The organism is Methanopyrus sp. KOL6 (assembly GCF_002201915.1).
Taxonomy (GTDB): domain Archaea; phylum JAADCQ01; class Methanopyri; order Methanopyrales; family Methanopyraceae; genus Methanopyrus.
In genome coordinates, this window is record NZ_CP019470.1 from 459,611 (window position 1) to 516,500 (window position 56,890).

67 protein-coding genes and 1 tRNA gene (2 of these 68 cut by a window edge) are annotated in these 56,890 nt (G+C 57.9%); 29 read left to right on the plus strand and 39 right to left on the minus strand.

The genetic code is table 11. From position 1 onward, the window contains the following. On the plus strand, positions 1–1,001 hold the 3' portion of the coding sequence (gene hmgA / locus BW919_RS02545; protein ID WP_088335501.1) for a hydroxymethylglutaryl-CoA reductase (NADPH). The gene continues 232 nt to the left of window position 1, outside the view; 1,001 of the gene's 1,233 nt are visible here — the last part of the coding sequence; its start codon lies off the left edge, out of view; it ends in the stop codon at positions 999–1,001. Here hmgA and BW919_RS02550 read toward each other — a convergent pair. Continuing rightward, positions 998–1,321, minus strand: a complete 324-nt coding sequence (locus tag BW919_RS02550) for a hypothetical protein (RefSeq protein ID WP_088335502.1) — start codon at positions 1,319–1,321, stop codon at positions 998–1,000. The two genes, hmgA and BW919_RS02550, sit on opposite strands and share 4 nt — an antisense overlap. 35 nt (positions 1,322–1,356) lie before the next feature. On the opposite strand from BW919_RS02550, the gene BW919_RS02555 reads away from it, so the two are divergent. After that, entirely contained in the window at positions 1,357–2,064 is a 708-nt protein-coding gene (locus BW919_RS02555) for a DUF2103 domain-containing protein (RefSeq protein WP_088335503.1), read from the plus strand. Here the strand turns inward: BW919_RS02555 and BW919_RS02560 are convergent. Continuing rightward, positions 2,054–2,539, minus strand: coding sequence for a hypothetical protein (locus BW919_RS02560; RefSeq protein ID WP_088335504.1), 486 nt, complete (start codon positions 2,537–2,539; stop codon positions 2,054–2,056). The genes BW919_RS02555 and BW919_RS02560 overlap by 11 nt on opposite strands. Positions 2,540–2,570: 31 nt before the next feature. Here BW919_RS02560 and mmp11 point away from each other — a divergent pair, with 31 nt between their 5' ends. After that, positions 2,571–3,515: a methanogenesis marker protein 11 gene (gene mmp11 / locus BW919_RS02565; RefSeq protein ID WP_148688553.1), complete on the plus strand. Its 945-nt coding sequence runs from the start codon at positions 2,571–2,573 to the stop codon at positions 3,513–3,515. On the opposite strand, the gene BW919_RS02570 is transcribed toward mmp11, so the two are convergent. Continuing rightward, on the minus strand, positions 3,475–3,738 hold the full coding sequence (locus BW919_RS02570) for a DUF504 domain-containing protein (protein WP_088335506.1): 264 nt from the start codon (positions 3,736–3,738) through the stop codon (positions 3,475–3,477). The two genes, mmp11 and BW919_RS02570, sit on opposite strands and share 41 nt — an antisense overlap. A 26-nt stretch (positions 3,739–3,764) precedes the next feature. On the opposite strand from BW919_RS02570, the gene BW919_RS02575 reads away from it, so the two are divergent. Genes BW919_RS02575 through BW919_RS02585 form a run of 3 tightly spaced genes read left to right on the plus strand, consistent with a single transcriptional unit; the run spans position 3,765 to position 6,496 of the window. After that, on the plus strand, positions 3,765–4,493 hold the full coding sequence (locus BW919_RS02575) for a hypothetical protein (protein ID WP_088335507.1): 729 nt from the start codon (positions 3,765–3,767) through the stop codon (positions 4,491–4,493). Positions 4,494–4,506: 13 nt separating this feature from the next. Further along, positions 4,507–5,085, plus strand: a complete 579-nt coding sequence (locus BW919_RS02580; RefSeq protein ID WP_088335508.1) for a hypothetical protein — start codon at positions 4,507–4,509, stop codon at positions 5,083–5,085. 7 nt (positions 5,086–5,092) lie between these two features. After that, on the plus strand, positions 5,093–6,496 hold the full coding sequence (locus BW919_RS02585; protein ID WP_088335509.1) for a P-loop domain-containing protein: 1,404 nt from the start codon (positions 5,093–5,095) through the stop codon (positions 6,494–6,496). 5 nt (positions 6,497–6,501) lie between these two features. Here the strand turns inward: BW919_RS02585 and BW919_RS02590 are convergent, their stop codons facing one another. The 6 genes from BW919_RS02590 to endA form a co-directional block, all read right to left on the minus strand. After that, positions 6,502–7,482, minus strand: a complete 981-nt coding sequence (locus BW919_RS02590; RefSeq protein ID WP_088335510.1) for a hypothetical protein — start codon at positions 7,480–7,482, stop codon at positions 6,502–6,504. Then, a complete protein-coding gene (locus BW919_RS02595) occupies positions 7,460–7,990 on the minus strand; it encodes a hypothetical protein (protein WP_088335511.1) in 531 nt (176 codons plus the stop codon). The genes BW919_RS02590 and BW919_RS02595 overlap by 23 nt, the downstream gene beginning before the upstream one ends. 243 nt (positions 7,991–8,233) lie before the next feature. After that, on the minus strand, positions 8,234–9,307 hold the full coding sequence (locus BW919_RS02600; RefSeq protein WP_088335512.1) for an SAM-dependent methyltransferase: 1,074 nt from the start codon (positions 9,305–9,307) through the stop codon (positions 8,234–8,236). Position 9,308: 1 nt separating this feature from the next. Further along, the gene (locus BW919_RS02605) at positions 9,309–10,433 is read right to left on the minus strand and encodes a tryptophan--tRNA ligase (RefSeq protein ID WP_088335513.1); all 1,125 of its coding nucleotides are present in this window, start codon (positions 10,431–10,433) and stop codon (positions 9,309–9,311) included. Between the two features lie 28 nt (positions 10,434–10,461). Beyond that, positions 10,462–10,707 (minus strand): sigma factor-like helix-turn-helix DNA-binding protein, encoded by a 246-nt coding sequence (locus tag BW919_RS02610; RefSeq protein ID WP_088335514.1) that lies wholly within the window; start codon positions 10,705–10,707, stop codon positions 10,462–10,464. 13 nt (positions 10,708–10,720) lie between these two features. Further along, entirely contained in the window at positions 10,721–11,230 is a 510-nt protein-coding gene (gene endA / locus BW919_RS02615) for a tRNA-intron lyase (protein ID WP_157665921.1), read from the minus strand. A gap of 96 nt (positions 11,231–11,326) precedes the next feature. Here endA and BW919_RS02620 point away from each other — a divergent pair, with 96 nt between their 5' ends. After that, a complete protein-coding gene (locus BW919_RS02620) occupies positions 11,327–12,337 on the plus strand; it encodes an archaeosine biosynthesis radical SAM protein RaSEA (protein WP_088335516.1) in 1,011 nt (336 codons plus the stop codon). Between the two features lie 7 nt (positions 12,338–12,344). On the opposite strand, the gene BW919_RS02625 is transcribed toward BW919_RS02620, so the two are convergent. After that, on the minus strand, positions 12,345–13,517 hold the full coding sequence (locus BW919_RS02625; RefSeq protein ID WP_088335517.1) for a hypothetical protein: 1,173 nt from the start codon (positions 13,515–13,517) through the stop codon (positions 12,345–12,347). Positions 13,518–13,696: 179 nt separating this feature from the next. Here BW919_RS02625 and glnA point away from each other — a divergent pair, with 179 nt between their 5' ends. Continuing rightward, positions 13,697–15,007 (plus strand): type I glutamate--ammonia ligase, encoded by a 1,311-nt coding sequence (gene glnA, locus BW919_RS02630; protein WP_088336472.1) that lies wholly within the window; start codon positions 13,697–13,699, stop codon positions 15,005–15,007. Positions 15,008–15,061: 54 nt separating this feature from the next. Next, positions 15,062–16,045 (plus strand): DUF128 domain-containing protein, encoded by a 984-nt coding sequence (locus BW919_RS02635; RefSeq protein WP_088335518.1) that lies wholly within the window; start codon positions 15,062–15,064, stop codon positions 16,043–16,045. On the opposite strand, the gene BW919_RS02640 is transcribed toward BW919_RS02635, so the two are convergent. After that, positions 16,042–16,608, minus strand: coding sequence for a hypothetical protein (locus BW919_RS02640; protein WP_088335519.1), 567 nt, complete (start codon positions 16,606–16,608; stop codon positions 16,042–16,044). The genes BW919_RS02635 and BW919_RS02640 overlap by 4 nt on opposite strands. 113 nt (positions 16,609–16,721) lie before the next feature. Here BW919_RS02640 and mtnA point away from each other — a divergent pair, with 113 nt between their 5' ends. Then, the gene (mtnA, locus tag BW919_RS02645; protein ID WP_232452910.1) at positions 16,722–17,699 is read left to right on the plus strand and encodes an S-methyl-5-thioribose-1-phosphate isomerase; all 978 of its coding nucleotides are present in this window, start codon (positions 16,722–16,724) and stop codon (positions 17,697–17,699) included. Continuing rightward, positions 17,696–18,925: a cobalt-precorrin-5B (C(1))-methyltransferase CbiD gene (gene cbiD, locus BW919_RS02650; protein WP_088335520.1), complete on the plus strand. Its 1,230-nt coding sequence runs from the start codon at positions 17,696–17,698 to the stop codon at positions 18,923–18,925. The genes mtnA and cbiD overlap by 4 nt, the downstream gene beginning before the upstream one ends. A gap of 108 nt (positions 18,926–19,033) precedes the next feature. Here the strand turns inward: cbiD and BW919_RS02655 are convergent, their stop codons facing one another. After that, a complete protein-coding gene (locus tag BW919_RS02655; RefSeq protein ID WP_157665923.1) occupies positions 19,034–19,921 on the minus strand; it encodes a homoserine kinase in 888 nt (295 codons plus the stop codon). 58 nt (positions 19,922–19,979) lie between these two features. On the opposite strand from BW919_RS02655, the gene BW919_RS02660 reads away from it, so the two are divergent. From BW919_RS02660 to BW919_RS02675, 4 genes are all read left to right on the plus strand, one after another. Continuing rightward, positions 19,980–20,402 (plus strand): methanogenesis marker 6 protein, encoded by a 423-nt coding sequence (locus BW919_RS02660; protein ID WP_157665925.1) that lies wholly within the window; start codon positions 19,980–19,982, stop codon positions 20,400–20,402. A gap of 932 nt (positions 20,403–21,334) precedes the next feature. Then, a tRNA-Val gene (locus tag BW919_RS02665) sits at positions 21,335–21,411 on the plus strand. A gap of 182 nt (positions 21,412–21,593) precedes the next feature. Beyond that, positions 21,594–22,424, plus strand: coding sequence for a ParA family protein (locus tag BW919_RS02670; RefSeq protein ID WP_088335523.1), 831 nt, complete (start codon positions 21,594–21,596; stop codon positions 22,422–22,424). After that, positions 22,424–23,149 carry a hypothetical protein gene (locus tag BW919_RS02675; protein WP_088335524.1) on the plus strand — a complete coding sequence of 242 codons (726 nt, stop codon included), beginning with the start codon at positions 22,424–22,426 and terminating at the stop codon, positions 23,147–23,149. The genes BW919_RS02670 and BW919_RS02675 overlap by 1 nt, the downstream gene beginning before the upstream one ends. A gap of 495 nt (positions 23,150–23,644) precedes the next feature. Here BW919_RS02675 and BW919_RS02680 read toward each other — a convergent pair whose 3' ends face one another. Further along, a complete protein-coding gene (locus tag BW919_RS02680) occupies positions 23,645–24,718 on the minus strand; it encodes a 4Fe-4S binding protein (RefSeq protein ID WP_198324646.1) in 1,074 nt (357 codons plus the stop codon). Between the two features lie 242 nt (positions 24,719–24,960). Here BW919_RS02680 and BW919_RS02685 point away from each other — a divergent pair, with 242 nt between their 5' ends. From BW919_RS02685 to BW919_RS02700, 4 genes are all read left to right on the plus strand, one after another. Continuing rightward, positions 24,961–25,152, plus strand: coding sequence for a hypothetical protein (locus tag BW919_RS02685; RefSeq protein WP_088335525.1), 192 nt, complete (start codon positions 24,961–24,963; stop codon positions 25,150–25,152). A gap of 399 nt (positions 25,153–25,551) precedes the next feature. Continuing rightward, positions 25,552–27,120, plus strand: coding sequence for a phosphoglycerate dehydrogenase (serA, locus tag BW919_RS02690; RefSeq protein WP_088335526.1), 1,569 nt, complete (start codon positions 25,552–25,554; stop codon positions 27,118–27,120). Further along, positions 27,114–27,551 carry a hypothetical protein gene (locus BW919_RS02695; RefSeq protein ID WP_088335527.1) on the plus strand — a complete coding sequence of 146 codons (438 nt, stop codon included), beginning with the start codon at positions 27,114–27,116 and terminating at the stop codon, positions 27,549–27,551. Before serA ends, BW919_RS02695 begins: the two co-directional genes overlap by 7 nt. Next, positions 27,548–28,906: an RsmB/NOP family class I SAM-dependent RNA methyltransferase gene (locus BW919_RS02700; protein ID WP_088335528.1), complete on the plus strand. Its 1,359-nt coding sequence runs from the start codon at positions 27,548–27,550 to the stop codon at positions 28,904–28,906. Before BW919_RS02695 ends, BW919_RS02700 begins: the two co-directional genes overlap by 4 nt. Here the strand turns inward: BW919_RS02700 and BW919_RS02705 are convergent. Then, complete coding sequence (locus BW919_RS02705; protein WP_088335529.1) at positions 28,903–30,165, minus strand: MgtC/SapB family protein; 1,263 nt, start codon at positions 30,163–30,165, stop codon at positions 28,903–28,905. The two genes, BW919_RS02700 and BW919_RS02705, sit on opposite strands and share 4 nt — an antisense overlap. 27 nt (positions 30,166–30,192) lie before the next feature. Between BW919_RS02705 and larC the strand changes: the two genes are divergently transcribed. Further along, a complete protein-coding gene (larC, locus tag BW919_RS02710; RefSeq protein ID WP_088335530.1) occupies positions 30,193–30,723 on the plus strand; it encodes a nickel insertion protein in 531 nt (176 codons plus the stop codon). 325 nt (positions 30,724–31,048) lie between these two features. On the opposite strand, the gene BW919_RS02715 is transcribed toward larC, so the two are convergent. The 5 genes from BW919_RS02715 to BW919_RS02735 all read right to left on the minus strand — a co-directional run bounded on the left by BW919_RS02715 (position 31,049) and on the right by BW919_RS02735 (position 35,338). Continuing rightward, entirely contained in the window at positions 31,049–32,191 is a 1,143-nt protein-coding gene (locus tag BW919_RS02715) for a methanogenesis marker 16 metalloprotein (RefSeq protein WP_088335531.1), read from the minus strand. 202 nt (positions 32,192–32,393) lie between these two features. Beyond that, on the minus strand, positions 32,394–32,699 hold the full coding sequence (gene gatC, locus BW919_RS02720) for an Asp-tRNA(Asn) amidotransferase subunit GatC (protein ID WP_088335532.1): 306 nt from the start codon (positions 32,697–32,699) through the stop codon (positions 32,394–32,396). Beyond that, positions 32,696–33,628, minus strand: a complete 933-nt coding sequence (locus BW919_RS02725) for an aminopeptidase (protein ID WP_088335533.1) — start codon at positions 33,626–33,628, stop codon at positions 32,696–32,698. The genes gatC and BW919_RS02725 overlap by 4 nt, the downstream gene beginning before the upstream one ends. Positions 33,629–33,872: 244 nt before the next feature. Beyond that, on the minus strand, positions 33,873–34,346 hold the full coding sequence (ribC, locus tag BW919_RS02730; RefSeq protein WP_088335534.1) for a riboflavin synthase: 474 nt from the start codon (positions 34,344–34,346) through the stop codon (positions 33,873–33,875). Further along, complete coding sequence (locus BW919_RS02735) at positions 34,343–35,338, minus strand: hypothetical protein (RefSeq protein WP_088335535.1); 996 nt, start codon at positions 35,336–35,338, stop codon at positions 34,343–34,345. Before BW919_RS02735 ends, ribC begins: the two co-directional genes overlap by 4 nt. A gap of 30 nt (positions 35,339–35,368) precedes the next feature. Here BW919_RS02735 and guaA point away from each other — a divergent pair, with 30 nt between their 5' ends. Together guaA and hisA are read left to right on the plus strand one after the other, a co-directional pair. Beyond that, positions 35,369–36,313, plus strand: a complete 945-nt coding sequence (gene guaA / locus BW919_RS02740) for a glutamine-hydrolyzing GMP synthase (RefSeq protein ID WP_088335536.1) — start codon at positions 35,369–35,371, stop codon at positions 36,311–36,313. A 13-nt stretch (positions 36,314–36,326) separates the two neighbouring features. Beyond that, entirely contained in the window at positions 36,327–37,055 is a 729-nt protein-coding gene (gene hisA / locus BW919_RS02745) for a 1-(5-phosphoribosyl)-5-[(5-phosphoribosylamino)methylideneamino]imidazole-4-carboxamide isomerase (RefSeq protein ID WP_088335537.1), read from the plus strand. Here hisA and hisG read toward each other — a convergent pair. Next, positions 37,052–37,900, minus strand: coding sequence for an ATP phosphoribosyltransferase (gene hisG / locus BW919_RS02750; RefSeq protein WP_088336475.1), 849 nt, complete (start codon positions 37,898–37,900; stop codon positions 37,052–37,054). The two genes, hisA and hisG, sit on opposite strands and share 4 nt — an antisense overlap. 55 nt (positions 37,901–37,955) lie before the next feature. Between hisG and BW919_RS02755 the strand changes: the two genes are divergently transcribed. After that, positions 37,956–39,254 carry an amidohydrolase gene (locus BW919_RS02755; RefSeq protein ID WP_232452911.1) on the plus strand — a complete coding sequence of 433 codons (1,299 nt, stop codon included), beginning with the start codon at positions 37,956–37,958 and terminating at the stop codon, positions 39,252–39,254. Here BW919_RS02755 and BW919_RS02760 read toward each other — a convergent pair. Then, positions 39,241–39,786: a hypothetical protein gene (locus BW919_RS02760; protein WP_088335539.1), complete on the minus strand. Its 546-nt coding sequence runs from the start codon at positions 39,784–39,786 to the stop codon at positions 39,241–39,243. The two genes, BW919_RS02755 and BW919_RS02760, sit on opposite strands and share 14 nt — an antisense overlap. Beyond that, complete coding sequence (locus BW919_RS02765; protein ID WP_088335540.1) at positions 39,747–40,907, minus strand: hypothetical protein; 1,161 nt, start codon at positions 40,905–40,907, stop codon at positions 39,747–39,749. Before BW919_RS02765 ends, BW919_RS02760 begins: the two co-directional genes overlap by 40 nt. Positions 40,908–41,262: 355 nt before the next feature. Between BW919_RS02765 and BW919_RS02770 the strand changes: the two genes are divergently transcribed. From BW919_RS02770 to BW919_RS02785, 4 genes are all read left to right on the plus strand, one after another. Continuing rightward, on the plus strand, positions 41,263–42,570 hold the full coding sequence (locus tag BW919_RS02770; RefSeq protein WP_088335541.1) for an adenosylhomocysteinase: 1,308 nt from the start codon (positions 41,263–41,265) through the stop codon (positions 42,568–42,570). Positions 42,571–42,666: 96 nt separating this feature from the next. After that, positions 42,667–43,026, plus strand: a complete 360-nt coding sequence (locus BW919_RS02775) for a roadblock/LC7 domain-containing protein (protein ID WP_157665927.1) — start codon at positions 42,667–42,669, stop codon at positions 43,024–43,026. Between the two features lie 24 nt (positions 43,027–43,050). Next, complete coding sequence (locus tag BW919_RS02780) at positions 43,051–43,470, plus strand: hypothetical protein (RefSeq protein WP_088335543.1); 420 nt, start codon at positions 43,051–43,053, stop codon at positions 43,468–43,470. A gap of 426 nt (positions 43,471–43,896) precedes the next feature. After that, on the plus strand, positions 43,897–44,898 hold the full coding sequence (locus tag BW919_RS02785) for an RsmB/NOP family class I SAM-dependent RNA methyltransferase (protein WP_198324649.1): 1,002 nt from the start codon (positions 43,897–43,899) through the stop codon (positions 44,896–44,898). 522 nt (positions 44,899–45,420) lie between these two features. Here BW919_RS02785 and BW919_RS02790 read toward each other — a convergent pair. Further along, a complete protein-coding gene (locus BW919_RS02790) occupies positions 45,421–46,491 on the minus strand; it encodes a glycosyltransferase (RefSeq protein WP_198324650.1) in 1,071 nt (356 codons plus the stop codon). A gap of 24 nt (positions 46,492–46,515) precedes the next feature. Here BW919_RS02790 and BW919_RS02795 point away from each other — a divergent pair, with 24 nt between their 5' ends. Further along, the gene (locus BW919_RS02795) at positions 46,516–47,724 is read left to right on the plus strand and encodes a redox-regulated ATPase YchF (RefSeq protein WP_088335546.1); all 1,209 of its coding nucleotides are present in this window, start codon (positions 46,516–46,518) and stop codon (positions 47,722–47,724) included. A gap of 26 nt (positions 47,725–47,750) precedes the next feature. After that, positions 47,751–48,194 (plus strand): hypothetical protein, encoded by a 444-nt coding sequence (locus BW919_RS02800; RefSeq protein WP_088335547.1) that lies wholly within the window; start codon positions 47,751–47,753, stop codon positions 48,192–48,194. On the opposite strand, the gene BW919_RS02805 is transcribed toward BW919_RS02800, so the two are convergent. The 16 genes in view from BW919_RS02805 to BW919_RS02880 are tightly spaced (at most 55 nt apart) and all read right to left on the minus strand, a layout consistent with a single transcriptional unit that may run on beyond the window. Further along, positions 48,175–48,423 (minus strand): DUF3194 domain-containing protein, encoded by a 249-nt coding sequence (locus BW919_RS02805; protein ID WP_088335548.1) that lies wholly within the window; start codon positions 48,421–48,423, stop codon positions 48,175–48,177. The two genes, BW919_RS02800 and BW919_RS02805, sit on opposite strands and share 20 nt — an antisense overlap. Next, entirely contained in the window at positions 48,420–48,782 is a 363-nt protein-coding gene (locus BW919_RS02810) for a prefoldin subunit beta (RefSeq protein WP_088335549.1), read from the minus strand. Before BW919_RS02810 ends, BW919_RS02805 begins: the two co-directional genes overlap by 4 nt. Further along, complete coding sequence (locus tag BW919_RS02815; protein WP_088335550.1) at positions 48,783–49,034, minus strand: KEOPS complex subunit Pcc1; 252 nt, start codon at positions 49,032–49,034, stop codon at positions 48,783–48,785. A gap of 15 nt (positions 49,035–49,049) precedes the next feature. Further along, positions 49,050–49,628 carry a ribosomal biogenesis protein gene (locus BW919_RS02820; RefSeq protein WP_157665928.1) on the minus strand — a complete coding sequence of 193 codons (579 nt, stop codon included), beginning with the start codon at positions 49,626–49,628 and terminating at the stop codon, positions 49,050–49,052. Further along, positions 49,625–49,780: a DNA-directed RNA polymerase subunit P gene (locus BW919_RS02825; protein ID WP_088335552.1), complete on the minus strand. Its 156-nt coding sequence runs from the start codon at positions 49,778–49,780 to the stop codon at positions 49,625–49,627. Before BW919_RS02825 ends, BW919_RS02820 begins: the two co-directional genes overlap by 4 nt. A 2-nt stretch (positions 49,781–49,782) precedes the next feature. Next, positions 49,783–50,052 (minus strand): 50S ribosomal protein L37ae, encoded by a 270-nt coding sequence (locus tag BW919_RS02830; RefSeq protein ID WP_011018749.1) that lies wholly within the window; start codon positions 50,050–50,052, stop codon positions 49,783–49,785. Positions 50,053–50,107: 55 nt separating this feature from the next. After that, positions 50,108–50,911 (minus strand): exosome complex protein Rrp42, encoded by an 804-nt coding sequence (gene rrp42 / locus BW919_RS02835; protein ID WP_088335553.1) that lies wholly within the window; start codon positions 50,909–50,911, stop codon positions 50,108–50,110. Position 50,912: 1 nt separating this feature from the next. Further along, a complete protein-coding gene (gene rrp41, locus BW919_RS02840; protein ID WP_088335554.1) occupies positions 50,913–51,632 on the minus strand; it encodes an exosome complex exonuclease Rrp41 in 720 nt (239 codons plus the stop codon). An 8-nt stretch (positions 51,633–51,640) separates the two neighbouring features. Beyond that, positions 51,641–52,360 carry an exosome complex RNA-binding protein Rrp4 gene (rrp4, locus tag BW919_RS02845; RefSeq protein WP_157665930.1) on the minus strand — a complete coding sequence of 240 codons (720 nt, stop codon included), beginning with the start codon at positions 52,358–52,360 and terminating at the stop codon, positions 51,641–51,643. Positions 52,361–52,367: 7 nt separating this feature from the next. Continuing rightward, entirely contained in the window at positions 52,368–53,435 is a 1,068-nt protein-coding gene (locus BW919_RS02850; RefSeq protein WP_088335556.1) for a M42 family metallopeptidase, read from the minus strand. Next, positions 53,436–54,158: a ribosome assembly factor SBDS gene (locus BW919_RS02855; protein WP_088335557.1), complete on the minus strand. Its 723-nt coding sequence runs from the start codon at positions 54,156–54,158 to the stop codon at positions 53,436–53,438. It abuts the gene before it with no gap. A gap of 2 nt (positions 54,159–54,160) precedes the next feature. After that, positions 54,161–54,895, minus strand: coding sequence for an archaeal proteasome endopeptidase complex subunit alpha (gene psmA / locus BW919_RS02860; protein ID WP_088335558.1), 735 nt, complete (start codon positions 54,893–54,895; stop codon positions 54,161–54,163). Between the two features lie 5 nt (positions 54,896–54,900). Beyond that, complete coding sequence (locus BW919_RS02865) at positions 54,901–55,386, minus strand: Rpp14/Pop5 family protein (RefSeq protein WP_088335559.1); 486 nt, start codon at positions 55,384–55,386, stop codon at positions 54,901–54,903. A gap of 5 nt (positions 55,387–55,391) precedes the next feature. Then, positions 55,392–56,126: an RNase P subunit p30 family protein gene (locus tag BW919_RS02870; RefSeq protein ID WP_088335560.1), complete on the minus strand. Its 735-nt coding sequence runs from the start codon at positions 56,124–56,126 to the stop codon at positions 55,392–55,394. After that, positions 56,123–56,584: an RNA-binding domain-containing protein gene (locus BW919_RS02875; protein WP_088335561.1), complete on the minus strand. Its 462-nt coding sequence runs from the start codon at positions 56,582–56,584 to the stop codon at positions 56,123–56,125. The genes BW919_RS02870 and BW919_RS02875 overlap by 4 nt, the downstream gene beginning before the upstream one ends. Before the next feature lie 30 nt (positions 56,585–56,614). Beyond that, positions 56,615–56,890: the 3' end of a 50S ribosomal protein L15e gene (locus BW919_RS02880; RefSeq protein WP_088335562.1), read on the minus strand. The gene runs 309 nt beyond the window's last position; the window shows 276 of its 585 coding nt (coding positions 310–585); the start codon falls outside the window, past its right edge; its stop codon occupies positions 56,615–56,617.

Here is a 56,890-nt window from a genome sequence, read left to right on the forward strand (position 1 = left end):
CGGTCGGTGTCGCAGGTCCGCTGTTAGTGCACGGGGAGTACGCAGAGGGGGAGTACTACGTACCACTCGCGACGACTGAGGGGGCGTTAGTGGCCTCCGTCAACCGAGGTTGTTCGACTATCACCGATTCGGGCGGTGCCCACGTGAGGATAGTGAGAGACAGAATGACGCGTGCTCCGGTGTTCAAACTGCCGTCCGCTCGTGAGGCGTTGGAGTTCTGCGAGTGGGTATGTAAGCACTTCGACGAGATCAAAGAGGTGGCCGAGAGTACCACACGTCACGGTGAGCTGCTCGATATTCAGGAATTCGTGGTTGGTAGGCACGTATTCCTCCGGTTCGAGTTCGATACGAAGGACGCGATGGGTATGAACATGGTCACTATCGCCACCGAGGAAGCTGTGAACTGGATCGAGAAGAAGTATCAGGACGCGAAGTGCGTTTCGATAAGCGGGAACGTTTGTGTGGACAAGAAACCCTCGTGGCTCAACAACGTACTGGGCCGAGGTCGAACGGTGGTGGCCGAAGTCGAAGTCCCGCGCGATATAGTCGAGGAGAAGCTTAAGACCACTCCGGAAGCCATGGCCGAGGTCAATTACAGGAAGAACCTGGTGGGTTCCGCGGCCGCCGGTAACATCGGGTTCAACGCGCATCACGCGAACGTTGTGGCCGCTATCTTCATCGCTACAGGCCAGGATGAGGCGCACGCTGTCGATGGGTCCACTGGGTACACCACGATGGAGGTCACGGAGGACGGTAATCTGTACGCCAGTGTGACAATTCCCAGCTTGAACGTAGGAACGGTTGGAGGGGGCACCGGAGTGGAGACGCAGCGCGAGTGTCTGGAAATTCTCGGTGTGGCTGGTGGGGGAGACCCGCCCGGTGTCAACGCTAAAGAGTTCGCCGAAGTGGTCGCCGCCGCGGTCTTAGCGGGTGAGCTGTCACTCGTAGCTGCACTGGCGGCAGGACATCTGGGTAAAGCGCACAGGCTCTTAGGTCGTTAAGCTTCGAAAATCGGGAGTGGGAACTCCTCCTTCCCTTCCCCTCCCTCTACGAGCTCACGCATGAGTTCGTGGACGCGCTCCCGGATCTCTTGGTACTCCTCAGTAACGTCCTCCATCAACGTCACCGCGTAGCCGAACTCCCTGTCCGAATCTAGGGAGACTACCTCGGGTTCCTCTTCCATAATCTCCTGAAGCATCTCGTACGCCTCGTCGAAGTCGTCCGCCGAGAACCGAGCTGAGAGTATCATGCGGTCACCGTGGCTGAACACCCTGAGTTTCACCAACTTTTCCTTGTGCTTGTTAAGTATCTCCATGATCATGGCCTAGAACATCCCCCGATGCGAGGGTGGGTAACGTGACGAGGTGTCGGCGCTGCGGATACCCCGTCGAATTACCTCTTAAATGTCTCCGTTGCGGGGAACCGTCCTTCGAAGTCGCCGCGTTTCAAGTATACCCGAAGGATGTCAGGTACGTCGTAGCGTTCGTCAACGAGAGCGACGTTCACACAGTCCACCAGTCGTTTTCAAGGGATCCGGACGGGATCATGCTTCGGAACCTTGCAGAGAGACTAGGAGAGCTTCTCCACTCAGCGGCACCACACGCCGCGACGGCTGTCTGCACCCCACCGTGGATAGTCGAAATCGTGGAGAGGATATCCGGAGTAACCGTTCGCACGGTGAGGGACGATTTCGACGATGTTGTAAGGTCTCTGCAGGCCGAGCTTCGGGCCGACCGGCGGCTGGACCGCGTCGAAGAACCACCGGAGCGTAAGCTAGGTGGTAGTCACTCGACGATCATCGGTGGTCGGCGTGGGAGGGAACTCGTACTCAAGGTAGCTTCCGTACCCTACGTCAAGAAGGTGATACCGGGTCGTATAGGAGCTAAAGGATCGCGTGGAGGTGGGGGAGTTCGACTGAAGGTGTCGCGGGTCAGTGGCAGTGGTAACGTGAAACTACTCCTCTCCGAAGGGGCGGCCACCCAGGAGATTTTCGTGGTGACCACCGCCCGGGACGAGCGAGAAGGTAAGCTCGTGGCCGAGCTACTTGAGCGGGTCATTCGATGAGCTTTCTTTCTCTCTTTCGCGGTGGACGTACCGTAACGACCGCTAACGCCCTTTCACCCTCTCGGACGAGCACCAATGTGCGCGCTTCTCCCGAGAATCGGGCGTACTCGAACTCTGTCGCTAGATCATCGACATCCAGACGATCTGCCGAGGTTGGACGACATCCCTCCGCAGTGATCACATACACGGTGTAAGCGGGATGTAATCTGTCCAAATGACGCTTCAACTCGTCCTGGTACTTCTCTAGCGGCACGGTTCTCATCTCGGAGAGCACTAGTACCCTTTCGGTTCCCACCGCAATCCATACGTCGTTCTTTATTAGCACTTTAGCGGTCGAGGCTAACCTCCTGAGTGCGTGGACGGCTTCGGGGACGTCGGCCGACGGCGACAGTTCCCTCTTCCTGAGTCGTTCTAAGGCGTGCCTGGTGGGCACTAACACCCAATTGTTCGGGTCGAACTTCCGTACGATAGCCAACTTACGATCCCCTCGGTGGGTGATCACATTGGTGTCGCTAAGTCCAGAGGAGGTCCATCGTAAGTGTTCGGAGAAAGGTTGGGTGACCATGTACGAGAGGATCGCCACGCTCACCGACGAGGACAGGGGACGCGTACTCTTGGTCGAGGACCATCCAACACCTGTCGGCGCCGAGTGGGTGATAAGGAACTACGAAGCTACCAGCCCGCTGGTAGAGAAAGCTTGGAGGGAGGGTAAGCGCCACTTTTTCTTGCTGAGGGTCGGGGAGACCTCGCTGAACCTTGAATCGGGTGTACGGGCCGCGGGTGTGGAGAGCGTAGAGGTGCGGGACGGCGAGGTCCGGGTGACTCATGCGGGGCTCGCCGGGGCCGGTGTCGGTGCCGCTCTATCCCGGGGATGCGCCGAGGGTGTTTCTCGGGTCGAGATTCATGAGGAAGGAGGAGGATCCCGACTGGGTCGGGCGACGGTGGTAACGCCGGAGCTACGACGCCTAGTGATCGGGGTCGATGACACGGACACCGAGGAGGAAGGCGCTACTTGGTCGGCGGTTGACGTGATCTGTCACCGCTTGGAGGACGAGGCAGGGGTTTTCTATTCCCGACACGTCATAGTGCAGTTGTACCCTAAGACACCCCACCGAACTCGAAACTGTGCGGCGGTAGTTGTAGAGCTCGGGGTGCCGCCGAAACGCGTAGAGAAGGTCAAGAGGAAGTTCCTGAAGATGCTGAAGGAAGTGTCCTTTTCCGATCACACATGTGCGGCGTTCTGGGACAGGTTAGAGTTCCCGAAGGAACTGAGAGATCTGGGGGACGCCGCCAAGCGTCGGATCGTTAGCCGGGAGGAGGTTGATGAAGTGGTAGAGATATGTGAGATCGAGGTCGTCTCGATCGGGGACGGAGAGCGCGGACGGATAGGAGCCGTGGCGGCTCTGCCCTTCATCGACGACCACGGGCTCGCCGCCCGCGTTCCCAAATGACCCTACCACCGCGCTCCACCCGAATTACCCGATGTACTGGAATCTCCGCGTTCCACAGCACTAAAAAACCACTTTTAACGTCCTGAACCTCATCTCCCCAGATCCGACGGAGCCCACTCGAGGATTCACGATCGATGACGTAGATCACGTACTCCGAGGGGTCATCGTCCGGATCGTGCAACATGCGGCTAAAAATTTCTTCAAGTTCCGTTTTGCGCGACACATCGCCCACTCCCCGGGGGAGCCAGCATGTATCGAACGTTAACGCTGCTCATAATTTCCACGACCCTAATGACCATCGCATCTGCAGAACGCCTAGACCCCGTCGACGAGAGCCGGCCGCACATTCTCAACGTTTACATCGAGGGGCACGATGCCACCTGCTTCGGCCAAGGTATCGACACGAAACAGATCGAGACCTCGGGCCTGAAGCACGTTCCAGAAGTCCAGACGAAAGGCGAGTTCACCGTAACGGTGGAGTTCGACACTGGTCCGCGTCCCCCTGAGCGACTTGCCGTGGAGCTTTACTTCCCGTCGTGGTTGGTGGTGCCGCCTAAGTACGAACTAAAGCCTGAGAAAGGGGTCGAGATCGATCATCCCGAACCTAATAGTACCATTCGTGCCGATCTCCGAGTTAGGGTCGGTGAAGGGCCTAACCCGCTGAGCATAGGCGATGAGTACTACCTCGTGGCCGTGCTTCGGGATCCGACCAAGGAGTCCGACGTCCTCGACTACGTGGTTTTCAAGCTGAGGTTCAAGGAACCGCGCGGTGGGGAAAGTACCCACGAACCGGCGCTCCTGAAGGTTACTCGGTCAGCACTCGGTGATGCCGCGTCGGTGCTCGTGGCAGGGTTCATTTTGGGATCCTTGAGTGTTCTCGTCGCGGAGATCGTGTGCGGATGGATTCATTCCGGACCGGCGGCGCAGTGGGCGACGGTGATAGGAGGGTTGATCGGAGCCCTCCTGGTCTCGATTTAGAGGGGGATCCAATGTGAACGTGAGGATCTACGCGGCGGCGTCCGTATTATGCTTGGCATTGCTCGCGGCTTCGGTCCAGTGGGACGTACTTGCGGATTTACCGGAGGCATGGAGGGGGCTGAACGCGGCTACGGAGCTAGCACACAAAGCCCTCGAGGAGAAGAAGAAAGGTGACGAACTGATGGAGGAGGTATCCGCCACCGTCAACGCGGCTAGGGGTGCCGGACTCTTAGCCCTCTCCGTTAACGCCCCAAGAATACTGGAAGACCTTCGCGAAGCGTACGTCCATTACGCCAGAGCCGTCGATGCGATAGAAGCGGCCGTCGATCATCTCGACAGAGCCCTTGATGTGATCGGAGCGACGGCCGATCCCGAGATAAGGGAGTCACTGAAGCTGATGCACGAGGGCGTGAGTCACTACAGGATGGCTTTAAAGGAGTTCAAGCTGGGCGTCCAGGCGGCCGACGAAGGGGATGTCGGAGAGGCGTTCCACCGCGTTAATTTGGCTTATCGCCTGATGCGCGAGGGCATGGAGCTGTTCAGCCGAGGGAAAGCGGAGCTGGAAAGTAAGACGCTGTTGTTCATGGGATGACTCGTTTATGAGGGGACTCGAAGAGAAAATCCGGACGTTGCAGTTGCCTACGGGTGTGCGATGGTGTCCTAGGCGGATGACCGACAGGTCCAGGGGACGCCGGTGGTACGCTGTTCGCGGATCGGACGCCGTACGCGTAGTACTACCCGTTAGGGTGTCTCGACGTGATTTCAAGAAAGTGCCGAAAGGTGCCGGAGACGCGGCGGCTCACCCAATCATCGAGGAGATTAAACGACGGTCGCGCGAGGAACCGGACCTCTACCCGTTGTCCGGGAAGCTCTTGGACCATAAAAAGGTCCGGAAACTCACCGAGCCCTGTACGGTCGTACGACTCCACGGCTTTCGCACTCCTCCCATTTGGATGCCGGGAAAGTCCAACCGTGTCCTGCGCCGGTCACGCGAAGTCCTGTTAACGGTGCGGATGTTGTTCCCGCCCGATTGGTCGGAGGAACGCGTTCTGGACGGTGTATACGCAGCCTTGGACGCGCTTCGAGAGGTCGTACTGGAGATCCCACGGAAGGAAATCCTTCGAACTTGTGATGTGGTTCTCGATCAGCGAGAGCTTCGGGAGCAGTTGGAGAGAGGTGAGATCGAACACCGAGGGAAGCGGGTAGTATCCTTGATAGGGGATGGGGCACGACCCGCTCGCAGGTTGACGGACGTCCGTCGACACCACCGCATAGCCGGTCCCAAGCCCGAACCTCACATCCCGTTCGAGGTTCCTGAGGACCACGATGCGGACCTAGTTCCGCTGGAAATTGAGCTCCCCCGAACCGGCGAGCGAAAGCGCTTCCTACCGATTTACGAGGGAGAACTGTTCGCCATTGCCGGAGCCAACGCGCAGGGCAAGACTACCCTGATTAACGCCGTGGAAGCGGGTCAAGACGATCATGCGCCCGGGGACGGTCGTGAGTACGTGATTACAGTCCGGCGCACCGCCAAGGCCGAGGCGGGTGTCAAGAGGATGAACGGTGAGGATGTGAGTCTGTTCTTCCGGGAATTACCGCCCGGATACGAGGGGACTCCTGAAAACGTCCGTGGCCTCGCCAGCGGTTCGATGAAAATGGCCGCGGAGATCCAGCGGACCCTGGAGGAAGGAGCCAAAATACTCTTCATCGACGAGGACAAGGCCGCCGTGAACCTACTAGTGCCGGGAGTTCTTACCAAGGAACTTGAAGGTATCCGCACTCTCGTGGAGGTACGTGACGAGATCACATCCCGAGGCGTCACAATCGTCGCGGCTACAGGCGTTCTCGACGACTTCACCGCAGCCGCCGACAGAGCGATCGTAATGGAGGATCATCGGCCTAAGCCGTTGAACTTGAGGGAGTTCCGCGCACGGTTGGCCCGGTATTACTTGGAGCGGGCCCGAAGGTATCGCTCGAACGCCGAAAGCCCTGAAAGTGACTGAAAAAATCACCCGAGCTTGCCGGCTTCACCGCGTACACGCTCCCTCATCGCCTCGGAGTACCTAATGAACTCTTCAAGCTCGCGCCGCCGTGCCTGGTTCACGTTCAGTACTCGCGCTTCCCCTTCCGGTTCGAGCTCTTTCGCAAGTTCTAGGGTCTCGTCTTTCCCTTCTTCGAAGAACGTCTTGAGAATCGGCAATACGGCGGATAGCGACGGTGCCGCGACGGCTACGTCCGCTTCGGGTATACAGTACTCGTTCCCGTTAAAAGCTACCGCCAGTCCGCCCCGTTCCCTCACGAACTTCAACATGTCTACATCCGTTATGCTGTCACCCACGCACGCGATCTCGGAAACGTCGGTATCTTCTAAGTCCGCGACATCTTCCACGACCTCCGCCTTCCGAGATCCGCCTACTACCTTTACTTTAGAGCAGAACTCCCCGAGCTCGGTCTCGGAAAGTCTCCCGAAGAAGTCGTCGACACTCTCGACGAGCTCCTTTTTGTCGGCATCACTCGGCGGGTAGAACTTCCTCAGTATTTCCATTTCCATTTCGAGCACGAGCCGCCGCTCATCTTCTGAGGGTTCCGGAGCGTCATCTAGCGGCATCTCCGTGCAGTACACGTGTTCGAGTGGAATGCCGACGAGACCGGCGATACGCATGGCATGCTGCTCGTAACTCGTGGAAGCTATGAACGGGGTAGCATCGAGTTCTCTCACCGTCCTTCGAGCACCGGGAGTGAGTGTAGCATCTTCCGAAACCCTTCGAAGATCGTCTTCAGTGACGCCGTGAACAACTAGGAACGGGACGATGAGTGCCAGCGTGGTTCCCGGCTCGTATCCCTCCCGCTGCTCCTCGAAGTACACCACATCGTCGTAGAAACTGATGACCTCGAAGATCTCCCGACCGTTGGGAACGCAGCGCGCCATGACCTCGTAAGCGTGGTCCATCGGGGACAGCGGGCCTTCAAGGTCGAACACTACGGGCACGTTGACGCCCCCTCAGGTGCTTCAGAACTCGCTCGGTTCGCTTTTCGATCACGTCCATCCGGACGGCGCGACCCACGCAATCGTCCTCCAAGAAGTACATGTAGAGCATGCCCACTACCCGCTCGTTCTGCGCCACCGGGGCGCCTGCGTCGCCAGGTCCTGGGATTGCCACGTTTGGAATTCTGATACTCAACTCTCGTCGACCTACCTCCAACACCTCGGCTAGTATCCACCTGTTCCCGATGTGAACGGCACACGTTCCTTCTTCCGGTAATCCTAAGTCGGTTACCTCCGAGTGACCCGGCTCCACCCAATATGCCGCGAACCCACCGACTGGGTCATGGAACGCGAGCTCACAGACGGTTCCCCCACCTCGGACGCGCTTCGGCACGTTCTCGGGGTTAGAGCTCGTGATCACTACCCGACATCCGTTCACGTCCAACACCGCCGTGACCTTTCCTTCCCACCCAAGTCCGTGGATCCTGTCACCGGCTTTCAGCAGGCGCATGACCCCCGTGTCACCTGCGACTTCGAGCGGGGTTATCCCCCCACGCTCACGACGCCGATCGAAAACTAGGAAATCGATAACTAGGAAGTCAAAGGTAGATTAGGGAGCTGAGGAGTATAGGACGACTCTCGGGTCGAGCGGAAGTCAGACCTCGCGGGCCCAACTTCCCGAGACTGTCGCTACGTGGCTACCACGCCGTGAGATCATTCGCTGAACCTTCCGAAACGTCGGCCGGAACGCTGATCACACCTTCCGAGCCACTAAAGTCCGCTCGTTGGGTGTATTCCGTTTCAGGCGCTCGATAGCCAGTATCTCGTACCCGCGGCGCTCGTATTCGAGTTCGGTTTCTGAGACAGCCGTCTCCACGTCCGGTGCGGCGTATTTTCCGGTTGACGGGTCGACGGCCAACTTCACCGTCTGCACTATGAACCCGCCGGGCTCGAGGAATTCGTCCGCGACGCTGAGGGTGATTTCGGTGGCTTCAGTGTGGATCCTATTGAGATCGCTCGTGACTAACCTGACACGGCCTTCGATGTCGTCTTCGGTCAGCTCTTCGGCCCTTTTCTTGAGGTGTACGACGTTGTCTAGCTCGAGAACCTTCGGGTGTAAGTCCCCTGGATCTACGGCGTATACCGTCCCTGACTCTACCCTCCTCGCCAGTTCGTAACTCCAACCACCCGGTGCGGCCCCGAGATCGATCACGTCGGAACCTTCCCGTACGATGTACGGATGGCGCTTCAGCAACTCCCTGAGTTTGAGCTGAGCCCTGGAGATAGGTCTCATCCCGGGACTCCACTTGCGTACCCGTTTGACCTCTTTGCTGACGATCAAGTCCGGAGGGGCTACCGAGATCCCGGCGGTATCCTGTAGCACCTCGATCCATACGTAGTAGTCGGGGTCCTCCAAATCCACCGGGGCGCCGGTCGCCTCCTGTACCGCCGCACCTACCTTCACCTCGACCTCTCTCTGTCCGAACGGTGGTTTGCCCCGCTTTCGGCATCGTACTGCAAACGACGTGTTTTCGCCCAGCTTACGTCGCGCCAGGATCGTGGCCGTGCGTTTCATCACGTCCAGGTCGGCGCGCACGGTTCGGTGGATGGGGACGATCTTAGCCACCCAATCCGTGTCCGCATCTTTCACTATCTCGACGATCTCTTCCGGTTCTAGATCCGATCGTACCACTACGACGCCTTTGAAGTACGTGGGCTCCGCCTCCGTGTACGGGTCCTCTTCTTTCAGTATACCCTCGAGCTCTTCGACACAGCGGAACTCGAACCCGGCGGGGCATGTCACTAGAGCTTGGAACGGTGGAATCATCCTACCAGTCCTCCGGCACTTCGGGCGCGTCCGGGTGCTGTGATAGTATGTCCGGAAGCTCGTCTCGAACGTCCTCGCGACGACGTTCTAGTTCTTCCAGTACCTCCGCTAGTGCTTCTCCTACCATCCGTTTGCACTCACCGCAGATGATGTCCCCTTCTCGGCACTTCTTCCGGATCTCCCGTAGCTTTTCATCCCCTCCGATGCGGTCTGCTAGATGGTACACCATGAGTTCGTACACCACGCACTTGTCAGGGTCGCCACCGTGCTCGCGGTGTTCCTCGAGCGTCGCCCCTCCACCTGTCTTCGCGTTCCACACCTTCTCTTTCGCCGCCTCGGGATCGTCGGTGAGGAATATCGCGGTGTTGGGTTTACTGCTTGACATCTTACCACCAGTCAGCCCGGTCATGAACCTGTGGTACGTGCTGGCCGGCTTGATCAAGTCCTCCTTCTCCGCTATATCCCGAGTCAGCCGGAGGTGGGGGTCCTGGTCGACACCCACGGGTACGAGGACCCGGTGTGGTCTTTCGATCTCCTGTGGGTGTAGTATGTCGGCGGCTTGAACGATCGGTGCGAAAGCGTGCCCCATGCTGGTCTCGCCGGTGAACCCGTACGTGTTCTTCACGGCGTTCCACGTGAGTCGGCCAGCTAGCAACAGTGCCATCCGCTGGACTGTCTTTCTCTCGGATTGGAGGTAGATCTCACATCGATCCGGGTCCAGGTCGAGACCCAACGCGGCGTAGTTGAGGACGTACTCTTCGATGGCGATCCTGTGTGCCCGATCCAGGTCCATGTTCCGGGCGTTGTATGCCTCCAAGTCGGCGATTGGGATGTACACTTTGACGTCCATCTCCTGTTGATAGAACACCAGTTGATCGACGACCGTCTTGTGGCCGAGGTGCATTCGGCCGCTAGGCATCATTCCGCTGAGGACGCTGACGAGTTTGCCGTCATTGTAATCCTTGAGGAAGGCGTCGTAGTCGCGGTGCCCGAAGATTATACCGCGGTCCAGCAGCGGGAATCGCCGTGGTAGTAACTCTCGGACTTCCTCGTCGATCGGTCGAATGCCGAACTCCTCGGTAAGACGTTCGTAGTCGACTTCTTCTACGTCCCAGGGATCGATCAAAGTCTCTGGTATGGGAGTTCACACCCGCTCATTCGCTCTCCACGAACTTTTCCTTCACGTAATCGATGAGGCCTTCTTCCTCGGCCTTCTTTAGGTGGTACTTCACGGACTTAAGTGAGATGCCCTCTTCCTCGGCTATTTCTTCCTCACTCTGTCCCAAGACGTACTTTCTGAGGATTATTCTCGCCCGCCGGGCGCTGGTGGTCACTCCCTCCTCGACGAGATCTCGTGGGTGACACGGCCAGGCTCCGTAGTACGGCTTCTGATCGGCCATGGGAGTGTCCCCCTTACAGTCTCTTCCACCGCCACATCACATACTCAATGCGTGGTTCTTCGACGTCCTCAACGACGGCTAGGACGAAATCCTTCCGGACGGAGTGTGCCAAACGTGTGGCCCGCAATACGTCACGGGTAGACAGTTCCGTGTCCGGCTCGACCACCCTTACCACGTATTTAGAGTGTTCCCGGTCGGGGTCCTCCTCGTACACCCGGAACCTTCCTCCGTACTTAAACCCGGACTTCACCACGTATCCCCGCTCGGTGAGATCCCGATAAACGACGTATCCTGCCAAAAACCCAGGTCTCCTACGTTCGAAGAAGGAAAGTAGTTCTTCCACATTCATGGGTTCGCCTTCCGGCGTCTCCGGGTTGATCTCACCTTTCTCCGCCAGGTACACGGTTTCGAAAGGGTCAAGGAAGAGCACGTTACCGTGCTCTGTTCCGAAGTACCGACGCTTCAAGTCCTCGTAATCCTTGGAGACTAAGCTACCACCTTCGAAGACCTTAGCACGTGGCAATTTCTCACCCCCAGTTCCCGGCGCACAACATTCAACTAGGATGGATCGTTCAGACTACATGGGCGTGATGAAAGGCCTGCGTCGCGGATCCTGCGGATGAAGATTGAGCCCGGCACTGACTCGGCCTGGGTGTTCACCGTGCGGTTCCGAGGACGGCCCGACCGGTACGTGGCGGCGTGGAAGCAACCCGACCGAGTCACGGGAGCGGATCGTAGTGTAGTGATAGTGCTGTCCACCCGGGGCTGCCGATGGTTCCACGAGACCGGGGGATGTGTGTTCTGCTCCTACCCGCTCGAGGGCGCGGGTACGAGGGTGCCGCCGGAGCTCCTAATACGCCAGTTCGAGCGAGCTTATTCCCGACATCGACTGGACTCACCACACGGAGTCAAACTGTTCACGTCGGGTAGCTTCTTAGACCCTGAAGAAGTGCCAGACGAAGCCGTTCGGGAGATACTAGGTCGGCTGGCCGAAAACGATCTGGTGACGGAGGTATCCTTCGAATCTCGCCCCGAGTTAATCACGGACGAGCGGTTGGAGTTGATCACGGACGTTTTGGACGGGAAGTCCTTCGAGGTAGGCATCGGGTTGGAAACCAGTGATGACGAGCTGCGCGCGTCTATGAACAAGGGCTTTTCCTTCCGTGAATTCGCCAAGGCCGTGAAGAAGGTGAGGGAGTACGGAGGAATCCCTAAGGCGTACGTAATGCTGAAGCTCCCATTCCTCTCCGAATCAGAGGCACTCAGGGACGCGTACATGTCATGCGTTGACGCCCACTTGGCCGGCTGCACTAGGATTTCGATATGCCCTGTCACAGTCCATAGGGAGACCGTGCTGGAGAAAGCTTGGCGCGCCGGGCTTTACAGACCGCCCTGGTTGTGGACCTGCGTGGAGGTAGCTAGGAAGGTGAAAGGGGACTTAGGTGATAGGGTCGATCTGCTGGTAGATACGAGCGGTGCCGGAACTCCACGAGGTCCGTCCAACTGTCCGAGATGTTCCCGGCGTGTCGCCCGGGCCCTTCGGGAATTCACCCGTACGCAGGATACCGGCAAGCTCGAGGGTCTCAAGTGCTCATGTTTCGCGGTTTGGCGCACGCATATCGTCTGCTAGGCACGTTTCAGCCGATGCTGAGTAGTGTCGCCAGCAACAATCCCCATACGAACACCAGCGCCGCCCGCGCGAGTATTCCGATGACTGGGCTCAAGTCACCCTCCGCCGACGCTCCCGATACTTTTTCCAGTATCCCCATCCCCGAAAGTGCCCCGGAGACGGCTTCGAACGCCCCCTGGAGCAACTCCAAGGTGATCTCTGCGATTCCGATCGCCGCTTGTCCCAGCGAGCTCAACAACTCCGGATTGACGATGGACAGTGCCAGTCCTCCGAACGTCCCGAGCACTAGTCCCGTCAGCAGCAGGCCCGATAGGTCGAACTGTCCGCCTCCTACCGGACCCCACTGTGAGGTACCACTCGCGGACTCCGTGATGGACCTTATGACGTCACGTACGAGCTCCATCCTCTTGACCTCTCCGTACCTGAAGAGCCATACGTCCGGACAGCCAGCCTCCTTCAGCAGCGTTAGCTGATGCGCTAGACGACTTTCGTTTAGCTCGTGGAGCGCTATTGCCACCTTGCCTGGGTAGAGCCGCTCGTACAGCTTGTACACTCTGACGGGCCACTCGTCGTCCCTCCCGTACTCCTCGGTGTAGGCCTCGACGATGAACTTGTCCACGTAAGTCGCGATCGCGTCTCGGTCGATGGAGTACGGCTCCGGCTTCTCAGGCAGTATGCAGAAGTACACCACCTTACCGTGGGAGTGCACGAGTTCCGAGATCTCACGTACGAGGTCGGTGATAGCCTGCATAGCTTTCGCGCGCTTGACGGGGTCACTCGTCGGGTACCGGAAGGAATCGTCCAATATTACCCCATCACAGTACGGTAACGCCGACCGTACTGCGTCGAGGATTTCCCTACGCGCTTCTGGGTCCCACGGCTTGTCCCAGCCGTCCTTACGTTCGAACCCCACGATCCAGGCGTATACCTTGACGTTCGGGTCCCTCGCCTTGATGTGGGAGTATACGGCCGAGAGCGTGTCGACGCGCGTCGGGGTGCTGACCCCGCGGATTAAGACGGCCACCTCTGTGTAGCCCGTGCTGAGGATATCGTCCGTGAACTTTTGGACGCCTTCGGACCTTATCGTGCTTCCCCAAGCGAACACCCCGACATCGGTAGCGCAGGCGGGTGTGGCGAGTAGAATGGTAGAGATCGAAGTCATCAAAACTCTAGTGAGCATGTCCACCCCCCTCGAATGCCTCGGAGGTTGCAAAACGTCTATAAAGTCCCTGGGCGGGCACACCACCAGCTCTGGATTGCCGGAAAACCCGTTCCGGGGTGTCGACTTTGGCCGACGAGGTATACACGGTCGACTTCAAGAAGCGTCAGGAGGAGAACGAGGAGAAAGTCGAGAAGGTGATGGAACAAGTCGAGAGTAAGGACGTCAAGTTCGTCAGACTCCAGTTCGTCGACATCCACGGGTTCGTTAAGAACTTCGCGATCCCCGCGGAGCGCCTCGAGGATGCGCTGGTCGAGGGTGTCCTCTTCGACGGTTCGTCCATCGAGGGCTTCGTCGGCATCGAGGAGTCGGACATGATCGCGATGCCCGACCCGGACACCTTCGCCGTACTGCCGTGGAGACCGAAGGAGGGTAAAGTTGCGAGGATAATCTGCGATGTTTACTGGCCGGAAGGCAAGCCGTTCGAGGGCTGCCCGAGACTCAACCTGAAGCGCGTGATGAACGAGCTCGCCGAGAAGGGCTACATGATGTACTGCGGTCCCGAGTGTGAGTTCTACCTGCTCAAACAGGACCCGGAGACGGGAGAGGTGGAGGCACACGACGAGGGTAGCTACTTCGACTTCTACCCACTGGACCGCGCCGAGGACATCCGGCGTGAGATCATCTTCGCGATGGAGGAGTTCGGTCTTGAGGTCGAGATGAGCCACCACGAGGTCGGTCCCGGTCAGCACGAGATCGACTTCAAGTTCGCGGACGCAGTGACCACGGCCGACAACGTCATCTCGTTCAAGCAGATCGTGAAGGCCATCGCCAGGAGACACGGACTGATCGCGACTTTCATGCCGAAGCCGATCTACGGCGAGAACGGTAACGGAATGCACACGCACCAGTCACTGTGGGATCCCGAGGGTAAGGAGAACCTGTTCTACGACCCGGACGCTGAGGACCAGTACTACCTGTCAGACACCGCCTTGTACTACATCGGTGGTATCATGGAGCACGCCCATGCGCTGTGTGCCGTCTGCAACCCGCTCGTAAACTCGTACAAGCGACTAGTGCCGGGCTACGAGGCTCCGGTGTACATCGCGTGGAGCCCGAAGAACAGGAGCGCGTTCATCCGTGTACCGGCCGCGCGTGGTAAGGCCACGCGAATCGAGTACCGCTCGCCAGACCCGGCGTGCAACCCGTACCTAGCCTTCGCCGCGATGGCCGTCGCGGGTGTCGACGGCATCGAGAACAAGATCGACCCGGGCGACCCGGTGAACGAGAACCTTTACGAAATGAGCGAGGAGGAGCGGAAGGAATTAGGCATCGAGCACCTACCAGAGAACCTCCGCGACGCCTTGGAGGCGTTCGAGGAGGATGAGGTCGTGCAGAGCGCGTTCACGGACCACATCGTGGAGCAGTGGCTGGAGCTGAAGTGGGAGGAGTGGGGCGAGTACCGGGAGCGCGTCACCAAGTGGGAGATCAAGAAGTTTATTGTCTACTAAGCCCGGAACCTTCTTCCCCACCACCCATAGTATTGTTACAGGGGTTGAAACGAAATGAACCAGCTGGACGTGATGATCCTCAAGATACTCGCCGAGGCAAATCGACCCATGGGCTCCGGTCGCATCGCCGAGCTCATCGAGGAACGGTTCGGTGAGAAGTACAGCACGCGCTCCATCCGGTACCGCCTCCAGAAGATGGAGGATAAGGGACTAATTCGGAGGGTACGGAGGAACGACAGGGTAGTCGGTGCCGAGATCACCGAATGGGGCCTCACGGCGCTGAAGATCGAGACATCTTCCGAACGCGTGGGCATGTACCTCTCAGTGATCGAAGAGATGGCTTACCGTTGCTCCTTCGATCCCGATGTCATGAAAGGGAGAGTAGTTTGCAACGTCTCCGTAGTGAAGAGGGAACACCTCGACGACTTCCTCGACGCAGTCGTTGAGACGTACCGTGCCGGCATCTCGCCCAGCCCGCTGGTGGCGGTTAAAGAGGATCTGTCGGATCACGACGTCGAGGTAGGAGAGGACGAAGTCGCAGTACTCACGGTGTGTTCCGTCACCATTGACGGTGTTCTGATCAACCGGGGTATCCCGGTAACACCCGTCTGCGGAGGCCTGCTTTACCTAGAGGAGGGCGAACCTCTGGGTATGCAGGAGTACATAGAATACGAGGGGTCTACAGTGGATCCTCTCCACGTGTTCGTCGCTAAAGGGATGACTCAGGTCGAACGCGTCCTAGAAACCGGTACCGGGTTGGTCCCCGCTAACGTCAGGTACGTACCGTGGGCGGCGCTGGAGGACGTCGAACGTGTCGAACGCGAGCTCGAGAAAGCCGACATCCGTGGGATCGTAGACGTCCCCAAAGTCGAAGGGGAAATCTTGGGAATCCCACTCCCACCCAGAAGCTTGGGTATCGTGGCGTACGGTGGGCTGGTCCCGGTAGCCCTCCTCGAAGAACGCGGTATCTCGACTCGAACGTATCCCACGCGCACTTTAGTGGAGTATTCCTCGCTAGAAGATGCCCGCCGTTACTAACGCCGGAACCTCGAGAGTAGTCGTCTGATGGGACCCAAGATACCCTCAGAGGAGGTCATCCTCCGGATTTTCAACTCTTCCCTTCCCGCCCTTTCGGGCAACTTCTTCGGAGGTCCCAGTTCCTTCAACCTTTCGATGAGGTCTTCCGGCAGTACCGTGGATAAGGCAAGGCTAGCTCCAGCTAGGACTACACTCTGCTCGTAGTGGTACCTGCTTCCGGCGAAGAACCCGGTAACGTTCGAGAGTATCTCGTTCGGATCTTCCCAGTCCAGATCTACCGTGGATCCTGGTTTGATGGCCTCCTCCTTACTGTTCATCTCAATGAACACTTTAGCATCTTCAGAAACGCCCGGGTATCCGGCAAAGACAAAGAGCACGGGTTCCCCGGCGTGCGTCAGTACCTTCCCCCTCTTCCCGTTCACCCTGATTTTGACGGTGTGGTACGGCTTGGGTGGATCTTTCAACAGCTTGGTCACGAGGTTATAGCCGGTCTCGAACAGCTCTTCCCGCGTGACCGTGTACCGGTTGAAAGACAGGAAGTTTGAGGTGACCAGTATGAACAACGGTAACACCCCGATCACGCCGTGACTCCCGGCGCCCTCCCCTCATAACCCGATCGTCATCTCAGTCATCTTATCAGACATTCCACCCCGGTCATCGGGTGGGGGTGAAGCCCGTGTCCGCGTTTAAAACGTTGACGTTGCGTGTGTACTGGGACGAAGCACGGTTCGAGGTCCTGGACCAAACGGAGCTACCGGACCGAGAGGTTTGGCGTGAATGCACTTCCTACAAGGATGCCGCGGAAGCCATCGAGAGCATGCGCGTCCGAGGAGCACCTCTCATAGGAGCCGTCGCCGCCTTGGGCGCGTGGGTGGCGTACGAGCGGGACGAGGACTACGGAGAGGCCATCGAACGACTCCGTAACACACGGCCGACAGCACGCAACCTCTTCTGGGCGCTCGAGAGGATGGAGGACGCTCAAAACCCACGAAAGGAAGTCGAGCGGATCCTACGAGAGGATGTGGAAGTGAACCGAAAGCTCGGCGACCATGGGGCCGAACTACTGCCAGACGAGTGCACGATTCTCACCCACTGCAACGCCGGGGCACTAGCCTGCGTGGACTGGGGGACAGCACTCGGTGTCGTCCGGTCCGCGGTATTCGACATGAACAAGGAGGTCGAAGTCATCGCGACCGAGACGCGTCCCGTGCAGCAGGGGGCGCGCCTAACCTGTTGGGAACTCTCAAAGGACGGCATACCGGTGAAGCTGATAGCCGACACGGCCGTAGGATACGTAATGTCAAAGGGTAAGGTCGACGCGATCATCGTAGGTGCAGATCGCATCGCCCTGGACGGATCCGTCGCCAACAAGATCGGCACCTACCAGATCGCCGTGTTGGCGGACCGCCACGACGTGCCGTTCTACGTGGCGGCCCCTACGAGCACCATCGACCCAAACACCGAGACCGGCGAAGACATCCCGATCGAACACAGGTCCGAGGAGGAGGTGAAAAACGTCCGTGGCGTCCGGGTGGCCCCAGAGGACGTGACGGCCCTCAACCCGGCGTTCGACGTCACACCGCCGGAACTCATCGACGCCATCATCACCGAGAAGGGTGTCGTCGAGCCCCAGGAGGTGGCCGACCTGGTATGAGTAGCATCCTCGACCCGATACGCAGGATCCCCGTGGATCTCGAGCTAGTGAGAAGGGAACTCAACGTCGATCTACCCACAGCCCGGTACTTGGTACGGACCGGTCTGATCACGACCGACGGAGCCCGGGTGCTCCGACGCGGGCCCACCACCGGAACTTGCGCCACCGCGGCCGCCAAGGCCGCGGCTATCCGACTCCTGGAGGGCAGAACGGTACGGATCGTCCGCGTTCGCCTGCCTATAGGGACGGTAGTGGGCGTTCGGGTTTCGCGCGTCGATGGGTACCCACCCGAAGCCAGAGTGAAGAAACCCGGGAACGACGACCGCGTGGACGTCACCGCGGGTGTTACCATCGCCGCCAGGGTCGAGGAGACCGGCTCCCAGGGTATAGAGATACGCGCGGGTAGGGGGGTTGGTGAGACACCATCCGGAGAACCAGCGATATCCGAGGCTGCGCGGGAACAGATAATCGACAACCTGCGCTACCTCGCTGACTCTTACGGGATCGGTCTAAGGGTCACGATTGAGGTGCCGGACGGCGAGGAGATCGCCCGCAAGACCCTGGCACACCGTCACGGGGTAGAAGGAGGAATCTCGATCCTGGGAACGAAGGGTTTGGTGGACCCGAACTCAGAGGAGGCCATCGAGGGGTCGATCCGGAGCGACCTCCGGTACGTCGGGCGCTTTCCCTGTCTGGTCACCGGGTACAGGACCATGGACAGGGCGCGACGACTCGGGATACCCTCTCGCGACATCATCAACTGCCATGGAAGGTACGACCTGGCGCTCGAGGCCGTGAAAACAGGTGTTCCGGCGGACGGGGAGGTTAAACGATTCGGCGCCGTGCTGATCTTCGGAATGCCAGGCAAGCTGCTCAAGCTCGCGGCGGGCGTGTACAACACGCACTCTAAGGTAGCCGACGCACGCCGCGAGTCCCTGGTGACCCGACTAGTCGAGATCGGCCGGCCCGACATCGCGGTCAAGGCGATGCGTCACGAGGGGCTGATATCCGAGTTCCTCAGAGGCCTCGACCCAGACGTCCGTCGGAAGCTGTTCGAACGCGTCTGCGAGCTTGTCGAGGAGCGGGTGAGCTCCGATCACGACATCGAGTGCGGGTGCGCGCTGTACTTCCGCTCGGGCGACTCCGAAGAAGTCGTTGAGGGGGAGGGCTGGAAGCGGCTGGTTCGCGGGCACGATGATGATCTGATCGGCCGTCCGAAGGGGTGAGGATACAGGCCGCCGCTGAATCCCGATCTTAACGGAGTGGAAGCATCCCGGATGATGACCTAATCGGCCGCCCGATCGGTGAGGACGTTCCAGGCCGCTGACGGGGGGTCAAGCTACCTCGACACCTTCCGAGACCCCGTGTATCGCCGACACGCACTTTCCGCTCAACGCGTCTTCGAGCGCCGTCTTGACGTCTTCGGCATCCTCGCGCCAGCACACGGCGAAGACCGTGGGTCCCGCGCCGCTGATCGCGAACCCCAACGCCCCTGCCCCGTAGGCGGCTTCCCGGAGCTCACCATATCGGGGCACGAACCGCCTGCGCACGGGCTCGGAGATCCTATCCTGTCCGATCAACCTCGCGAACGTCTCCGCGTCCCCCTCCGCGATCGCCGCCACCATCAGTGCGACCGCCGAGAGGTTGTTCACAACGTCGTCAAGCGAAGGCGGCCTTTCTCTGAGGACCTTCCTGGCCTCCTCCGTGGTCACCCTGACCCCGATCGGCGTCACCGTCACGAACCCGAGGTCCCCAGGTACCTCCAGCCTCCTGTACTCCCGCTCGGACCGCCAGATCACGAAACCGCCCAACAGGCACGGGGCCACGTTGTCGTAGTGGGGCTCCCCGGCTGCCGCGCGCTCCCCTTCCGCCGCGAACCTGAGCAGCTCGGACTCCTCGAGCCCTAGCCCGAACTCCCGGTCGATAGCCACGGCCGCAGCCACCGCCGAGGCCGCGCTACTACCTAATCCCCCCACAGGAACGCCCTTACCGATCTCTAAGGTCACCCCGGGTAGGTCGAACTCCTCAACCATCATCAGGGCCACGCGTCCCGCGGTGTTACGCTCGGGATCGGTCGGGATCGAATCCTCGGTGACTATCCTCACGCCGTCCGCTTCGCGGGCCTTCACGACGTCATGGAACCCGTCGACCGCCAGTCCGAACACGTCGAACCCTGGACCGACGTTGGCGATCGTCGCCGGTGCCCGTACGACCGTCGACAACGGCGTCACCCCGACAAGGATACTTAGCGCCGGCCCTTCCGGGGATCGGGTGGTATCCTTGAACATCAGCCGTTACTTCGCTCTAGCCCCCGGCGCCGGGGTTTCGTCCAAGGAGCTCGTCCAGTGGCTCCTAGAGAACTCACCGCCCGAAGTGACGATCAAGGAGACCTGCTTCGGGGCCATCGCGGACGGTCCCGAAGACGAGCTACGGAAGCTCGCCGAGAGGGCACGTGAGGAGTTCGGATACGCGGTGTTCTCCAAGGTGAGGGGATACCCCGCAGGGGACCCCAGAGTCTGCCGGAGAACCAGAGGGGGCGGTCCCAGACCCGGGTTCCCGCAACTCCAGCGCGAGGTCGAACTCCTCGACATCATCGCGGAGGGATTGCGCTCTCTGGACAGGGGGGAGGAGGTAGAACTAGAGGAGCGGGAACCAGTGTCCGCGAATACGATCCGGAAGCTCGCCGAAGAAGAGCTGGAGTAACCCTCGTGAGGGATATCGGCGTCCTAAGATGAGACGACGGGGATACACATATCGGGTACAACATCGCCACAGCTAACAGCTCACGCCCCACATGGGGGCCTCCCTGTACTATCTTTTTCCACCGTCATCAATTAATGAGTCTAAGAAATGTCACAGAACCTGATAGTCGAATCCCGACTTCCGTATTCTGCCGTCAGGATAATACCACACAAGACGTGAACGTGTGCTGTGGGTCGGAGATGATACCTACCGGCACTCCATATCGTGTCGATAGTGTGCGGAACCTCCTAGGGTTCTGATCAGGAAGACTTCTAGTCGGTCTGAGTTCTCCTAGAGGGTTCCCGGAGCTCGATCGTATTCGAGGCCTCGCGTCGGAGGTCGGGCTTAACTCGCAAAACGAGTACCCGAAACAAGTACCCGTCTCGCCCGATTCGTGTGGAGATACGAGAGTACTGAGAGTGGAGTTGCGCATTAACTGACGGGTCCGGCTAGAGGACTCTCCTAGGTCCAGGGAAACTTGACACCCCCTTGGAATACTTTCGTTCTAGGGTTTGGGTGGAAAGCTCGCCCGCGCTCGAACCGGTGATCACGACCCAACCTGGCCCGCTGAAGCTTCAGCGGCCCGTCTGCTCCTCGATACGATAGGTATACGATAGGTGAGAGTGTTTACGTACTGTTATCCACTAACACTCATACTAATATCGCACTATATGCGTATCATCTTCGTATGATTACTCAACAATAGTAATGTGATCGCCCGACCACGATGGGACGGAATGTGGATCACGGGTGGAAATTCTACCCCACTTCCAACGCGGGATCGTATTGGAAACGAACGCACATGTCCGGTACTGGGGCGAGGGTCCACGAAGGAGCACCGTCTACGGCATAAGACTCAAATACTGGAAGGGGTTGAATGGGGTTGTGGGATAGGGCCCGCAGTTCAGCCCGGCAGAACGCCGGCCTGACGAGCCGGTGGTCCCGGGTTCAAATCCCGGCGGGCCCACCACCGCTAATTGTTACGAAAATCATAACAACATGACCCCGGACCTCGAGAATGAGGTGATTGAATTCTCTCCATACCGTTATGGGAATCGTGACGCTCGCTCCGCCTAACTATTATATGAGTCATATGTTCTTGATTTCCGGAAAGTATTGAGCGGTGGTCCCGCCGGACCTGGGGGACGACTGTTGAGGCTGGGCATCCCGTTCCTTGTCGGCGTTACGGCGTACCAGGGTGGGACCGGCAAGACTACAGTGGCTTTCAACGCAGGTTTGGAGTTCGCGCGTCCTAGGGGCTTCGACGGTGTCCCAGCCTGCCCAGTGGTTATGATCGATCTTGACCCACAGGGTCAAGCCAGGGAGGGTGGGAGAACGCTGGTTTCCTTGTTCGAGGACGGACCGTTCGAGCGACACTCGATCAGGATATCGGTCTCGGACTTCCGAATGTGGAAAGTGGAGTACGATCCCAACGGCTTTGACGACATCGTCCGAAAGGACGTACCGTTCGGCACCGCACTACTGGCCGTACCTAGAAAGGAGCTGGGAAGGATCAACGCTAGTTCGTTACGGAGATTAATAGGGGAGGTACACGAGTTGGTTGGTGATCCACCAATCGCCTTGGTGGACACTCCACCGATGAACGTGAGGGCGGAGTGGGTTCGAAACATTCTGGTAGAGTGCGATCTGGTGGTGCCGGTGGCGGACTTCAGGTCGATCAAGCAGTTAAGTAGGTTCTTCCGTGAGTCGGGCTACGTGACCCGATTCGCCGTACTGAACAAGGTGTTCGAAGGGCGAACGAAGGATGACGAACTCCTGAGGAAGCGTGTGAAGGAAGAGCTGAGCCGATTACCGATAGATACCGAATCCGACTTGATTTGTGTTCCCGATTCCGAGGTGATTCGCGTGGCGACGGATCTCGGAGTACCCGTGCGGATGAGGTTCAACTCCTACGGTTACGCCACACCTTTCCGTAGGATAGCACGTCGAATCACACTGGAATGGAGCCGGAGGGTGATATAATGACTTCCACGGAGGTCAAGTTCGACGGCGAGGCAGTACAGCGCGTGTTCGGCGTTCCGCGAGATGTGATTAAGGGTACGGTAGTAGGAGCTATGGACGTCATGGAGGAGAGGAAATCCGAAGGCCTCGTCGCGATCCGGCGACCGGATGAGATATGGCCAATAGGACGGGCACTGGCGCGGCTGGCCTCGACGGCGAGAACGTCGCTAATCCGGACGGGCGGTATCTCGGAACCGTGGGGAGTACTCGAAAACGTGCTTGGAGACAACGAGCCGAAATCCCCGCTTCTCCGTCGATTGTGGGCTTTGACTATGGGACGGGGAAGTGTTGGTTTCCCTGCACTGACTCCAGAGACTACGGTGATAGCTTGGGGCGTTCGAGACACCGGCGAGGTGAACTTGGAGGTGAGAAGCTTGGTGGAAATCCCGGTTGTTCGAGGTCTGGTGACGCTGGCAGTGATGGACGACATGGGTGAGATGATGCTAGACAGGTTAGGTGATCGGGCGGAGCGGTTGTCCGAGGCACTCCGACGGGCGTTCGACGACCGAGCGATCAAACTTCTAGGTACTTGCGCATGCTCGTGGATGTCGGAGAAGCTCGGGGACGAGTTCGAGGAGTGGTGGAACGAAGGCGGTGGGTGGCGGGCTCTCTATAGAGTCGTACGTGAGAGCGAGCTGGTGGAGTCGACGGTGAAGGAACGCACCGGGATAGAGCCCGGGAAGTAAGCCCGCGATCCGGCCCCCAACGGTTTCGTTTTATGATATCCGGTTTTCGAGTTCTCGGCACACCCAGCCCTCACTCGTCGCGAAAGCTTATCAGAACTGTCGACATTTTACCCGCTCATCGACATTGATTGTAAGGTATTCGTCATTCATGGCTAGAGATAGTGAGTGAGTTATGGTGGCTAGTTTTGAAAGGTGGGTAAATCTGCGCTAGATGGTATATGTGAAATAGTTGAAAGATTGATTTGATTGGGCAGTGTTCATATAAGGAGTAATACAATAACATTTTTCAATCGGGAAAGGATAGGTGTGTCGAAGTTGATGGCGATGAGAATGAAAAGAGAAATAAAGGCAGTAAGAGGTGAAAATAGTAGAAAGCATACACTAGACTGTGGATTAAGAAGAACACTCTCGAGAAGAATACTCTAGATCACTGGGTCTAAGGTATAATAGAAGGCTTATGCATAGAGGTGAGTAAGGTGTGATAGGGGAGGAGAACTACTCCTTCTCCACCGGGCCCAGGACACTGTCCAGGGCCTTCTTCCAGGCCTTGGTGGGCACCTCCGGCATCGCGGTGACGCCCTCGCGGACGACGGTTATCGCGCTCACCGGGCACGCCCGGGCGCACGCTCCGCAGTAGGCGCAGGTCTCCGGGTGTGCCACGATCTTAGTTTTATCAGCCTTACCGCCTTTCTCAAACTCCAGCGCACCGCACGGGCACACCTCGACGCACAGTCCGCAACCGACGCACTCCTCGTCGTCGACCTCCAGGGTTCCCTCGTACGGCTTGATCACCTCGATAGCGTCGACCGGGCAGACGAAGCCGCACCATCCGCAGTATACGCAGGAGCTCGGGTCGACGTCGACGGACCCATCGACCTCACCTTTCTCCGGGATCTCGCCGCGAGTGGTACCGTAGCACACCATACAGCCGACCTTGATCGCGTCCACCGGGCACGTCCTCATGCATACGCCGCAGTATACGCATTTGTCCTCGTCGACTTCGATGCTGAACTCGGGCTCAGGGTTATCGGCACCGGGCTTCGGCCGCTCGACCGTGATGGCGTCGGCAGGACACGCTTCCTCGCAGGCCTTACAGTAGATGCACTTCTCCTCGTCGATCTCGATCTCTCCCATCACGAGGTCACCGGGTGTCGGAACCTCGCGCTCGACCGTAATAGCCTCCTGCGGGCAAGTGTCGGCGCATAGGGAGCAGTACACGCACTTCTCCTCGTCCACTTCCACCGACTTCGGCAGCTTAGGCAGTCCAACCTCTGTCATGGGCTTCCCGTTGACGAACAGCTGGATGACGTCGTACGGGCATACGAAGGAGCAGATGCCGCAGAGGACGCACTTACTCTCGTCAACGTCGATCGGGTCCTCTCCCTTGCGCACGACGGCGGACGGTGGTGCCACGGAGATCGCGCCCACTGGGCAAGCTGTCTCGCAGATCCCACAGGCGGCGCACTTTGACGTGTTTACCACGAGTTCCCTCTCCTCTGCACCCTTCCTGACCACGCGCAGCAGCGGTGGGGATACCTCCTTCACGGGTTCTAGCCTGGCTTCCGCCACGTGTGTTTCCCCCAAGTAAATCTCGTTCGCGCCACCCTCAGACCGTCGTCCGCTATAAATCGGGTTGTCGACACCTGAATGATGGTAAAGGTTATCTATATTTACATGCGTGAGACGCAGTCCGCCTCGGTACACTGAGCGACCGCTGTCGGCGTCCTACTTCGGGGGGTGAAACGGCCGTCTTTCATGTTCCGAAAGGTTTAAGTCCGAAGAGTAGGGGGTAGACGGTGGGGGGAGCCCGATTGTTGCGTCTGGTTCAGAAGGTTCTGTGGTGGATTCTGTCCAACTTGAATGAAGTTATCTACACGGAGAACTTACTGCTCCGCGTAGTAGGCCGTACGATCGTTGTGATGTTGCTACCGATCAGGTTACCGTACAGGTTGTTGAAGACGATCGCTGAATACCTACGACGAGGACTTACATCCACCTACTAGAGAACGTTCCGTTTATTTCTTGAGATTCTGAGGTTCGCGTTTCTCGTTACCATGTACCCTATCCGGCGCCCTTGTTTTCCTCCGTCAAGGACGTCACGCGGTGACAATCACGGTTAGTCTTACGGTTGATTACCGCTCCACTTTTTGGTGCGAGGCACGCTGGTTTGAATAGGGAGTGCGGTTGGATCACGCGGTGATTCGAGTTTTCAGTCCGATACTTACCTGTATGGGGTTTTCCGTTAGGTGATGATACCTTCCGATACTGTCAAGAGTCGGGATCGAGGGTTGGTGTCGTTCGCGAGCGACGGACCGTGGCGGGTCAGTGTCATAGCGTACACCCGGTGTACCTAAGTGGTGCACCGCTGTGTAATCCGGATCAGATCGGCCGGGGGTGCCTCCGTGGCGAAGATCCTGGTGACGGATCCCATACACGAGGACGCGCTGAGGAAGCTCGAGGAGCTAGGAGAGGTCATCGTGTTAGAGGACGCCGACGAAGAGAAGATCCGGGAGCACGTGAGGGACGCGGACGCTTGGGTGGTGAGGAGCGGGACGAGGGTGACGAGGGAGCTGATCAAGGAGGCCGAGCGCCTCAAGGTCATCGCCCGAGCGGGTGTGGGTGTCGACAACATCGACGTGAAGGCCGCTACGGAACGCGGTATCATCGTTGTCAACGCGCCAGAGTCGAGCTCGATCTCTGTCGCGGAACACACGATGGGTCTCATCCTCGCGTTGGCCAGGAAGATACCGCAGGCGGACAGATCGGTGCGCCGCGGGGAGTGGGACAGGAAGACGTTCATGGGCGTTGAGCTGGCTGGGAAGACTTTGGGCCTCATCGGCCTCGGCAGAATAGGTCAGCAGGTGGCCAAGCGTGCCAAGGCGTTCGAGATGGAAGTGATAGCGTACGACCCGTACATACCGAGGAAGGTGGCGGAGGAGCTCGGGGTAGAGCTCGTCGACGAGCTCGAGGAGCTGCTGGAGCGCGCCGACATAGTCTCGATCCACGTCCCCCTGACCGAGGAGACTGAGGGGATGATCGGCGAGGAGGAGCTGAAGAGGATGAAGAACTCGGCGTTCCTGATCAACTGCGCGCGCGGTAAGATTGTGGACGAGGAGGCGCTGATCAAGGCGCTGAAGGAGGGCTGGATCGCGGGCGCTGCCCTCGACGTGTTCGCCGAGGAGCCGCCCGGCGAGGACCACCCTCTGTACGAGCTGGACAACGTGGTCTTGACGCCGCACATCGGCGGCTCGACTGGTGAGGCACAGCGATCGGCGGGTCTGATCGTGGCCCGTGAGATCGAGCGGGTGTTGAAGGGTGAGATCCCCGAGAACGTAGTCAACCTACCGCTGGCTGGCGTGCCGGACGACGTGAGAGAGCTGATGGAAGTGGGCGAGCGACTGGCCGACGCCGCCGCCCAGGCGCTCGAGGGACGTCTGAGATCGGTTCAGGTTAAGGTGGGTGGTGAGTTCGAGGATCGGGAGAAGGAGGCGCTGAAACGGGCAATTCTGAAGGGCTGCCTGGACCGTGTGTTGACGGATCCCGTTACCATGGTCAACGCGATAGATGTCGCCGAGCGGAGGGGGATCGAGTTCGAGTTCACGGTCTCGGACGAGCTCGAGGGAGGAGAGGTGGAAGTGGTTGTCCGCTCGGACGAGGACGAGATATCACTCAGGGGCGAGCTGATCGAGGATCGGGTGTACCTGACGTCGGTGAACGGGTACGAGGTGAGGTTCAAGCTCAGCGGTCCGACGCTCTTCGTGTGGCACGTGGACAGGCCTGGGGTGATCGGGGAAGTCGGGATAATCCTGGGCGAGCACCGCGTGAACGTGGCAGCGATGGAAGTCGGACGCCGGGAACGTGGCGGCGAGGCGATCATGGTCATACGGACGGACGAGGAGCCACCCGAGGAGTGCCTGCGGGCCATCGACGAGGTCGAACCGGTCCGCCGGGTGGAGCTCGTCAGGTGCTGAAGAGCGTGGCCGTGGCGGGTGACCTGGACCGGTTCAGGGAGGTGATTAAGGAGAGGGGTTGGCCGGAATACTCTCCCAACCCCGCCACGGGCCTCCTCACGGAGCTGGTCGAGCGGTTCTTGGCTAGGTTCCCGGGTGCCGTGGCCGTCAAGGGACCGGACCGGGAGCGAGGTACCGAGGAGTTCATCGTCGAGATACCGGGCGGCGACGCGTTCTTGGACGAAATACTGGAGGAATGTGAACGGATACGTGAGAACTTCGAAAGAGAGTTCAGAGGGGAGGTCACGATCAGCCTCGGTGTAGGCGTCGGCCCGGCACCACGCGACCGCCGTCCACTCCGCGAAGGCGAGTCGCCGGCGGTCCGGAGGGCCCTCGAGGCGCTTCGGGAGGCGAAGAGGAAGGGAGGAAACGCTATCGTAGTCCGGGGGTGACGGAGTTAACGGAGTTCTGGACGCGGTGCTACGCGCTGGCGGCGAGATCGCTGATCGAGGTTATGAGGACGAAATCGTATCCGGTGCAGTATGTCCTCAGGAAGACGCTGTCCGAGTACGACGACAAGACACAATCCGTGACGCGGAGCATGGTGTACGACGTGCTCCGCCGCTACGGGACACTAGAGCGCGTCGTCGACGACGTCTCGAGGTCAGAGCTTCCGCCGTTGGAGCGCGCCCTCGTGATGGTGGCTGCGAACGAGGTCCTCTACGAGGGTAAACACTCGGCACCGGTGACGGACTCCGCGACCCGGGCGGCCAAGGAACTCGGATTAAACCACCGCCGCGTCCACGGAGTCGTCGCGGACCTAGAGGAGTACGAGGGACCGGAACCGGAGGACGATATCGACAGAATGTGCCTTGAGTACCACCATCCACGGTGGTTCGTCGAGAAGTTCGGTGCCCTCATCGACGAGGACGAGCTCAAGGAGCTCATGGAAGTTCACAACGAACCGCCTGAGTACTATACGTTCCGAGTTAACACGATGGTAACCGGCGTAGAGGACGTCCTCCGTGAGTTCGAAGAGCACGGCTTCGAGGTGGAGCGCGGGAAGTACGTTGACTACTGTATCCGGGTGAAGAAGGGGCAACCGCTGCGGCTAGAGGAGCTGGAGTGTTGGCGGGAAGGGCATATCGTACCCCAGGACGAGGCGGCGGCACTGGTAACCGAGATACTGAACCCACAACCCGGGGAGAGGATCGCCGACTTATGCGCCGCGCCGGGCGGTAAGACCACACACATCGCACAACTGACTGGAGACGAGGCGGAAATCCTTGCCGTAGACGTCAGTGGGGTACGACTCCGCAGGCTAGAACGGTTCGCGGAACGAATGGGATTCGAGAACATCGAGACCCTACGCGCGGACGTCCGCAGGCTGGGTAGGAACCCGCGGTACGTGGGTAAGTTCGACCGGGTGCTGTTGGATCCTCCGTGCTCCAGTCTTGGAACGCTCCGGAGCGATCCCGACGTCAAGTGGAAGATCGGGCCGCGAGATATCCGAGAGTTGGCACTAAAGCAGCGTCAGCTCATCCGCGCGGCGGCCCGACTGCTTAAACCTGGGGGCGTACTGGTATACTCGACCTGTACCATCACACCCGAGGAAAACGAACTCGTCGTATCCGAAATTATCAAGCGGGATCGCTTGCGTCCCGTGGACGTACGTTCGAAGTTCAAGTTCTTACACCCGCCCTTAGGAGTCGACGGAGTATCGTCGAGCTTGGAAGCCGGTCGGATGTGGCCACACGTCCACGGTACTACCGGGTTCTTCGTGGCCAAGTTGAAGAAGGTGGCTTAACAAATGAAGGCTATCCCGAATCCCGCTATCCCCGCGATCGTGGGTGGTAGAAGTGTGCGACATGTTCGCTCGAAGATCTCTGCATTACCGAACACGGCCGTCCATAGGTACTTCACGAGTATTGATTCCAGCGAGGACAGTGCGATCAGTACGCCCGCGGTCGAAGAAGGAAGGGTACCCGAATTCACCATATAGGCTAGGCTCAGGCTCATCGCGTTGCTGCTGGCTAACGAACCGACCACGGCACCGACAACCAAGCCGGCTTTCCCAGCGAATAGCTGTCCTATCTTCAGTGTCATCGAGAACCCCGAAATGAGGAGACCTAGCTTCACCGCGGGTTTCAGGGAGAGGGGAGACCGCATCCGATCCTTAACGACACGTCGGAGATCTTCCTCGTCGACTTCCGCGCGACCCGACTCGTATACGGAGGTAGCGAACCCGGCTATGGCCGCGGGGATCGCCACGTAAACCACCTTCTTCACCACGGCCAGGTCCCTCGAGACGGCTGCGACCAGGATCATGTTGCGTAGGATCGCGACAGAAGTCGCGGCTGGTACTACGGCGGCGGGCACCAAAGGGAGTTCCTTGAACCTCGCCACGACGGTCGCGGTGGTGGCGGAACTGCTGACGAAACCTCCGACCAGGGACGTCGTCAGTACCCCTCCCCTGACGGACGTCCGAACTCCCAGGTACCCGAGTGACGTCACAGCTAGCACCAGCAGGACGATCTCCAACACCCTCCTCAGGTTCAGAACGCCCCAGGGATCCACGGGACCGGGTGGACAGAGCGGATAGACCAGTGCGGCCAGCGAGAACACCGTCAAGGCGTCCAACACGTCCCTGTCGGACAGTCTCCTCAGGACGGGATGGATCCTCGCCCGGGAGAGGAGTACTACGGCCGTCGCGATCGCTAAAGTGGCTCCTTCTTTGAACCTACCCATTCCGACTAACGAACCAGCGGCGAACGTGGCCAACAGCGCCAACGGTGTGACTATACCCAACGATCGACGCTGGTACACCCGCATGACGTACATCGTCACGGCCAGCGCGGCGGCCCCAACCGACGTCACCGTGGCTATGGGGACGCATCCTAACCTGTAGAAGTACGCGGTGAGTCCTCCGAGCACACCGATTAAAGTGAACGTCCTGAAGCCCGCGACCCGACGCGCGATGTGAGCGTGCTCGCGCTCGAGTCCCACCACCATCCCTACCGCGGCCGATAACACCAGCATCTGTAGGAACCGGAGGTACTCATCCATGACGATATCCTCCCGGGGGCAACCTGAATGGGGTTGGACTACGAGCCCTCACACTTGATGTTACTGGTTACGGTATTGGACGATCGGGACGGCGAGGTGCTGGGCGACGCGATTCAAAAACTGATCGAGCGCGAGGAAGTACTCGCGTGTCACGCGGTCCCGTGTGTGACGAAGAAGAACCGGCCCGGACATGTCCTGGTGGTTTTAGTGGACGGTGGTGAGAATCCCGACAGGGTAGCGGAGGACGTCGCCCGTGACATCATGGTGTTAACTGGGTCAACGGGTGTCGACAGGTTCGATGCCGATGGTGTGTACTCCATACCTTCCAGGTTCGAGGACGTCCGGGTGGTATACGGCGAGCGTGAATGGAGGGTCAGCGTCAAGATCGCGGAGACAGAGGAAGGAGAAGTCGTCACGGTGAAAGCGGAGTTCGACGAGTGTCGTGAGATAGGTAAGGAGACGGGGATCCCACCGCGCGAGGTGAAGGCCATGGTAGAGGCCGCCGCGAGGGTCGGAGGTTGGGTCGACCTCAAGGATCGCGAGATTAAAGTTCGGTAAATGTCCAGACCCAGTGGCATAACGGTGTGAAAAAGTATCCCCGGACCGTGGGCCCCCCTCTCATCCCGGCGCCTCGCGGCGTCGAGGGGGCCCGCCGACTTGTACCGGGGGTCCGTAGCGGACGCTCATCGGATCGGCTTCGGCCACCTAGCGCCCGTCCCTTGAGGGAAGTTAGCGTGAAAGGCCTCCGTCGGCGCCGCAATCATCACGTGTCAGGTTCGGGCAAGAGTCTTCATCGGCTGAACTACCGACGATGGCGTAAGATTTGAAGATCTCGCTCGAACGCCACGGAGGACCAACAGCGTAGAGAAGGAGCCCGTCCGCTTCAGGGGCGGAGGATGTCGATCTTCTCCTCTTCGACGGCTTCGATCGCTCTCTCCATCAGTTTCTTCGCGAGATACGCCGAGGATTCACGAACGATGATCTGGAGCCTTCTCCCTTCGACTTCGAGTTCCCCTAGATCGACCTCGACCGCCGGGCAGAACTCGTGACAGTATCCACAATGGAAACAGTCACCGGTCCGAAGGTCACCGTACGGATACGGGCACTTCTCCTCGAGTCGGCAAGGGTCACAGTTCTCACAGCGATCCGGGTTCCAATGGATGGTCTCTTGGATCCACGTATCGGCGTACGTGGCCTCCTCTACTGGTGTTCTGTCGGAGAGCCTAGCGATCGGTAGAGCGGCGTCGGAGTGATCACGCTCCAAAAGCGGAAGCGTTTCCTCGGTAACCGCTATCACTGACGCGACACCCGCGATATTCTCCGGTCCCGCGGATGTCCTATACTCGCCCATGAACGTAGGATCACACTCGGTGAGATCCGCGTGAAGTGTTAAGTTAGGGCGTTCCCGGGTGCTGCGGGTACCTCTTCCAGTGATGACCCCGGGAGCCCCACAGAACAGTACACGTCGGCCGGGTCGATGGAGGCGGAGGTCCGGATCGTGTTCCAGAGGGTTGTAACCTCCGCACCCGCTGAAGGATGCCTCCCCGGGTTCCAGAGGTCTCGGTGCGAAGATAGTCGACGCGGGTCGTTCGCCATCGTTGAATATCGCGGAGTAGTTACGGAAGCACGCACGGGTAGACGCGATCATCGCGCGTTCAAGCTCATCTGGGCCGACTGTTACCTCATACTCACGACCGTCGTCCGATACGGCGACGACGTCGAACTCTTTACCCTCCGCTATCGTGCGGAGTAGGTGCGCCCCAGAAACGTCTCCATGAGCTGTAGCCGGGACCAGACACTCGATGAGTCCGAGGCGCTCGTTAGGGCACGGGCCCACGAGTACTCTTATACCCTCTAGGTATGCCTCCTCGAATCGACGCACCTCACCGGGTTCAGTGATGCGAAAAGACAAGATCCCATAAACTCCACTCATCAATCCAACAGTGGCGCAAGTGACGGCATCGACGGATCGACGTTCACCTTCGGTCATGTCCCAGAACTCGTCGATACGTACCACGGTAGGCACACCCGATCCCCCGCATCCACTGAGCCCCAAATATTCTGTACTAACGTTACCGGGCAGCCTTAGCCCCACTAACGGCTTAGCAAACCCTTTACGGCACGTGTAGTTTTTTTCACGCCGTGAAGTGATATGATGACGGGGGTAAAAGGGTAGTGGAGGGTAAAAACGACATCACATTAACTGAACTGCACCGAGATCGAAGGTTCTAGCGGAGCCAGTGGGCGCGCTCCGCTACCACGTACCCATCGTCGGACTTGGGTGCGTTCTTGAGCATTTTCTTCTTGAATTCACGATCACGCCTCGGATTGTCATCTTCACGGAACTTACGCGTCCTCTCGGAAGTTGTCCACGTCTCATCCTCCGCGTCAACGTCTTCTAATCGTTCCGCGAACTCTTCCAGCAACTCCATAGTTTCCCTTAGGATATCCAAGACATCGATGTCATCACGCTCGGAAGCCAGAGACAGGTACGTATCGACCTCGAGGAGTTGCTCAAGCTCCCTTCCCTTCATAACGAGACCCCCAGCAACTCTCCGGACCGCGCGACGAGTTCGTCGTCCAGGTAAAGCTCGAACTCCTTAATAACCGCATCGAGATGCACCCGTGAGCTTACCCGCCCGCCAAACGTGCTGTTGTCCCCGAACCCTATGTGGACGGTCCCGTAGACCTTCTCGTCTTCCAGTACCACCCCACACAGCTTCGCTCCGGGATTGGTGCCCACTCCCAGCTCGCACAACATTTCTCCGTTCTCGATCCGGCGGATCAGCCGAACGAATTCGAGATCTTCATGCGAGGCTTCGACCATCCGACCATTCGAGATCTCGAGCTTTATAGGCTCGTCGAGAATTCCATCCGGCGCCACGCTGCCGTCGATTTGAACGTGCCCTTCCGCCGACCCTTCGATCGGGGCTACGAAAGCCTCTCCAGCCGGAAGGTTACCGAATTCCCCTGGATCCCGCAGGTTCCCGTCGTCCGCCAGTGCCTCCCGTCCGCTGATGTCTATCACGAGCTCGCCCGCAGGAGTCACCAGACGGGCTTCGGAGGCTTCAGTGAGGCGTTCAGCGAGTCCTCGAGACAAGCTCCTCAGCCGCTTATAATCGACGTCAATAGCACGCTCCGCGGTATCACGAGTGAGGCCGGGCATCGATGCCACCCTAGCCCCGGCTTCGCAGGCCCGTCGCCGGGCCTCCGTGTGAGATATCGACCAAGAGGTGACGGCAGCAACCGCGTTGGAGCTCCTCATCATTGCCGCGACGTGGTCTGGGGGCTCCTCGCCGTGGGTTTCCCTGGGATCGATGATGACTAGCGCTCGGTCTGTCCCTTCAGCGGCTTCGAACAGTTCGCGACCTAGTTCCTCCATTCCGGGATCGGTCAGCACGAGGAAACGCTCGCCCTCAGAGAGTCCTAAGCACTCTCGAACGACCCGTTCAGCCCAGCCCAAACCGACCACCCGCGTGACGTCACGCTCTGGAAACTTCGGACACGTAGCCTCGGACCGGTGAAGGAAGGTACGAACGGTGTCGCGATTTGCGGATGGGGTGTTACAACGGATCCATCTCATGTGTTGTCGGAGGACCAGAAGTTGAGACGACACGGTTTCTCCGACCTACAGGTTGCGTCTCTCGAACAGGTAGTCCGACTGACTGTGAGCGTGAAAGGAAAGCTAAACGACCACATTGCCCACCTCACAGGCGAGCCGGGCCCACGTCAGAATGTCCCTCACGGCGCCCCATACCAGCCTCCCGGGTCAACGCCTCCGGCTTTTCGAGCATCTTCACGACGTTAAGCGCGTGTTCTTCCGCCCTCTTCACCGCCAGCTCGTGGAGCTCCCGTTCATCCTTCGCCTCATCCTCGTGTACGAACACTTCGATGATATGCGTGTTGGTGAGTAGTTGTGCCAGTATTAACCCCATAGAGGCGACCATCGCGCACTGTTTGTCGATCTCGGTGGGGCCGGGCATACCGAAGGCCATGACTAAATCGCAATCTTCCTCCTCGATCAGTCGCTTGCAAGCCACTGGCAGATCCTTTATCCCAGGTACCGTGTACCTGGGAGTCTCGACCCCGGGTAGGTACTCCTTCAAGACCTTCTCCGCGACTGAGGCCATGTCAACTCGGGCGAAGGTCGTGTCCGCCAGTCCGACTTTATATCGGGTCACCGGTCATCACCCCAAGCTTCGGGCTGAGAGGGGTCGGGTTTGAGGACCTTGGAAGCGTCGAGGCGCAGGACGGCGTTTGCGCAGGCACTCAGCGCGCAGAGGGTCCCTCTGCCCGAACCCGAGGGAGTGATTATTTCCGGATACTCCTTCACCCTGAGCTGGACGCCACCCTCTATTTCGGTCAGACGCTGGAGCACCACGTTTCCAAGTGCGCTTATGGGCTTACCCATCCAACAATGCTTCAAGGGACATTCGTCACAGTAGGCTCGGAGCAATCGCTTAGAGCGTTCCGACCCGTATCCGGCCTTCAACTCAGCCCGGACGATCGCGTAAGCCACACAGCACCCTCGGTTGGTGACACTTCGGTTCGCCAGCCTAAGGCTCGCGAAAGCTATTCCGAAGCGGACTCTCACACGATTCACAACACCGTCATCGGCCTTCATTTTACCCGTGTTGGGAACGTCGGCGAGCTCACGCTTTAGCTCACGGTATACTCGGGGATGCCGCACCGCCGCCAAGGCCAGTGCGCAGGCCGGACAGTAGGAAACGTATTCCGATTTCGAACCGTCGTAGTGTATCTCCACCTCAGAGCCGAGATCGTGGCGTCGGACGAGTACAGTACCTCCTCCACCGAGGACGATTCGAGATGCAACCTTGTCGACCGTCAGCACCCTCCCATAGCCGAATACACGCGCCAGTCGTCTCATGTCACGCTCCGGAGTGAGGACCTTAGAGAGCCTTTCCTCCCACCCTTCCGGGTAGACCCCAGATTTTATCAGAGATTCGAGTATCGCCGGTGCCCAAGTGACGTCGCGACCTTCGGTCACCGACTCGTCCGGACCGATAAGGCGAGCTCTCACACCCAGCCGTTCCTCGATGCACTCCACTCGGTACCCCGACCACGATAGGATTTCCAGGGTAGCGTGTGCGATACCGCACGCTCCCTCTCTCGGATCGAGAACGCGTTCAACTTGGTTGCGGATCCCCTCCAACGGCCGCACCACCTATTCGGGGTGTGTATCATGTTCGACCCGGAAAAGTTCGTCGAAGAGGCTGTCGAAGAACTACGCCAGGAGATAGGGGATAGGAAAGCTATCATTGCCGTATCCGGCGGCGTCGATAGCACTACCGCCGCAGTTTTAACGCATCGGGCTATCGGGAGCCACCTGGTGTGCGTGTTCGTCGATCACGGTTTCATGCGCAAGGGCGAGCCGAAACGCATCCGCGAGTTACTGGAAGAAGAACTGGGTTTGAACCTCAAGTTCGTCGAAGCCGCGGACGAGTTCTTCGAGGCACTTCGAGGAGTTACCGATCCAGAGAAGAAGAGGAAAATCATCGGGGAGAAATTCATCGAAATATTCGAGCGGATAGCGAAGGAGGAAGAAGCCGAAGTGCTCGTTCAGGGTACGATCGCACCTGACATCATCGAGTCCGAGCGTGGAATCAAGTCTCACCACAACGTCGGTGGACTACCCGAAAAGCTGAACCTCGACGTCGTGGAGCCACTTCGGGACCTATACAAGGACGAAGTGAGGAAGGTTGCTCGCTACCTGGGAATACCAGATGAAATCGTGGAGCGTATGCCATTCCCCGGCCCCGGTCTCGCAGTCCGAGTGCTTGGTGAGGTAACGCCTGAGAAGGTCAAGATCGTGCGTGAAGCGAACGCTATCGTGGAAGAAGAGATCGAGAAAGCTGTCGAAGAGGGGAAGATGTCGAAGCCGTGGCAGGCCTTCGCCGCACTCCTGGACTGCAAGGCCACCGGTGTGAAGGGTGACGAGCGGGACTACGGATGGGTCATCGCCGTTCGGATCGTCGAATCGATCGACGCGATGATAGCGGACGTACCAGAGGTTCCGTGGGAAGTCCTACGCAATATCCAGGACCGGATCACCAGTGAGGTACCTGAGGTAACCAGGGTTTTGTTCGACGTAACTCCTAAACCGCCAGCAACTATCGAGTTCGAGTGAGGGGGGACGCGCGTTGGCTTTCGTCGTCATCCCATCGGTCGATGTAGTCGAAGGTAAGTGTGTGCAGCTCGTCGAAGGAGATCCGGAACGTAGGACGTTCGAGTCCGATGACCCGGTGGAAACCGCGCACCAGTGGTCCGAGTTCTTCCCCTGGATTCACGTGGTGGACATCGACGCAGCACGCGGTGAAGGTGATAACTCGAATATTATCGAGCGGATCTGTGAGGAGGTCGACGCCAATGTTCAGGTGGGTGGCGGGATCCGTTCCACCGAACGCGCGGAAGAGCTCATCGAGCTGGGTGTCGACCGTCTGATAGTGGGAACCGTGGCGTTCACCGATGAGGATGATTTCTTGAAGATCGTCGACGTGTGTCACGATCACGGTATCGAGGTGTTCGTGGCACTGGACGTCAACGAGGACCACGAGGTGTTAGTCAGCGGGTGGAAGGAGGACGCGGGAATCACCCTGGAGGACGCCATAAAACGCTTCAACGAAGTTGCCGACGGGTACCTGACCACCGCGGTGCACGTCGAGGGCAAGGAGATGGGTATTGACGAAAAAGTCGTAGAGAAGTCGACCAGCACCACGAATCTCCCGGTGTTGTACGCCGGTGGAATAGGTTCGATCAAGGACGTGAAGCGGACCAAGGAAGCCGGAGCGTACGGAGTAGTGATCGGGACCGCCCTGTACCATGGGGACATCGATCCCGTGGCGCTACTCGATCTCATGGAGGAAGACTAGGGTATCATCCTCTCGATAGGAAGGACGATAATACCCTCCGCACCTAACTCCTTAGCCTTGAGTACTACCTTCGACACGTCCTCCTCGTTCACTACCGCGTAAACGTCGACCATGTCCTCGTCCCCGTATATCTCCGACACTGTAGGACCGGTAACGCCAGGCAACAGCTCGTGGAACTCTTCTAACCGTTCTCGAGGCACGTTCATCATGACGAGGCACTTTCCATCGGCGTTGAGCACGCCCTTCAGCGATAAGTAAACTCTCTGGATAACCTCACCGTCCGTCGCGTCGGGATTGGCGATCAATCGTGCGGAGGTCTCCAGCAGTTCGTCGACAACACGAAGCCTGTTGACCTTGAGCGTAGTCCCCGTGCTACACAAGTCCACGATCGCATCCGCGACTCCTATTCTCGGCATGATTTCGGTGGCTCCCGACACTTGAATGATCTCCACGTCCACGCCGATATCCTCGAAGTACTGCCGAGCGATGTTTGGGAACTCCGTGGCGACGGTACCACCGTCGAGGTCTTCCGGTGACTTCACATCCGACTCTTCGGGTACTGCGAGCACCAGCCGCGCCTGACCGAACCGTAGATCGAGCAGCTCCTTTACCTCCACTCCAGCCTCTACGATGAGGTCGTATCCGGTGATCCCGAGTTGCGCCACCCCCTCTTCCACTAACCGAGGGATATCCGCAGCCCTGACGAACATAACCTCGATATCGGGGTCCGTGGTTCTGGCCTTGAGACGGCGTCCCAGAGGCTCCTCTACGCCGATTCCAGCGCGCTCGAGGAGCTTAAGTGCCGGCTCATGTAGGCGTCCCTTGTTGGGTACCGCTACGGTTATCACTTGCGCCCTCCATCGACGTCCCAGTCGCAGGATATAACGGTACTCGGGGACTGTGGACTTGAGGCTCGCGATACTAGGAGGTGTCGCGGTAACTCCGGAGCGTGTGATTGAAGACGCAGGAATTCTGATCGAAGACGGTCGAATTTCATTCGTAGGCACACGAGAACAGCTCGAAGAGTGTGAAGACTGGGAGGACGAAATAGAGCTCGAAGAGAAGGACGTTATCATGCCGGGTTTGATCAACACTCACACACACGGTCCCATGACGCTGTTTCGAGGTGTCGCCGATGATATGCCACTGATGAAGTGGTTGAGGGAGGAAATATGGCCGCTGGAAGAGCGCCTCGACGCCGAAAAGTGCCGATGGGGAGCGGCGCTCGCGGCTATGGAGGCCCTCAAGTCCGGTACTACCTGCCTCGTAGATATGTATTTCTTCATGGACACCGTAGCCGAAGCCTACGCCGAGGTCGGCATCCGCGCGGTTATCTCCCATGGCATGATAGACCTCGGCGAGGAGGACAAGCGGGAGGAGGAGCTGAAAGAGTCGGAACGCGTGTACCGCAAGTGCCACGGGATGGAAGGAATCATCGAGTTCTCGCTAGGACCGCATTCCCCCTACACATGCTCTGAGGAGTTGCTCAAGGAGGTCCGGCGCTTAGCTGATGAGTGGGGAGTTAAAATTCAGATTCATGTAGCCGAGACCAAGGACGAAGTGGAAGAAGTGAAACGGGAGTACGGGAAGCGACCTGTAGAGTATCTGGATGAAATAGGACTGCTCGATGACGACGTTATAGCCGCTCACTGCGTGTGGCTCAATGATAAAGAGATTGAAATATTATCGAAGAGAGGGGTGGTAGTTTCACACAATCCGATCAGTAATATGAAATTAGCTTCCGGTATCAGCCCCGTACCTGAAATGCTCGAAAGAGGTGTTAACGTCACTATAGGTACAGATGGGTGTGCGAGCAACAACAACCTCGATATGTTGGAGGAGATCAAAGTAGCAGCCCTGTTACATAAAGTGAACAAGATGGATCCATCGGCCACGGAGATGTTGGAAATCATGAAGATGGCGACTGTGAGGGCGGGTACGGTCTTCTCGAGCGAAAAGATAGGGGCCATCGAAGAGGGTTACGCAGCAGACCTAGTAGTTCTAGACGGCAGCTCTCCCAGATTAAATCCCAATCACAACCAAATTTCAAACATTGTGTACTCAGTCTCAGGATCAGATGTGAAGCATGTATTCGTGGCTGGGGAACTCGTAGTTAAGAATAGAAGACTCGTCAGAGCAGACGAGCAGGAAATACTGGAGAACTCCACAGAATGTGCAGAGCAACTCACTTCCTCATGAGTCTAACTCCTAGGTAAATCGCCGCTCCCGCCAGCACTGCTACCAGAAGTGCCACCAACGCCCATGCGACGGACTTTGACGACAGCTTCTTAATTTTCTTCTTTAACTCTTCTTTTAGTTTCCCAATCTTCTTTTTTATTTTTTCAGTCGCCGTTCTTACCTTCTCAGCCACTGTTCCTTCGCCACTTCTCTTCTCTTCTTCGCACTTCTCGCTTACCTTCTTCCCTTCCTCGCTCCCGCCTCCACCGGCATGCCCACCGGTTGTACTTCCATGGGTCGTACTTCCGTGCTCTTGTTCGCCATGTCCTCCTCCCTTAGCGCCCCCTCCGCCGTGTCCTCCCCCTACGCCGGCGGAGCCGGCCGGCGAGGGGTGTGAGGCGGGCGGAGGGGGCGTTTGGCCTACGGAAGGCGAAGATCCTCCTCCGGTCCCGCCGGAAGGGATAGACGGCGGCGGTGGTGGTAGTGTCTGCGCCTGAGTTGCGCTTATCGCCATCAGGACCAGCGCCGCGAGAACCACAGCAGTGCGCCGCAAGCTATCAACCCCACCATAGGGTTCACCGGGACTTTGAACGTTATCACCGCGGCGATTGTGCTAGCTCCGGCTATTATCACGGCGAGTGACACCGGAAGCTTGACACCGAAGACCTCGATGTAATCTCCGGACCCATGCTCCTCCGACGCGAACACGTCAGATATCCTTACAGGAATCTGCTTCGTACCATTTATATATTCATCATAAAGGCGTGTTACTTCCTCGTACTCTGGTATCAACTCCGAGTCTACCAACCGTGCCGCTTCATCCCGCTGACCCAGCTCCAGCAGCTTCGCGACGCGCTTGCACTCTTCGGACATCTCCATCAGGAGGTCACGAATTTTAGCAGCGATCTCCGCGAGCCTCTCGAGCTCCGATCGGTACTCTGGATGGGTCTCTGCGGATTTGCTCAGGTATTCAACAGTGCGACTCCAGGTCTCGGCAGCCATCGCGTACCATCGGGCCAGCTTACGGTATCCTTCCGGAGTCGGTGGGACTTTACCTCCTTCGAGAGCGTAGAGGTACAGGGCTTCTAGGAAGGCTTTGTCCAGTTCGGTCCGATAGTTATCGTAATTCGGAGGAAGCTCTCGCCCGATGTAGTAGTAACCGTCCTCGAAAGTTGCGGCCGGAATCCCGTGCTTGGCGACTGGGGCGGTGACCCATGGTGGAGACGTTCCGGTCTGTTGCGTGTCGACCCTCGCACCGATCACTCCAGCTAGTACCTCACAGATCTGAAGCGCCCGTTGGAAGGACTCGGGGTTGTCGTTCCCGTGGATCGGGCCGGCTGGGATTAGGATGAACTCTGACACTCCCCAGCTCGGCCGATGCGCGTGAACGTCAAGGAAGAGTTCAGGTTTCCCTGTGATAGGCACACCGACCTTTCTCCCAAGCTCCTCGGGATGTAGCACGTAAGGTAACACGTGATTGTAAAAAGTAAGCTGTCCGAGATCACGTGATACTCGGTACTTCTCCTCTTCACTTCCGGATTGATAGTACTCCGTCGGAATCTTAATCCACGAGACTACGAGAGTTCCCTTAAACTCTCCAGAGTTATATACAAACCATTTCACGGCTTCAAACATGCATTTATGAGCTTGATACTCCAGTGGATGAACACCCAAAGACACCCACACAAAGTGGCCATCGCCATTCTTCCAAACATAATATTCGACCGGAACCTCATACACTTTATTACCCAAAGTAACTTGATATGTCTCCACTAGCTCACCATATTGTATCGAACAGGCCCCAGTAAGTGCCGTAAAAGCCATCGTGAGCACCATCACCATGCGACGCACCATTTCACCCCCCCTGATACGATAAAGGTGTACCCGGCGGCCAGGCCACCCGGTCATCGACGGCACTACGGCCACTCACGGGCGTGACGGGAACCAATGTGCCGGGAACGTGACCACGGGGATCACCGCCGGGAGACTCCCGCCTCCCCCCGCCGGGGGCCGGCGTGAACACTCGATCATGCCCATTACCATTTTCGGGGGATGCTCGACGTTGGTCGTAGTTAAGGAGGGTGAGTACGCGATTCGAGACCCTTCCCTAGCTCCGAAGGGTCGAGACATGATTGAGTGGGCTCGAGACCACATGCCAGTGTTAGAAGCTATCCGCGAGCGGTTCGAAGAAGAACGACCGCTCGAAGGTATAACCGTGGGAATGACCCTACATCTCGAGGCCAAGACGGCCGTTCTGGTCGAGACGTTGATGGCCGGTGGCGCCGAGGTAGCCATCACCGGATGCAACCCTCTTTCGACGAAGGATGAGGTCGCGGCGGCACTCGTGAGGGAAGGAGTGCACGTATACGCCTGGCGTGGGGAGACGGAGAAAGAGTACTATCAGAACATCGACCGGGTGCTCTCCCACGAGCCCGACATCATAGTAGACGACGGTGCAGACTGTATTGCGCGTGTGCACACCGAGTTCCCGGACCTAACGGAGCGCGTGATCGGGGCCACCGAGGAAACAACGACGGGCGTTAACAGACTACACGCGATGCATAGGGAGGGCATCCTAAAGTTCCCGGTCATCGCCGTGAACAACGCTAAGACGAAATACCTTATGGACAACCGTTACGGGACCGGACAGAGCGCACTGGACGGGTTGATGCGAGCCACCAACATCCTCCTCGCTGGCAAGACCGTAGTGGTAGTCGGGTACGGGTGGTGCGGCCGCGGCATCGCGCGTCGAGCGCGGGGCTTGGGAGCCAACGTCATAGTAGTGGAGGTAGATCCGATTAAGGCCATGGAGGCTATCTTCGACGGATTCCGAGTGGCGCCGATGGACCGAGCTGCCGAGGAGGGCGACATCTTCATCACCGCTACCGGAAACCGGGACGTGATCCGTGGCGAACACATCGAAAAGATGAAGGACGGCGTCATTTTAGCCAACGCAGGTCACTTCGACGTGGAGATCGACAAGGAGTATCTAGAAGAACATTGCGAGGAAAAGATCGACCGCAGGGGCGGCCTGGTCACCGAATATCGGATGCCAAACGGCAAGAGGGTCTACCTGATCGCAGAGGGAAGACTGGTAAACCTGGCGGCCGGAGAGGGACACCCGATCGAGATCATGGACATCAGCTTCGCGCTCCAGGCGCTTTCCGTCGAGGTGTTGGCGAAAGAAGGGGAGGGTATGGAGCCCGGAGTGTACAAGGTACCGAAAGACGTTGACAAGCGCGTCGCCGAACTGAAGTTGAAGTCCATGGGGGTCGAATTAGAGGAACTGACACCGGAACAGCGCGAGTACATGGAGAGCTGGGAAGAAGGTACGTAACCTGCCGATGATAAGGATCCGAAAGGTTATTTTACCGACGATCAACGGGGTCTCCCGGAGCGTGCCTTTTCAACAGGATAACGGGGAGGGGACGTGATGGAACTAGACGATGTCGTCAAGGAACACGGCGTTCTCTGTGCGTTCGTTGCCACCGAGGACGGATTCGTTGTCGACGCGGCGCACGACACCGACATAGATCCCGAGGAGAGTGCAGCTCTGGCGGCAACCGCCGTTATGAGGCTCAAAAACGTAATGAACAGATTGATTGACGAGTCCGAAGAGGAAATGGAAATCATCGCCGTGTGCGGCCATTCCCTAGCACTGAAAGAGGTCGAGGGCGGGCTCATCGTCGGACTGTTGTACGATAGCAACGAAGTCCCCACTGGAATTGTTAAGCTAATTCTTCAGGAGCTTGAAGAAGAGTACAGAGGAAGAAGCGTCGAAGAGCTGCTTTGAGGGTACATCACTGGGGGGTAAGTGGTGGCTATCGAGATCGAAGACGTGAACGAGGTCCTACTAGCTGCATCGTTGTCGGCACTCAAAGAGCTCGGTGAAACCCCTCACACGATCGCACTAGTAGTGAGAAGTCTACTCGAAGACGGGGTAGAGGAGATCCCCAAGGAGTTCTTGGACGAGCTCAAGGAGACATTGCACTTACCTCCTGGATCCGTACAGTCACGGGGAGGTACGAGGTATGAGATAGATAATGAGGACGGTAAAGTTACTATTCGAGTTGAAAGCTGTAGCTGGAAATCTATCTGTGAACTTCAGAAAGAAATGGGGCAAAGAATCTGTCCAGTTGCAATCATTATCGATGCTATATCTGAAACATTACCTATTCATGTTGAGTTCGACAACAGTTCAGAGTGCATAATTAAAGCTAAGAGGGTGAGGACATGAGCATTGCTAGCATCGAACATACAATTGCAATAATGTCAACTCTTAATAGAGTGATTAAAGAGAATGACGGTTCAGTAACACATTTCCACTTAAGCATTGTCTCGAGTAAGATAATGGAAACATTAGCGGCTAAAAATCGTATAGAGCAGGTAATCGAAAAACTGCGAAAAGGCGTCGATATCGCCGTCAAGAATGGCGAATCAAAAGTCGATATTGACGGGTATATATCGATAGAATTTAGATCGAAATCCGATAATGTCATATCATGTACAGTAAATGAGTGTCCTTACAGAAAATGGTGCACTAAAATCTTACCGATGGTAGTAGAAGACGGGGAACTAATGGTGCTACCATGCACGATCCTTATGGAGTGCTGTTTCCAGGACTCTCATGGGGGAGTGCATAAAGTCGAACCGGACGAGTCCTGTGAAATCGAGATCGTGCTCAAACGCTGAGGTGTTCCTACCCGAAATCGACGATAGATGTCACGAGTTGGCGGAACGTTACGGCGTCCGACCCTACATGATAGCTAGGTATCTGGCTCTCTTAGGACGATCTGAAACCGAGAAACTTCTGGAACACATGGAAGACATCCGTCCGGCCATTCGAGCAAATACCATTCTGGCGGACCCAGAAGGACTCCGACGCATCTTGGAAGAGAAGCGGGGGTTCGAGCTGAAGCGCTGCCCAGAGCCCGTGGATGTAGGGTTCTGGATCCTCAACGACCCGCCTATTTCCATCGGCGCTACCTTAGAGTACATGATGGGGTACTACGTGCCCCAGGACGCCGCTTCCATGTTGCCTCCGGTCGTGTTGAACCCGGAACCTGGAGATCGAGTGCTCGACGCGTGTGCAGCTCCTGGTGGAAAGACCACCCATCTGGCCCAACTCATGGATAATGAGGGCACACTGGTAGCTATCGACGTGGATCCGAACCGTGTGCGGGCGTTGAAGAGCAACCTGGCCAGATGCGGTGTCGCCAACGCGGTGGCCCTTCGGATGAACGCCCTCGACTTACCGAGCACCGACTGGGAGTTCGATCGGATTCTTCTCGACGCGCCGTGCACCGGGGAGGGAACAATTCACAAAGATCCTTCTAGGAAGACAAGCCGCGATCCGGAGGATATCGCCACGTGTGCTAGGTTACAACGCCGCTTGATCGACGCGGTCGTAGAGGTGTTAAGACCGGGTGGAGTGCTAGTCTACTCTACGTGTACGTTCTCACCCGAAGAAAACGAGCTGATAGTACAATACGCCGTGGATGAACACGGACTGGAGCCGGAGCCCGTAGACGTAAGGTGGGCGGACAGGGGACTACGCGTGCCGGGGGTCGAGCCGAAGGTGCGACGGGCGTGCGCCCGGCTATACCCTCACAGACACGGCATGGAGATTTTCTTCATCGCTAGATTACGGAAACCCATCAGCTAAGGCCCCATCGATCATCCAAACTCACCAAGGGATTCCTTCGTCATCGGGGAGAGCGTTGGTAGTACTGGAGGAGTCCGAGTGGAAGCTTGCTGAACGATGTTTCTGTCCGTCAGGTGACTCTGTACCGTATGAAGACGGCTCGAGTCTGGGGAATAGGGGAGGGAAGAAGAAGGTATTCGAAACAGTACAGTAAGAGAGTTTGCGCATGGATCAGCTGTGAAGGACTCGATTACGTCCTTGAAGGTAGGTGAAGACAGGCTGCAACTTCTTCTGCAACCGTCCTTAAGTTGAACTTGTTCGAGCGAGCACATGAGAACGGCGTGAAGTCCTACCACTTCGACTTTCAGGGACGAGGACTGCGGTGGAGGGCAAGTACGACGTGGGCGTAGTCCAAATCAAGGTCGTAGGCGGGAAAGCGAGGTAGGAGCTGACAGAGGAGTTAGAGAGGCTGGCTCTGTCACTGAGGTGTAGGTCGGTCGGCAAAGGGAGAGTCCCTCACACGTTCGGATAGCGGGGACCTCCTCATCCCGACTCGACAAGTTCCTCGCAGAGGTCGATGAACTGTTCCCGAGCGTTGCCACCGAAGAGCTCTCTACCTTTCTCCCCCATACGCTTCAGGTCCTCGTAATCGATGCTCAAGGCTCGACTCACGGCTTTTACGACCTCTTCGGGGTTAGAAGCGTCTTCGGCCGCCACCGCGACACCGCGTTTCTCCAATTTTTTGGCGGTAACGTATTGGTGGTCCCTGAGCACGTCTCTTCTAGGCAAAACCACTACCGGCTTACCCAACGCGGCGGCTTCCACGGGAGTGGCTCCCCCTAAGCACACGACGAGGTCGGCGGCCTTCAATAGAGCCGGAAAATCGTGGAAGAAACGCCTCGCCACAATCCCGGAGCACAGTCCATCCAGCTTTCGTCTTAGGCGCTCAGGATCCATGGCGTTCCCCGTGTTCACAACCACTTCCCAGTCCCTCAGTAGTCCATGCTCAGCACACTTGACTAGTCCCTTCAAGGCGGGTCCGTAGCCGGCCGAACCCGTAGTCCACACGAGTACTCTCCCTCCCAAGCCGTAATTCTCCCGTGCCTCTTCCGGATCGGCCTCCTCGAAGCTCCGGGGCAACACGATACCGACGTTAACAGCTCGGTCGCCGTAGTACTCGGACATATCCTCGTCCCAGACTCCGATGACGTCGGCGCACAACTTCGCTACCTTACCTGAAACAGAGACCACGTCGGTCGGCTCGTAGTGTGCCACAGGCAATCGCTTGAACTTCCCTGCGAGCATAGGTCCTATAGCCACACCGGACCCCGTGGACAGAACCAGGTCGGGCTGCACATCACGGAGTGCTTTGGAAGCCGCTAGGTAATTCTTCAGCCCGCCCAGAGCGGCCCTCCAGATGGTATCGTTTATCCTTCTGGGTCTCGGCAGACCTATGTACACTTCGAAGCCCGCCTTCTTGAGCCGTTCTACTGCCTGATCAGAGTCTTCATTGACGGCGAAAGTCACGTCATGTCCTCGGTCGGATAACTCCTCGGCAAGGGCGAGTGCCCTCGTGAGATGTCCACCATCCCCTGAAGCTATTAACACGTGCACGGGCGTTCCCCCGGGGACTACCGGTTGGGAGTGCATGTAGGAATAGTAGGCAAGCCGAACGTGGGTAAGAGCACGTTCTTCGCGGCTGCCACACTGTCATCCGTGGAAACCGCAGATTATCCGTTCACTACCGTCGACCCGAACCAAGGTGTCGCCCACGTCCGAACGGAGTGTCCCTGTAAAGCGTTCGGTGTGAAGTGTCAGCCTCGGAACTCCTCGTGCATCGACGGTAATAGGTTCGTACCCGTGGAGCTGATCGACGTCGCGGGACTAGTCCCTGGCGCCCACGAAGGAAGAGGACTCGGAAACAAGTTCCTAGATGATCTCAGACAGGCCTCTGTACTGATACATGTCGTAGACGTTTCGGGATCCACGGACGAGGAAGGTCGTCCGTGCGATCCAGGCACTAGGGAACCTACCGAGGACGTGAAATTCCTGGAGCGCGAGCTGGACGAATGGATAGCGGATATACTACGGAGAGACTGGGACCGAACTGTCAAGCGCGCGAGCCTGGAGAAGATCCCGACGACGGAAGTCCTCAAGGAACGGTTGGCGGGCATCGGAGTGTCAGCACCGGACGTCGAAAGTGCCATGGAAAGGGCGGAGGTACCGAGCGACCTCACGAAATGGTCGGACAAGGACATCCGACGGTTCGCTCGGGAAGTACGACGTGTCAACAAGCCGATGGTCATCGCCGCTAACAAGATCGACGTCGAGTGCGCCGAAGAGAACTTGAAGAGGTTAGAAGAGGAGGTCGAATACCCAGTGGTTCCCACATGCGCCGAGGCGGAACTAGCGCTCAGGCGAGCGGCCGACCAGGGGTTAATCCGTTACCTGCCGGGAGATTCAGATTTCGAAATATTGGAAGAAGAAAAGCTGAGCGACGAACAACTCCAGGCGCTCGAATTCATCCGGGAGAAAGTTTTGAAACGTTGGGGTTCCACCGGGGTGCAGGAGGCCCTGAATCGGGCTGTATTCGATGTGGCTAGGATGATCGTCGTGTACCCGGTAGAGAACGAGAACAGGTTATCGGACTCCGAAGGCAAGGTGCTACCGGATGCACTGCTCCTCCCGGAGGGTACTACGGTACGCGAATTGGCCTATAACATCCACACTGAAATCGGAGAGAGTTTTAATAGAGCCATCTTAGTGAAGCCCGACGGGAGTCGTGAGGTGGTTGGTGAAGATCACGAGTTGGAACATGGAGACGTTGTCAAGATTCAGACATCCTGATCCCACTCTAAGGGGGTGAGCGCACTTTGAGAATCCTCGTACTGGTATTACTACTATCGCTCCCTCTCACTCCAGCACTCGCGGAACCCACACCCTCCGCTGGGTATTCTAGTACTTCACCAGAGCAACCCGCTCAGGAGGAAGTGAAAACCGAAGGGCAAATGGTCGAGACTAGCAACGTACCTCCCAGCGAAGCTGTACATCCATCAACCCCAAAACGAGAAAATGAAGTCACAACCACGACCCCAGCATCTGGTGGTCCTGAGACCCCCGAGATAACAAAGTCGGAGAAGACGGATGAGAGGAAGGAGAACCGCGTGGTCAACCTCCGTGAACCGAACCCTGTGGAGAAAAAGAATAACGCGAACGTTACTATGCTCATGGGCATCCTGGCCGCATCGGCGTTAGGCGCGTACAGTATCGCGAAGAGGAAGAGGAAAGAAGCACTCGTCAAGGTTCCCGCAGCATGATCCTGTCGGCCTCCTTAATGGCGGCTTCCGCCGCGCGTTCAGCTGCCTCTTTAATTTCCTCATCGGAGAGTTCGCTCAGCGGGTGTACCTCAACTTTAACGTCTACGTCCACGGACTTGCCGTCCACCGTCACCGTTACGTCAACGTCCTCCAAGTCACGCTTTGGAATCCTGCGATAGAGCTCCTGGAGGGCTACTTCGTGAATGCGTTCGATGTCTTCGAGCTTCAGGCCGCTCCGGCCCCGCCACCTCCCTCAGCCTGCTGAAGGGCTTTCTGGAGTCTCTTCTGGAGGTTCTCGATCTGCTGCTGGAGACGTTTTTCCTGCTTCTCAAGTGTTTTTACTCTTAGCTCCAGTGTTTCCTTTCTGTCCTCGAGCTCTTCCTTCACCTCATCACGGTCAGCTTCTATTAGCAAGCCACCAACAGTTTTGTATATCTTGGTACCTTCTTCGATTTCGTCGAGTTCCTTAAGGGCCCTTTCGATCTCCCTAAGCTGCAGCTCCAGCTGCTGCTTTTGCGCGACGATAGAACTCAACTGCTGCTGAAGCTGCTGGAGCTGAGCTACCTGCTGCTCCATATTCTGAGCCATTTACACGTCCCCCAGAACCGTCGTGATGACCCGCTCTGAGAGTGCGAGGAGACGGAACACTCCTGAGACTGATGCTCGGAGTGCCGACACATCTTCCGCTCGGATCTCTATTTGTATGTTGTTACCGAGGCGGTCGATGTCCACCCGTGATCGCCGTGCCGGCATGAGTTTAACGTCCGGTAACACCGATTCGTGGATTACTCTGGCGACTCGTTCCGATTCGAGCTCGGCGTTACATCGAAGCGTGTGCATGGTTCCACCCTCGTGTTATAATTTCATCCTCTCGTTCTTGGTGCGAAAATCCCGATAGAACAGGGACGGGCCGACCTTGTCGGTGCGACGGTAAAAGGTTAGGGTTCCTAAGTGACGGGGATGGCCTTCGACTACCAACAGCACGTCGGCTAGGGCCTCCTCGAGTACGTCCTCCAAGGAACCCACTCGGGGTACGAATTCTACTCCGAGAACTTCGGACAGCGACTCCGCGACCTTCATGTGACCGGAAACTGGACGTTTCGACGTCGTGATCACCATATTGCCAGGAAGATCAACTCTATTCCCGAAGAGCTCACGCTGTAGCTTGACACCACCTAGCCAGAACGATAGTCGTAACCTGGGTGGAATCTCCCCTAGGTCTATCACATGGAGTTGGGCGGGGTTACCTTTGGCTTCCGTCACGTAGAAAAGGACCTCAGCGCCGGATTCTAATGCCTCCAGTACAGTGTCCCGGAGGTTCTTCGTACCCCTCAGGATGTAAGTAGCATCGGGTAGTGCGCACTCCAGGTCACGACACAGCGAGCGCGTGCGGCGAGCGGGGCGCTGTGAGGTGGTGATGGCAGCCTGTCTCAACGAGCTGTGTACCTCCTGGGCACGGGGTGCCGGGGTTTCATTACCAGTCTGAAGCCACAGTGGGTGCAGCGAATGGGATCTTCGTTGATGTCCAACCTGACCTTCTTACCACACCTCATGCAGATGTACTCGTACTTCTCTTCCTCGTACATGGTCACTTCTCCTCCAACGCCTTCCGAATAGCGCGCCTGACGATCCTCTGGGCTTCAGTCTCGGGATAGTAGGCTCCTCCTGTAAACTCCGCGCCGCACTTAGTGCACCTCCAAATACCGGTACCAACCCTCTTCACGGCCCGCTTGTGACATACGGGACACTCGTGTTTCTGTCGCTGGACCGATTCGATCTCCGCGACACGACGTCGGATCCGCATTCCGTACCTGGGTCCGAAACGTCCCGCTGGACCGACCTTCTTCGTGCGACCCACCGTTCCGCACCCCCGCGCGCAGGCCCTTTGACCGATATAAGGTTTGGGGAGTTGATTACAGTTGAGCCTTGACGGTACGTCGGACTTCTTCCGCCTTCTTCGTGGCTAAGTCAATGGCGTCCTCCAGTAGATGTTCAGGAAGATCCCCAAACTCCCCCTTCTGAACCGCGCAGACTTCTCCACTTTCAGTGACGGTTACCGTTAGCCTGGTGTCCATGATGATCTCTTCCTCGAGACAGGGGTCGACGAGCAAGTACTCACCAACTCTAGCGATAGTAACGGAGATGGGAAAGTCGTTGATAGCGAGCGGTTCGGTGTTTTCCTCTATAACTTTAACCTCGTCGTCCATGACTTTAGCTTTCGGTACCTCGGTGATGGAGAGTGCGGAAACCGAACCGATCATGGAGGCGTCGAACAAGTTCCCGTCGTGGTCCAGTATGTGGATGTCTACGAAAGTCACCCAGCAGTGCTCACCTTCCTTTATACAGAGCTCCTCAAGATCTATCATCTCGGACTCACGGATTCCCCTATCCACGACACGAGAGAGCTCGATCGCGTTTTCATCTGGAGGACCTGGTTCGAAAGATGGATCGGCGAGCGGAACGAGTTCCGCGTTGACCGCCAAGGCACCTTCGTTAGGTGAATCGGGGTAAGGGCGACCCACTTCCAGCTTCACACCGACGACCAGCTGGGTGTTCCCGAGGCGGACCAAGGCCGACCCGTTCGCTTTGGAGATGACTCCAGCACGCACCTCGATAGGACGAAACTCTTCGAAATCACGCCCGTCGATCCTTTCTCCGGCCTTTATAGCGGCAAGTACCTCATGACGTTTGATACGGGACAGCAGGTCTAGATCCACGTCAGTCTCCCCCGTATTTCTCCTTCAACGCCCTGCGCTGCTCTTTGTACACTATCTTGCACCCTTTCTTGGCCAGCTTCACCGCCTGTTTGAACTCTTCAGGTGTCATATCACCGTCCATTTGGAGCAGCGTGATCTTGCCCTCTTTCGGCATCATGGCGAGCGGGACGTCAGCTTCCCCGTATCCGTCTTCGTAGTACATGGGATCCAGCACTACTTTCCCTTCGACTTTCCCGGCCGCACACGCCGCCACCAGATCGCGCATCTCGATCCCAGCATCCGCTAAGGCGACTGAAGCCGCACTGATACCGGCACACCGTGTCCCCGCGTCTGCCTGAAGGACCTCGACGAAGATGTCGATGGCCGTTCGCGGATAGTATTCGGTGAAGATTGCCGGCTCCAGGGCCTCCTTAGACAGCTTGGAGATCTCGATAGATCGTCTGTCCGGACCAGGCTGCTTCCTTTCGTCCACAGAAAACGGGGCCATGTTGTACCGGAACCTGACGACAGCACGGTCAGGTTTCTGCTTATGCCTGGGATGGAGCTCTCGGGGCCCGTATACCGCGGCTACTATCTTGTTGGCACCTAACTCCAAGTAAGCCGAGCCATCAGCCCGCTTCAGTACTCCGGCTTGAATCTTCAGCGGACGCATCTCATCGGGCTTGCGACCGTCCAGCCTCAGGCCGTCCTCCGAGATCAACCGCTCTGGCCTCTCTTCCATTTTACAGATCACCACCGTGAGAGTCGTTTTAGATTCGCTTTCAACCAGTCGGTAAGACCACGGAGATGCGATCGACGCTCGATCTCGCGGATAGCTCGTACGGCGAGGAGCTCTCGTTCTTTCTTCGGTTCCTCCCGAGCACGCACGTATATCCGCCCATTGGCACCCACGATGATGTCACAGCCGAGAACGCGCTTGATCACCCTGATCATGGAACCTTTACGTCCGATAACCCTGGGGACCTTCACGGGATCTATCTCTACGACCCGACCACCCTGAAGTCGGCCGAGCCTCGTCGGAGCATCGTCTTCTAGTAGAGACAGTTCCACGCGTTGTACCGGGTCCACCTCTCGAACGACAGCCGTTATGACATCTCCCGGACGGTAGTACCTGGAAAGGTCGGTTTCAATGAGATCGACTTTTTCATCAAGAGCGTTCGATACGTGAAGTATCGCAGGAAGAGGCGCACGAACGTCGATGAGCCAGCTTGAGAACTTCACCTCCTCCACGATCCCAACGACGAGATCGCCCGGAGAGGGCCTGTATGGGCCGGCCAGCGGTATCACTCTGATCCTACGGCCGTCGATGTCGACGAGCCCGGTGACTTTAGAGTAGACTTCGTCCCCTCTGGTGTACGTCCCCTCGCTCGCGATCACCTGTCCTCTAGCCAACAACTCACCGGGAGTAACGACCTGACGGTCCTCGACGTACAGCTCGAACTCGGGCACGCTCGCATCACCTCGGTACGTAATCCGGGAACCTTTGCACGACCTCGGTTACGAGCTCGAGGGCGTGTTTCGCATCCTCGAGATCCAGCACCTCCGCCGGTGAGTGTAGGTACCTGGTCGGGATTCCCACCACACCCGTCGGGACGCCACCTCTGGTCAGGTGAATAGCCGTCGCGTCGGTGGTGCCTCCCTCGCCCACTTCGAGCTGGTATGGGACGTCCAGCTCTTCCGCGGTATCTATCAGTAGCTTTCTCACCTTAGGGTGAGTGATTAGACCTCGACCACTCGCGTCGACTACCGTGATCGCCGGTCCCTTCCCAAGCTTTAGCTCCGTCCTCTTCAATCCCGGCACGTCACCAGCTACGGCGGTGTCCAGAACTACAGCACCATCTGGATAGACCTCAAAGGCGGACGTTTTGGCCCCCTTCAGACCCACCTCCTCCTGAACTGTCCCCACCAGGTAAAACGTGGGGTGATCTCCGTCGAGGTCGGAGAGACGCTCGGCCAGAGCGAGAAGGACGGCGACGCCAATCTTATCGTCGAGACCTCGACCGTTTACTCTCGACCCTACCAGTTCCACGAACTCTCCGGCTAGGACACCGACATCACCAACGCTCACGAGTTCTTCAGCCTCCTCACGGTCTGAGGCGCCGATATCTATGAACAAGTCCTTGTGCTCGGGTACCTTCCGCCGCTCCTTCGGCTCCTGGATGTGCGGAGGCTTAGTTCCGACTACCCCCGGCACCTTCTCGCCCTCGGAGTTCACGATGATCACGCGTGAGCCCGGTAGGATCCTGTCATCGATACCGCCGAGCTTCGCGAACCGTATGAACCCGTTCTTGTCGATGGATTTGACGATGAAACCTACTTCGTCCATGTGGGCGGCTACCATTACCTCGTACTCGGAACCTTCGATAGTGCCGACCACGTTCCCCAGGGTATCCACATGGACGTCGTCACAGTATTTCTCCAGCGTATCCTCCACGTACTCGCGGACCTCGTCCTCCCAGCCCGGCGGAGCCACACGGCCGATAAGCTCGCGTAGGTGTTCCGCGAGGGTTTCGACGGTTCCCATTCAGGGACCCTCCACACTCTCCCTTTCCAGTATCTTGCTCTCGAAATCTCCCTTAGTGATCTCGTTAAGCTTCTCGAAGAACTCGTCCTGCAACCCAGCCGGTAATCGTACTACGGCTACCCAAGCACCGTCGTACTGCCACTCCTCCCGCTCGATATCACCGAACTCGCGCACGATACCCATAGCCTGTCCGGTGTACTTCGCGGGGATACGGATGGCCACTTTCACTTCCTCGAACTTCATCGGCAGGACCGGACGCAACTGCTTGATGACGTCCTTTACCTGCTCCTCAGCACCCTTCATAGGATCGATGTGAACACCGGTCTCCTCCATGGCACGTTCGATTCGCTCAGGAGGATGCGGGGCCCCCGTTCTGGGATCCACCGCGCGGCGGGCGATTATGTGGACGATTTTCCGTTTAACTTCTTCCTGCATTTTCCTTCGTTGTTCCGCGGTTAGCTGTATTTCTCCCTCCTTGATCACGATTTCCGCGACCTTAATGGGGTCGGAAGTGCCGAAAAGTTCCTCCATCGCTTGCTCTGAGGCCCTCTCACCTTTCCTTGCATCGCGAAAGACTTGTTCCACGGCCAATATCTCCTCGACGTCCACGTCTTCACCTTCCCGGAGTTTACGGGCCCCTTCGGGATCGACGAGCACCTCGAATCGTTCGCCTCCCTTCTCCAGACGCGCTACAACGGCGTCTTCCAGACTGACTCTGGCCATTGTTACTCACCCTCGTCTTTCTCCGAACCGACTGCACGTTCAAACATTTCCTCGATTTTCTCCCGCTCAAGCTTCCGGAATCCTTGTTCGTCGACAACGGCGATCTCGAGGTTGTCGGCGGTGGTCTCCTCCCGTGAGGCTTCGTACAGCGCCCGCACCGCGAGCTTGACGGCCTCTCGGAGGGTCATGTCCTCCCGGTATTCCTCCTCGAACACGTCAAGCGCTTCCTGGCGACCTTCACCGATCGCCGTGGCTTTGTGCTCCGTCAGAGCACCGCTGGGATCGGTCTCGAACAGGCGACATCCCTTCCTATCTACACCGGCGATCAAAAGCGCGGTTCCGAAGGGTCGAACTCCTCCGTGCTGCGTGTACACCTGCTTGAGGTCGCAGATAGCCTTCACGAGCACGTCTACATCGATCGGCTCACCGTAAGTGTACCGATACGTCTGTGCCTCGATCCTGGCACGCTCGACTAACACGCGAGCGTCCGCGACGAGTCCCGCCGTAGCTGCTCCGATGTGAGTGTCGATCTGGTAGACTTTCTCTATGGACTCGGGCTCGATCAGCTTGGAGGCGACACGCTTATCGACCCCAAGGACGACGCCTTCTTCCACTTTAATCCCTAAAGCCGTAGTACCGCGCTTGACGGCCTCGCGCGCGTACTCAACCTGGAACAGTCGGCCGTCCGGGCTGAAGACGGTGATAGCCCGGTCATACGCCGTCTGAGCAGGTTGCACGGCCACTACCCCCGATTCTCTTCAGGCAGTGGACGTTCGAAGCTGGCGAACGCAACTACACGACCATCCTCCACGACGTCGATTTCACCGTTCTCGTACAACACGAACTCGCGGTTCCCCACCCGCTCACGGTCACATTTCGGGACTCGAGAGAGGTACCGTTCCGCCCCTTTAATCGTTCCGGAGGTACCGAGAACCTCGATGAAAACACGACCGAGCTCCGGATCCCGACGGTATAATGATAATGCCGCGCGTGCCTCCTCCTCTTGACCCCGTCGCACCCTCAGGATGCCCGCGTTAAGATCACGGTAACTACGCACTAACCATGGTCCGATCCGGCCGGTTCCCGTAGGCCCCAACGCCGAAAGTAGAGCTCGAACGATGAGGTCCTTCATCCCCTCGAAATCCAGCACTTCGACGCGCTCCGACCATACCTTAAACGTTACATAACGCCATCTGGGGCGGAGTGCGGAGGACAGACGCACACGCATGTGTTTCACCCCAGTGAGGCGACGCCGGGCACCGTGAAAACATGCTTACACGCCGTGTTCCACCGGAGGATTTCCCTGGGAGCCTCGACAAACATCTCCTTCACCTCGATATCTTCAAACCCCAGAAGTTTCAAGACATCCTCCACCTGCTTCGGCCTGATCAATTCCAGTGGATCACGTGCACCCAGCGTCACGACAGTCGGAAACCGTTTCCTGCGGCGCAAGCGTAAGAGGTCACGAATTCGAGAGACCTGCCACGCGAGTCGCTCGCCCTCCCGTCGGAGCAGTCTCGATAGATCGATCTCCACGTAGGTCCACTTCTCCCGTGCTAGCTCGATCTCATACTTGCCTAAACCAGCGTGGGGGTTACCGCGCTCTGGATGTGATAGTAGATCCACCCTAGTATCGGAAACGGCAGTTCGATTGATTTTAGGATCGCCGCCGCCGACGGCGAGCAAGTACACGAGGGGTCGTGTTCGGCGGATCGCTCTACGGAGAGTCTCCGCGGACTCCGCCTCTAGTTTGCAGCCAGGTAGGACGAGCACGCTCTCAACGTGTTCACGGATGTCCCGGATCTCCTCGATGAGCCACCTCAAATCGTCAATATTCAGATGTTCCGCTTCCAGTTCCAGACAGAGGACGGCGATCTCGTAGTCCAAACGCTCGACGGCCAGAGCCATCCTCAGGGGATCTACCTCGTCGACGTGAACTCGAAGGGCGAAGTTCTCGGAAACCCTCAATCGTCGGAGAAGATACCGAGCCGCTCTAGCGTCTTTATGCCCCCCTCGCGGCTCGCAGGGTAGCTCTCCAGGTTGACTTTCACCCTGACCACATCGTCTGCGTCCGATATCCGCAGCTCCCCCTTGTAGGCGCTCTGCTTGTCGAAGCGCAGGTAGAGATTGCCCTTGTCATCTACTCGCCGCTCTATGTCACTCCACACGCGCCTCCGCTCCTCCGCTGGTATGTTCTCACGCCAGTGTTCCAGGACTCGCTCGATGTACCTCGGCCTGTCGATCTTGACTTGAAATATGGTGATCGGGTTCCCGTGGTGTCCCTCCGCGTAGAACGTCTCGGGCTCGACGTCTTCCTCCTCGAGAACACCACCTAATACGTTCGCCAACGCCTCGAGAACTTTCACCTCATCCTCAGTAGCGTGAGCGATCACGCGGGCTGAGATACTGTTGACGGGGAGAGTCAAGGTACGACCCCGATGAGGGCGCGGCGGAGATCACTTACCGCGCCTCCTGTGGGCTCGGAGGCTCGGCCTGACTTTCTCGGCACCCTTACCGCGCTTCCGCAGTCCTCGAGCCTTCTTGCCCGCTCCGGTCTTACCACGGAACACGCGTCCTTTCTGGGACTTCTGACAGATCCAGTTAATGCGGTGGTCACTCTTGATCTGCGGGTGATACGGGTCCACCATGATCACCTCATAGTACTTGTACTGACCATCCTCACCGACCCAGTAGGAGTTGAGCACTTCCAGATTCGGGTACTTACGCTGGGC

Excerpts from the sequence above, each read along its gene's own strand:
- BW919_RS02815 (WP_088335550.1), bottom strand. The coding sequence starts at position 49,034 with ATGCACACGCTTCGATGTAACGCCGAGCTCGAATCGGAACGAGTCGCC.
- BW919_RS02850 (WP_088335556.1), bottom strand. The coding sequence starts at position 53,435 with ATGGGAACCGTCGAAACCCTCGCGGAACACCTACGCGAGCTTATCGGC.
- BW919_RS02825 (WP_088335552.1), bottom strand. The coding sequence starts at position 49,780 with ATGTACGAGGAAGAGAAGTACGAGTACATCTGCATGAGGTGTGGTAAG.
- glnA (WP_088336472.1), top strand. The coding sequence starts at position 13,697 with ATGGAACAAGTCGAGAGTAAGGACGTCAAGTTCGTCAGACTCCAGTTC.
- BW919_RS02620 (WP_088335516.1), top strand. The coding sequence starts at position 11,327 with ATGAAGATTGAGCCCGGCACTGACTCGGCCTGGGTGTTCACCGTGCGG.
- BW919_RS02775 (WP_157665927.1), top strand. The coding sequence starts at position 42,667 with ATGGAACTAGACGATGTCGTCAAGGAACACGGCGTTCTCTGTGCGTTC.
- BW919_RS02610 (WP_088335514.1), bottom strand. The coding sequence starts at position 10,707 with ATGGCCGATCAGAAGCCGTACTACGGAGCCTGGCCGTGTCACCCACGA.
- BW919_RS02575 (WP_088335507.1), top strand. The coding sequence starts at position 3,765 with ATGTATCGAACGTTAACGCTGCTCATAATTTCCACGACCCTAATGACC.
- BW919_RS02705 (WP_088335529.1), bottom strand. The coding sequence starts at position 30,165 with ATGGATGAGTACCTCCGGTTCCTACAGATGCTGGTGTTATCGGCCGCG.
- BW919_RS02585 (WP_088335509.1), top strand. The coding sequence starts at position 5,093 with ATGAGGGGACTCGAAGAGAAAATCCGGACGTTGCAGTTGCCTACGGGT.
- guaA (WP_088335536.1), top strand. The coding sequence starts at position 35,369 with ATGTTCGACCCGGAAAAGTTCGTCGAAGAGGCTGTCGAAGAACTACGC.
- BW919_RS02635 (WP_088335518.1), top strand. The coding sequence starts at position 15,062 with ATGAACCAGCTGGACGTGATGATCCTCAAGATACTCGCCGAGGCAAAT.
- BW919_RS02625 (WP_088335517.1), bottom strand. The coding sequence starts at position 13,517 with ATGCTCACTAGAGTTTTGATGACTTCGATCTCTACCATTCTACTCGCC.
- BW919_RS02770 (WP_088335541.1), top strand. The coding sequence starts at position 41,263 with ATGCCCATTACCATTTTCGGGGGATGCTCGACGTTGGTCGTAGTTAAG.
- BW919_RS02600 (WP_088335512.1), bottom strand. The coding sequence starts at position 9,307 with ATGATTCCACCGTTCCAAGCTCTAGTGACATGCCCCGCCGGGTTCGAG.
- gatC (WP_088335532.1), bottom strand. The coding sequence starts at position 32,699 with ATGAAGGGAAGGGAGCTTGAGCAACTCCTCGAGGTCGATACGTACCTG.
- BW919_RS02865 (WP_088335559.1), bottom strand. The coding sequence starts at position 55,386 with ATGCGTGTGCGTCTGTCCTCCGCACTCCGCCCCAGATGGCGTTATGTA.
- larC (WP_088335530.1), top strand. The coding sequence starts at position 30,193 with ATGGGGTTGGACTACGAGCCCTCACACTTGATGTTACTGGTTACGGTA.
- rrp41 (WP_088335554.1), bottom strand. The coding sequence starts at position 51,632 with ATGGAAGAGAGGCCAGAGCGGTTGATCTCGGAGGACGGCCTGAGGCTG.
- cbiD (WP_088335520.1), top strand. The coding sequence starts at position 17,696 with ATGAGTAGCATCCTCGACCCGATACGCAGGATCCCCGTGGATCTCGAG.
- BW919_RS02855 (WP_088335557.1), bottom strand. The coding sequence starts at position 54,158 with ATGGCCAGAGTCAGTCTGGAAGACGCCGTTGTAGCGCGTCTGGAGAAG.
- BW919_RS02550 (WP_088335502.1), bottom strand. The coding sequence starts at position 1,321 with ATGATCATGGAGATACTTAACAAGCACAAGGAAAAGTTGGTGAAACTC.
- BW919_RS02595 (WP_088335511.1), bottom strand. The coding sequence starts at position 7,990 with ATGCGCCTGCTGAAAGCCGGTGACAGGATCCACGGACTTGGGTGGGAA.
- BW919_RS02810 (WP_088335549.1), bottom strand. The coding sequence starts at position 48,782 with ATGGCTCAGAATATGGAGCAGCAGGTAGCTCAGCTCCAGCAGCTTCAG.
- BW919_RS02675 (WP_088335524.1), top strand. The coding sequence starts at position 22,424 with ATGACTTCCACGGAGGTCAAGTTCGACGGCGAGGCAGTACAGCGCGTG.